This is a genomic window from Serratia sp. PAMC26656 (assembly GCF_016469055.2).
Lineage (GTDB): Bacteria > Pseudomonadota > Gammaproteobacteria > Enterobacterales > Enterobacteriaceae > Serratia > Serratia plymuthica.
The window spans coordinates 1,774,637-1,832,307 of record NZ_CP150486.1; the positions used below are offsets into that span (position 1 = coordinate 1,774,637).

Here is a 57,671-nt window from a genome sequence, read left to right on the forward strand (position 1 = left end):
GCGCAAACGGCAAGGCCGACGGTCATCCCGGCGGCGCTTGCTAGAGGTTGAATTTCATTCATCGGGGTTGATTACTGCTGGAACCATTTTTTGTAGATGGTTTCGTAAGTCCCATCCTGCTTGATTTTGTCCAGAGCCGCATTGAACTTGCCCTGCAACTCGGTATTTTTCTGACGTACGGCAATGCCCAGACCGGTGCCGAAGTAATCTTTGTCCGTCACTTTATCGCCTACCGCCGCCAGCGCTGCATTCTGTTTCAGCCATTCGTTGACCACCGCAGTGTCACCGAATACCGCGTCAACGCGGCCATTTTTCAGATCCAGAATGGCATTCTGATAGCTGTCATAAGGCACGGTAGTGATTTCAGGGTGTTTGTCGGTCAGGTATTTTTGATGGGTGGTGCCATTTTGCACGCCCACTTTTTTGCCTTTCAGCGCAGCAACGTCAGCCACTTTGCCTTTCTGCGCGACGAACAGGGCGGAGTTGTCGTAATACGGCTTGGTGAACAGCACCTGTTTTTCACGCTCAGGCGTGATGTCCATACCGGCCATGACCGCATCGAAGCGCTTGAATTTCAGGCTTGGGATCAGGCTGTCGAAGGCCTGATTGGTGAAGGTACATTCGGCCTGGATCTCTTTACACAGCGCGTTGGCCAGATCGACGTCAAAACCCTGGATCTTGTTGCCGGCGTCAATAAATTCAAATGGAGGATATGAGGCTTCGGTAGCGAAACGGATCGTTTCGGCTGCAGAGGCGGAAACGCTGATGCCGGCCAGAACGGCGGCGATTATTAGTTTTTTCATCGCAAACTCCCCAAATTACAGCAAGTAAAATTATTAGTGTGATAAGTAATTAGCAAACTCGGTGGTCTGCGGCTGTGCAAAATGACTGGCGTCGCCCTGTTCCACCACGCGACCGTTTTCCATGTACACCACGCGGCTGGCGGTCTTGCGCGCTACTTCCACTTCGTGGGTCACAATCACCTGGGTGATCCCGGTGCCGGCCAATTCGCGAATGATGCTGACGATCTGGGCGGTAATTTCAGGATCCAGCGCGGCGGTCGGTTCATCGAACAGCAGTACCTGTGGCTCCATCATCAACGCACGGGCAATCGCCACGCGCTGCTGCTGGCCGCCGGAAAGGTGCAGCGGGAAACGATCGGCAAAGTCGGTCAGGCGCAAACGCTTCAGCAGTTTGTCCGCGCGCTCCATCGCCTGCGCCTTGGACAGGCACAACACGCGACATGGCGCCTCGATCAGATTCTGCACCACGGTGAGGTGTGGCCAGAGGTTGTATTGCTGGAAAACCATGCCAACGTTCTGACGCAGCTCGCGAATGGCTTTTTCGCCCGGAGCCTGTTTGAAATCGAATTGGTTACCGGCGATCTGCAATTGCCCCGAACGCGGCATTTCCAGCAGATTCAACACCCGCAGCAATGAGCTCTTCCCGGCGCCGCTTGGACCAAGCAGCACCAAAGTTTCCCCTGCTGGGCAATCCAGCGTGATGTCAAACAGCGCCTGATGTGCGCCGTAATAGCAGTTGATACCGTTAAGTTGAATGCTCATGCGCCAGAATTGAATAGATATTGATGCCGCGAATGTTAACTTCCACAGAATACTTATGCAATCTTTGTGCGTTAAAATTTATTACTGCGCGGCAGAATAGTAAAAGAATAGCACAAGATACCGCGACTCAGGTTCGAAGGGGGGATTTGTCGTGCATGCTGTGAGGTATGTAGCGAAATTTCTTAAGTTGAGCAAACGTTGAGCGCAATCAAGGCATTTGGCCACCGACGCCGAAGAGCGCCGGTGGCGGGGGGCTTACTGGTTTTCCAGCACCTGGCGCAATGTGCCGCTGGCGGCGTGCGGCGGTACGTTCAGGTAGCGGATATCATCCACGACCCAACAGGTGCCTTCACGCACCATCAGCACTTCATCTTGCCAGTTGACCGCGCTGCCGCCGTCCTTCTGATGGCTCAGTTGAACGCGCAGGGGGATATTTTTCGCATCGGTGTTAGGAATGGTAGACGAGCTGGCAACGGTGGCGCTGGTCGCACCCTGTGCATTGCCGGAGAACAGATCGCCGGTTACCTGATGCTTGCCCGGGTTTTGGTTGGCGGCGACCAGATCCTGGTACAACACCTTACTCAGATAAGGCTGCAACTGTGCCAGACGGTTGCTGTCCGGCAGGGAAGCCGCAGGGCCCTGTTGCAGGCGCAGATCGTAAAATTTCTGTGTGACCGTATCCGGGCCGCCTTCCACACAACCGCCGGTACGGGTGCCGATATCCTTGAATGCCGGATCGACGGTGGTACAGGCACTCAATAACAGCGCTAAGGGAAAAACAGCCGCAATCGTTTTTGTTTTCATCTTATTACCTTATGTGAAAGTCTCTACCATGAAGAACGATAACTTACAGTTTATACGCAGAAAACTTTATCACCAAAATAGGTTGGCGGTTTATCAGATGCTGCACTTTCCTGCCGTCGTGCCGCTTTATTTCTTGATCGGGAACGCCACAAAGGGTTTGATTTCCTTGAGCACAAACATGCTCTGCATCTCTTTGATGCCAGGCAGACGACGGATCACCGACATGGAAAAGTCGGCATAGGTATCCAGATCGCCGGCGACAACCTGCAGGAGAAAGTCGGCATCTCCCCCAATACTGTAGCAGGCCACCACGTCTTCTAATTCGATGACTTCTCGTTCAAATTTTCTCGCTTCCGCCTCGCTGTGGCTGTCGATGCTTACGCGGATAAACACCATCACCCCCAGCCCGATTTTGCGTCGATCCAGCACTGCCCGATACCCCTGGATAACGTCGTCGTCTTCCAGTTTCCGTACTTTTCGCCAGCAGGGCGACGCGGACATGCCCAGCTCATCGGCCAGGGTTTGGTTAGTGATGCGTGCGTCCTGTTGCAGGGCAGCGAGAATTCTAATGTCTGTCTGAGATGGCGGGTTTTTGTTCATTTTATTTCTTTAAATGATGCTAAGTAGGTAAATTTTACCTTAATCGTGCCTTTCTTCAACGCAAGCAGGTCATTATTTCCTCCCCTGAAGTGGCATAATATTTGCCGAGAAGTGAGCTATTCCAGAGAGGGCTGCCATTCAGGCGAGTTGATTTTATGGGGGAGAGTATGCAGTTTGACGCGTCCAGACATAAATGCACCATCGTGATCGATGAAGCGTTGGCGGTAGGATTGGCAATGAACGCCGCCAGCGTGATCGGTATCAGTTTTGGCAAGACGTTTGAGAATTTGGTCGGGCCGGATTTATCCAGCGGCGATGGCGTGCGCTATCCCGGTGTCATTTATGCGCCGCTGCCGGTTTTGCGTGCGTCCAATGCCGCGATTCAGGCATTGTTGAACAGCGCGGGTGACGATGAAGAGGTTTACAGCATGCCATTCAGCGCCTTGGCTCAATCGTGTCGGACCTATGACGAATATGGCGAGCGGATCTCAGCCGTTAACAGCGAACATATTGAGCTGGTGGCGATTGGGCTGGTCGGGCCAAAGAAAAAAATCACCAGGCTGACCGGCAATTTGCCCTTGTTTAAATAGAGGCGCTTGGATATACGCATGGGTAATGTGTTTATTGCATATTATATTAAGAACATATGAGTAAATTTGTGGTCTTAGAAGCGTAATCAGCGAATCAAACAAGGAGTTCTGATGCAGCTTTCAACTACCCCGACCCTGGAAGGGTTTACCATTACCGAATACTGCGGTGTCGTCACCGGCGAGGCGATTCTCGGCGCCAATATTTTTCGTGATTTCTTCGCCGGCGTGCGCGATATCGTCGGCGGCCGCTCCGGCGCTTACGAGAAAGAACTGCGTAAAGCTCGCTTGATCGCTTTCCAGGAGCTGGAAGAACAGGCGAAAGAGCTGGGCGCCAACGCGGTGGTCGGCATTGATATCGACTACGAAACCGTGGGTAAAGACAGCAGCATGCTGATGGTGACCGTCAGCGGCACCGCAGTGAAAGTAAGCCGCTAACCCCCCCATTTTATGAAACGCCCCGGCAATTGTCGGGGCGCAGTCTATTTATCCCACCTTGTGTTCTTCAGGCTTCAGCGGGCGATGTTCCTGCGGTTTTGCCGCGGGTATCAGATGCTGTTCCTGCGGTTTTGCCGCGGGTATCAGATGCTGTTCCTGCGGTTTTGCCGCGGGTATCAGATGCTGTTCCTGTGGTTTTGCCGCGGGTATTGGGTGTTGCTCCTGCGGCTGACGCAACGGGGGTTGATGCTGTTGCATCGGCGTCGGTCTATTCATTACCGGCGGCGCAATAGCATGATTCACCGGCCTGAGTGCCGGTGAAGGCGCGTAGGCCGTATGAGGAACCGCTGCCAATGGCGCAGGCTGATGCGTTGCCCGGTTATCCGCCTGATGTTGCGTTGGGGGTGCCGTGTGCGGATGTTGCGGCATTACCACAGGGACAGAATGGTTAAAGTTTGGCGTGTTCATTGGCTGATGGACGACGGTGGGTTGCGTTACCGGGCGGGGTGCCGGAGGCGCTGAATGGGTGAAGGCCGGCATACCTACCGGTGGATGAGCGTTGCCTGCCTGCTGGGGGGCAAAGTGCGGTTTTGCCATGGTGGCGAAATTCGGCGCCGGGTGTTCTACCGTTGGCATGCTCGGAGCGAAATGCGGCGCCTGATTCACCCGCGTATTGTAGTTATTCAGGGTATTGGTGCGGTTCACATTATTGTACTGATTGATATTGGTGACGCGGTTAATCACAGTGGTGGAGCGCGATATATAAGGCGCGTTGTTGTAAATCACCGGTTGACGCCGGTCGCCCCAGTGCACATCCCAGTTATGCCAGCTGTTGTTGTGCTGATTGATCAAGGCGCCGACCGCGATGCCGACGCCAAAGCTGATAACGCCGGCCGCCAGCATATCCCCACCGCTGTAGCCGGGGGCCGGTCGATAGTGATAACCCGGATAGACCGGTACCGCGTCGCCGTAGGCCACCCAGGGATCGTAACGCGGTACATAAACCACATCCGGCTGGCTGGGTTCAATCACAATCACACGATCGGGCGCGGTGACCACGGCTTGATGATAGGGTTGCTGCTGGAGAGCGTGTGTAGCCGGTGCAAGCACCACCCGCTGCTGGGGCGAGCTCTTCAGCGTGCCTTTATTCGCCGCGCGCTGGCGCATCACCTGGATTGCGTTCATTACGTCGGTGGGATCGTTGACATAAGCATTGCTCAGTGCGCTGGTCCAGGGGATATTTTTTGCCATCTGGTCCAGTACGTCAGGGAATTGCACCAGGCTGCGTACGCTGGGATCCCAGGGTTGGGCGTCTGCGGCCGTGGTGAGCGCTGCCGGTTGCAGGCCAGGATTCTGCGCCAGCCAATTATCTGCGGCGCTGATCTGATCGGGGTAACCTGCACCGGCCAACACCTGGGCCAGCAGCTTGTCGGGAAACAGGGCTACCGGGCTCACCAACTGATAAAGTTGATCGGCGCTTAGCGGCGTATAGGCTGGTGCCGCGGCGGGCGGGGTTACGCCCATGACGCCGGCGACACTTTTCTGATCGCAACCGCTGAGCGGCAGCAGAGCGAGACAGATCAACCCGGTTAAACAGTTCGATTTGCGCATGGTTTATTCGCTTATTTCAGCACAGGTAATATGATGAGGCTAACACCTGTCGGGCGGGCTGCCAGTGCTGAGCAATACTCGCTTGCACATCTGGCGGGTCTGTCATCATTTATTGATTAACTTGATTATTGGATACAAGTTAATCAACCTGAGTTACAAATTTGGGAACCTGACCCAGGGGAGGGAGACGTGAAAATTTGGCCAGGGATCATCGCCGCCACGCTGCTTGTCGGCTGCCAAACTGCACCGCAGGGTACCACCGTCGATCGCGGCGGCTACCAGCTTGAAACTCTGCATCAGGCGCAAGGCGCCGACCAGCGCATCCGTTTTCTGGTGATGCACTACACTGCGGAAGATTTTCATTCTTCGTTGAAAACCCTGACGGATGAACACGTCAGTGCACATTACCTGCTGCCGGCACATCCGCTGCGGGAGCAGGGCAAACCGGTTGCCTTTCAACTGGTGCCGGAAGCGTTGCGCGCGTGGCACGCAGGGGCCAGCTATTGGCGCGGTCGTACCAGCCTGAATGACACTTCGATAGGTATTGAGATCGTCAATCGCGGGTTCAGCCGCCGCATGCTGTTTACCCGCTGGCAGCCGTATACGCCAGAGCAAATCGCGCTGTTGATCCCGCTAAGCCGGGATATCATTCAGCGCTACGGCATTCAGTCGCCCGACGTGGTGGGGCACAGCGATATTGCGCCGCAACGTAAGCAGGATCCCGGCCCGCTCTTTCCCTGGCAGCAACTGGCAGAGGCGGGGATCGGCGCCTGGCCGGACGCGGCAGAGGTGCAAAGGCGATTGGCGGGGCGTGACCGCCATACGGCGGTGCCGCTGGCGCCACTGCTGGAAAAACTGGCGCGCTACGGTTATGGCGTCGATGCGCAGTGGGATGCGCGGCAACAGCGAAACCTGCTGGCGGCGTTCCAGATGCACTTCCGGCCCAGCGATTTTCGCGGTGAGCCGGATGCTGAAAGCGAGGCGATTGTCGATGCGTTGCTGCAGAAGTACGGTGCGGCGCGTTGATTACAGGCCGTACAGCTTGCCGTGCTCTTTCAACCAGCGGGCGGTGCGGGTAATGCCCTCATCCAGCGAAACAATCGGCTGATAACTCAGCTCCTGTTGCGCACGGGTGGTGTCCAGCGTCAGATCAAAATTGAGCTTGGCGACGCCATAATGGGTGAGCACCGGCTCTTTCTCGCTTTTACTGCCGAGCTTCTCCATGCCGCGTGCCATCATATCCAGCATCGGGTAGGGCACCGAGCGGATCCGGCATTTCATGCCCAGTTCGTCGATCAACTGCTGTACCACGCTGCGCAGCGGGCGCGCCTGCTGGTTGGTGATGTTGTAGGCGCGCCCGGACGGCGTATCTTCTTTTTGGGTCGCCAGCCACATGGCGTGTACCGCGTTCTCCAGATAGGTCATATCCACCAGGGCTTCGCCACCGCGCGGCAGCAGCAGATTGCCATAATGCTTAATCATCTGCAGCAGGCGCGGCAGCATGACCTTGTCGTGGGGGCCAAACAGCCCCTGAGGGCGCAGGATGGTGAAGTGGGTCTGCGGGTTGGACAGCGCCAGTTGCTGGATCACCTGTTCGCCGGCGGCCTTGCTGCGCGCAAACTCGTTGGCATAGCGTGCCGGCCGGAAATCTTCGGTAATGTTGCGATGGTGATGATAATCGAAATAAATCGCCGGCGAAGAGATATGGACAAACTGCGAAACGCCATAGGCCGCCGCCCATTCGCCCAGGCGACGGGTGGCGCGCACGTTGGCCAGCTCAAACGCCTCTTCGGTACCCCAGGGGGAGGTAAAACTGGAGCAATGCCACAGCACGTCCACCTCGGCCAGCATCGCTTTGGCCTGCGACGAGATCAGGTTGGTGAGATCGGCATGAATGAATTCCGCGCCCATTTTTTCCAGCAAACTGCCCATGGCCTGGTTACGGCCGGTGGCGCGTACTTTTATGCCCTGGCGGCGGAGATATTCAACGGCGTTACGGCCTAACCCACTGGTTGCACCGGTGACCAATACCTTCATAACGAACTCTATTCTCGCCAAAAATCAGAATGCTGAAGGCCGTCAGCGGCACCCCAGCAAATAAGATGCCATTCTTCCGTGATTTCGTGCGCTATGCAATCGGAAAGGGCCTAACCGCAACAGCAAACTGTGCGGTTGATCGACAAATGAACATCCGGCCGTGCCGCGGGTCACGGCCGATTGCGTTCGTGCTCTTCGGCCAGCTTCGCAATACGTCGTGCCATGCCGCGAAAAATGAACAGGTGGGCGGGCATCATGGCGAACCAGTACAGTAACCCGCTGAAACCGGCGGGATGCCACCAGGCGCGGACATCAAGGCTGCGGCGATCGCCGTGATCTTTGATAGTGAAGGTTAAACGCCCCAGGCCGGGCGCTTTCATGCCGAACAAGAGCGCCAGTTGACGTAGCGGCTTGTGGGTGATCACTTTCCAGCCGTCGACCAGATCGCCCACCGCCAGCGTATCGCGCGGCGGGCGGCCATACACCACCCGATTGCCGATCATATCGTCCATGCGGGCGCGGATCTGCCACAGGAGGTTGGCATAGAAATACCCCTCTTTGCCGCCCAATTGCTGCACCACGTGCCACAAGGCCTGGCTGGACGCGTGGGTTTCCAGCGTGCAACCCGCCTGCTTGGGATAGAAACCGTAGCCCGGCCGCCAGCGCGCCCGAGCCTCCGGATCGTAGCCCCAATCGGCGGAGTCGACCACCTCGTTCTCGCGGCGCAGGGTTTCGCGTACCGCCTCATCGAAGGTTTGCAGCGTTTGCGGGATCAGTGCTTGCAACGGTTTGCCGTCGGCGGGCAGATCGTGGTTCAGGCCTTGAATCAGCGCGCTGGCGATGGAAGTGGGCACGGAGGTGATCAGGCTGATAAACCAGACTGAAATAAAGCGCGTGGGCAGGGGAATGGGGATCAGCCAGCGCTTCTTGCCGCTGATCCTGATGAAACGCTCAAACATCGTCTGGTAGCTGATGTATTCCGGCCCGGCGACGTCAAAAATGCGGTTTTCTTCCGCCGGATGCGCCAGCAGGTCGGCCAGATACACCAGCAGGTTTTCCAGCGCCACCGGCGAAGATTTAGAGCGCACCCAGCGCGGCGGTGTCAGCACCGGCAGGTTGTAGACCATATCGCGCATCACTTCGAACGCCGCCGAACCTGGGCCGACGATAATACTGGCGCGCAATTCGGTGACCGGGATGCCGCTTTGGCGCAGGATCTCACCGGTTAGCTTGCGGGCCACCAGGTGCGGTGAACTGTCGCCGGCCGGCTGCAGGGCGCCGAGAAAAATGACCTGTTTGACGCCGGAGCTGCGCAGTGCATCGCGCAGGTTTCCCGCCGCCTGGCGTTCTTTTTCAATAAAGTCATCACCGTCGCCCATACCGTGGATCAGATAATAAAGGGTATCTATATCCCATAACGCGGCGGCCAGGGTTTCCGGGCGATAAACGTCGACATAGTGGCAGTTAACCTGCGGCCAGTTCTGGTCTTGCAACCATTCCAGACGGCGCGCGGCGGCGGTAATGGTATGTCCCTGCTCGATCAGGTGAGGGATCAGGTTCTGGCCAATGTAGCCGCTGGCTCCGAGAACCAATACGCGTTGGGGGGTCATCAGCGCTGCCTTATGCAGTGAAAGTCGGTGACAGAATGCCAAATCTGGCGTTTAAATGCACTTTTTGTGTGGTTATGAGGGAGTTGCATCCGCCAAGAGGCGGGGTCACACTACGCGCCGTTTGCCTGCGATAAGACGGATGATATGAAACTGAATGCTGTTTGTTATGCCCTGTTGGGCCTGGCTTTAATCGCCAGCCTGTTTTTCCTGCATCCGATTGGGATGTGGTGGCTGTTGGCCAACCTGCTGACGTTGCTGGTGTACGGCGCGGATAAGTTTGCTGCGCGCAAGGGTTGGCAACGGGTGCCGGAAAGCACCTTGTTGGTGTTTGGGCTGGTGGGGGGATGGATTGGCGCGATAGTCGCACAGCAGCTGTTTCGCCATAAAACCCAGAAACAGCCGTTCAAAACCTGGTTCATCCTCAGCGTGGTGCTGAACCTGGTGGCGACGTTGGGGATCTGGTACTGGGTTTACGGCCGCTGGATTATCTGAAGGCGGGGCGCAGTGGCGCCCCGTTCGGGTCAGAAGTCAGGCATGCTACCGGAGGAACTCCCGCCATAAATCGACGACTTGCTGCAGATCCTGACGGCTGACGTCGAGATGGGTCAGAATGCGCGTCAGCGGCCCGCTGCTGATCAGCACGCCACGCTCTCGCATCCACGGCCCCAGCTTTGCCGCCAGCTCTGGCGATTGGCGCAGGTACAGCACGTTGGTTTGTGCGCCCGGCTCAGCAATTTCCACGCCCATCCCCTGCAATTGCTGTTCCAGCCATTTGGCGTTGTCGTGGTCATCGCGCAGCCGTTCGACGTTATGCTCCAGCGCATACAAACCCGCTGCCGCCAGAATACCGGCCTGGCGCAGGCCGCCGCCGGTCATTTTGCGCCAGCGCACGGCGCGCTGAATAAAGGCTTCACTGCCGCACAGCAGCGAGCCTACCGGCGCGCCCAGCCCTTTCGACAGGCAGATGGTGAAGGTGTCGCAGTATTGCACAATCTCTTTCAGCGGCAGGTTCAGCGCGACGGCGGCATTGAAGATGCGCGCGCCGTCGATGTGCAGCGCCAATTGATGCTCGCGGGTGAAGCGCCAGGCCTGTTGCAGGTACTCCTGCGGCAGCACGCGGCCGCTGATGGTGTTTTCCAGGCTCAGCAGACGTGTTCTGGCGAAGTGAATGTCATCGGGTTTGATTGCCGCCGCTACCTTGTCCAGCGGCAGGGTGCCGTCCGGGTTCGCCTCAATCGGCTGCGGCTGGATGCTGCCGAGCACCGCCGCGCCGCCGGCCTCGTATTTATAGTTATGCGCCTGCTGGCCGACAATATACTCATCGCCGCGCTGACAATGGCTCAACAGCGCCACCAGGTTGGCCTGGGTGCCGCTCGGCAGAAACAGCGCCGCTTCCTTGCCGGACAGACGAACCGCTTCCGCCTCCAGCGCGTTTACCGTGGGATCATCGCCATAAACGTCGTCGCCCACTTCGGCCTGCGCCATGGCTTGGCGCATGGCGGCGCAGGGGCGGGTCACGGTATCACTGCGTAAATCGATAAGCATACAATTCCTTTATCCCCTTCATCTTTCAAGCCGCAGCGTTGTTAGCTGCACATGCTTACCCCAGTCACTGACTTGAGTCAGCTCCTGGGGATTCACATGTTTGCCGCCTAGCTGCAACTTGAAATCTATTGGGGATAGTTATAGTGATGGGAAAGAGGATACGATTATTAACGTAACCAATTGGTTTTTGCCAGTTCGACCACTTCGTCGCCACGGCCGTTGATAATGGCGCGCAGCATATACAGGCTGAAGCCTTTGGCCTGTTCGAATTTGATCTGCGGCGGCATCGCCAGTTCCTGTTTGGCGGTCACTACGTCCAGCAGTGCCGGGCCGGGGTGCGCCAGCATTTCTTGCAGCGCAGCGTCCAGATCCGAAGCCTTCTCGACGCGAATGCCCTTGATGCCGGCAGCGTTGGCAATCGCCGCAAAATCCGGGTTGTGCAGATCGGTGCCGTCGGTCAGGTAGCCGCCAGCCTTCATTTCCATGGCCACAAAACCCAGCACGCTGTTGTTGAAGATCACAATCTTGACCGGCAATTTCAACTGCGTCAGCGACAGAAAATCCCCCATCAGCATGGTAAATCCGCCGTCGCCGCACAGGGCGAGCACCTGCTTGCCCGGCTCGGTGGCCTGTGCGCCGATGGCCTGCGGCATGGCGTTGGCCATCGAACCGTGGTTGAACGAACCCAGCAGGCGGCGTTTGCCGTTCATTTTCAGGTAGCGTGCAGCCCACACTGTCGGTGTGCCGACGTCGCAAGTGAAGATAGCGTCGTCGTTGGCGTATTGGCTGATCTGCTGCGCCAGATACTGTGGGTGGATCGGTTGATCGTCATTGGCGCTCGCCAGCCCATCGAGATCCTTGCGCGCAGTGCGGTAGTGCTCCAGCGCCTTGTCAAGAAACGCGCGGTCGCTCTTCGGTTCCAGTTGCGGCAGCAGGGCGGTGAGGGTGGTGTGGATATCGCCCACCAGCGCCATGTTGACCGGGCAATGCGCGCCGATGCTGCCGGGGTTGATGTCGATCTGAATGATGTTGGCGTTGGTCGGGTAGAACGCGCGGTACGGGAACTGGGTGCCGAGCAGCACCAGGGTATCGGCATTCATCATCGCGTGGTAGCCGGACGAAAAGCCGATCAACCCGGTCATGCCGACGCTGTACGGGTTGTCCCATTCGATATGCTCTTTGCCGCGCAGTGCGTGCACCACCGGCGCTTGCAGCAGCTCGGCCAGCCTGACCACTTCGTCATGCGAGCCGGCGCAGCCGCTGCCGCACATCAGCGTGATGTTCTTCGCCTGATTCAGTATGGCCGCCAGCTTGTTCAGTTCGCTCATCGGCGGTTGTACCAGCGGCAGTGCCGGGGTATGCCAGACCATGCTGGCGTCTTCCGGCGCCATGCGCAGCGCCACGTCGCCCGGCAGCACGATCACCGACACGCCACGATTTAGGATCGCCTTGCGCATGGCGATTTCCAGCACCTGGGGCAGCTGTTCCGGATTGGAGACCAGTTCACAGTAATGGCTGCATTCACGAAACAGTTCTTGCGGGTGGGTTTCCTGGAAATAACCGCTGCCGATTTCGCTGGAGGGAATATGCGCGGCAATCGCCAATACCGGCACGTGGTTGCGGTGGCAGTCGAACAGGCCGTTGATCAGGTGCAGGTTGCCCGGGCCGCAGGAGCCGGCGCAAACCGCCAACTGGCCGGTGAGCTGAGCTTCTGCGCCGGCGGCAAACGCGGCCACTTCTTCGTGGCGTGTGCCCAGCCATTCGATGGTGCCCATGCGGTGCAGGCTGTCGCTAAGGCCGTTGAGCGAATCGCCGGTGACGCCCCAAATGCGTTTCACGCCAGCCTGCTCCAGCGTTTTGGCGACCAGTGTGGCTACGGTTTGCTTCATAGTTCCCCCAATTATAAAGATACCCGTCATCTTTCACGCCACAGCGTTGTGGGCTGCGACTTGAAATCCAGTGGGTATGAATCGTTAAGTCTTTTTCAGATGGACGTAATAAAACGCACGGAACAGGGGAAAGTGTAGAAGGGGTGTACGGGACGTGCTTGCCGATAAATGCCCCATCGGCGAGATGGGGCAGCAAGCATCAGGCGAGGGTGACGTCGCCCTGCAACTGACAACTGCATGCCAGCACATACCCTTGGGCGATCTCGGCCGGGGTGAGCGTCATGCTGCTGGTGGTGGTGTAGTCACCGTCGAGGATGCGGGTTTTGCACGAACCGCACACCCCGGCGCGGCAGGCGGCGTTGACCGGCAGCGCGTGGGCCTCCATCGCTGCCAGCAGCGTGCTGCCGACCGGTACGCGGAACTCGCGCAGCGGCCGGGCGGCGCGCAGCGTTAGCCCTTCGCCTTGCCCGGAGTCCGTTTCCGCCGGCGTATGGAACTGTTCTTTGTGGAAGCGGGTTGCCGGCACGCCAAGCTGGCGGCAAAGCTGCTCCACCTGCGTCATGTAAGGCGCGGGGCCGCAGGTCATCACCGTACGTTCGACAATATCCGGCGCGGCCTGTCGCAAGGTTTCTAACGTTATCCGCCCGCAGAGGTAGCCCGGCTGAGCATCCTGTTCGGCCATCAGCGTCAGTTGCAGTTGAGGATGCGCGGCGCACAACTCGCGCCATTGTTCGGCAAAAATCGTATCGGCAGGGGTGCGTACGTTAAAGATCACGGCAATATCGCAGGCCGGACGGTTGGCTACCAGCCAGCGGCACATGGAGATAATCGGCGTAACGCCGCAGCCGGCCGCCAGCATCAGGTAACGATCGGCCGGATGCCGTTCGCAACTGAACTCTCCCTGCGCATCGGACAGCCACAGGGTGTTACCGGGTTTGACCTCCTGCGTCAGCCAGCGCGAGCCCGCGCCGTCCGGCAGGCAGCGCACGCTGATGCTGAGAAAACGGCTTTGGCCGGGCGAAGAAGACAGCGTATAGGCGCGCAGCGTTTCTTCGGTATTACGGATGCTGACCAGCGCAAACTGGCCGGCCTGATAAGGGTAAAAAACGTCGCAGATCAGGTTCAGCGTCCAAACGTCGGCAGTTTCTTGCCGGATAGAGTGTACCTGCATGCGATTGGGGCAAAGGGGAGTGGGTTGGGTCATAGAGCACCTCAAAGGCAAAGGGGCCGGCATAGGCGCGGCCCCGAAAAACAACGGCATCAACCGAGCAGGGCTTGCAGGTCCTGCTCAACGGTGGTGATCGGGCGCATGCCGAACTTGTCGTAGAGGATCGCCATCAGGTTGTCGGTCAGGAAGCCCGGTGCGGTCGGGCCGGTGACGATGTTTTTTACCCCCAGCGACAACAGCGTCAGCAGGATGACGATCGCCTTTTGCTCAAACCACGACAGCACCAGGCTGAGAGGCAGTTCGTTGACCGTGCAGCCAAGCGTCTCGGAAAGTTTGACCGCCAGCATGATGGCGGAATAGGCGTCGTTGCATTGGCCGACATCCAGCAGGCGTGGCAGGCCTTCCAGCGTGCCGAAGTCCAGTTTGTTGAAGCGGTATTTCCCGCAGGCCAGCGTCATGATCAGGCAATCTTGCGGCACGCTGCGGGCGAAGTCGGTGAAATAACTGCGCTCATCGCGGCTGCCGTCACAACCGCCGACCAGGAACACGTGGCGCAGTTTCTTCTGCGCCACCAGATCGATCACCGTATCGGCGGCGTTGAGCAGCGTCTGGCGGCCAAAGCCGACGGTGATCATATGTTCGATCTCGGTATAAGGGAAACCGCTCATGCCCTGCGCCTGGGCGATCACGCGGGTGAAGTCTTCCCCTTCCAGATGGTTAACGCCCGGCCAGCCAACGATGCTGCGTGTCCAGATGCGATCGCCGTAGTTGCCGACGTTCGGATCGATAATGCAGTTGGAGGTCATCAGGATGGGGCCGGGGAATTTGGCGAACTCGATTTGCTGGTTCTGCCAGCCGCTGCCGTAATTGCCGACCAGATGTTTGAATTTTTTCAGTTCCGGGTAGCCGTGCGCCGGCAGCATTTCACCGTGGGTATAGACATTAACGCCCTGACCCTCGGTTTGCTCCAGCAGCATGCGCAGATCTTTCAGATCGTGGCCGGAGATCAGAATCGCCTTGCCCGCTACCGGGCGTACATTCACCGCACTGGGGATCGGATCGCCATAGGCCTGGGTTTCACCGTGATCGAGGATCGCCATCACGTTGAAGTTCATTTTGCCGATACCCATGGCGTTGTTCAGCAGGGTATCCACGTCGCGCGGCTGGGTGCCGAGCCAGGCCATAAAGGCGTGGTAATCGGCATAGATTTGGTCGTCGAACTGGCCCAGCACGTGGGCGTGTTCCATATAGGCCGCCGCTCCTTTCAGGCCGTACAGGCACAGCATGCGCAGGCCGTGAATGTCATCGCCCACCTCGGCCTTGTCGGTGTTGAGGGCGAACTGCGTCGCCTGCTGCAACAGCGTCGGCATGTCGTCGCCGTCGAGTTGCAGACTGGCCAGCGGATGATCGACGTGTGCGCCGGCATCCAGCAGCCGGCAGCGCGTGGCCAGCGAGTCACGCAGGAGGAGGGTTTCCCGCGCGTAGCCGACAATGCGATCAGAGTCGAAGTTAACGTTGGTCAGAGTGGAGAAGAAGGCGCGGGGAGCAAAGCTGTCGATCTCGTGATCGATAATCCCGAGCGAGCGAGCCAGCAGAGCCCAGGCGGACAGCCCTTGTAACGCCGCTACCAAAAGATCCTGCAGATCTGAGGTTTCCGCCGTTTTACCGCACATGCCCTGAGCATACGAGCAGCCGTTGCCTGCCGGAGTACGGATGGTTTGTTCACATTGCACACAGAACATAATCGCTTCCTTTTTTAAAGTTGCATTTATAATGCTTGTTTATGAGCATAGATCGGCAACCGAGGCTTAAAAAGGCTTTTGTGGTACTACTGTGGGCAAGTTTGATTTAGCGCAATTTTACCCTGCGGATGGGAATTATTACGCTTTACGGGGGCATAGCCCCCGGAAGAAATCACGAGAACAGGGCGATCAGTACCGGCGCCAACAGGCTCAGCAGGAACCCGTGCACGATGGCGGGCGGCACCATTTCCAATCCGCCGCTGCGCTGTAACACCGGCAGGGTAAAGTCCATCGAGGTGGCGCCGCACAGGCCCAGCGCCGAGGAACGGCTGCGGCGTACCAGGGTCGGGATCAGCATAATTGCCACCAACTCGCGCGCCAGATCGTTAAAGAAGGCCGCGCTGCCCAGTACCGGACCATAAGCGTCGGTGATCAGAATACCGGAAAGCGAATACCAGCCGAAACCGGAAGCCATCGCCAGCCCGGCTTTGATCGGCAGCCCCAGCAGCTGTGCCGCCAGCGCGCCGCCGGCCAGTGCGCTGATCGTCACCACCACCGCCACCATCATGCCGCGCCGGTTAATCACGATTTGACGCAGCGTCATGCCGCTGTTGCGCAGTTGAATACCCACCAGCAGCAGCAGGAAAATCAACGCATATTCACTGCCCTTTCCGGCAAACTGCAGCCACTGCCACTGTGTCAGACCGAGCAGGAAACCGCCGAGCACCACGCCGCACAGTTTGAATGATTCCAGCGCCATATGCAGGCGCGAAGGCAGCCGTTCCTGTTTATGGCTGTTGCGCCAGGGCATTTTGCGTTCCAGCAGCGTCAGCATCAGCAAGCTGGCGGCCAAGATGCACAGGAAAAACACCGTGGCGTACTGGAATATCAGCAACAGGTTGCTGCTCAAATCCTCCAGAAATGCCAGGCTGATACCCATAAAAAACAGGATCACGTAAACCATCCAGCTCAGCAGACGGTTGATGGCCTGGAGTAACGTTCGGCTGCGCAAGGGGATGAGATAACCGGCAATCAGCGGTAACAGAATAATCAACAGTCCTGAATACATGGTGAAGCTTACGTCCTTTGTTCTGGGGGCGGTGCGCGGATGACCGACGAGGCCCACACGCTAACCAAAACGATGGCCGGAGTAAAGCGGCAGATTTGATGCAGTCTGCTTGACCTGCAAGGGGTTTTTTGACCATGCTCTGGAAAGGTCACCTTCATTGAGGACGGTGACGGCACGCACGGGAGGCGGCAGATGTTCTTAGAGCGTATCGAGATTGTAGGTTTCCGCGGCATTAATCGGCTGTCCCTGATGCTGGACGACAACACGCTGCTGCTCGGCGAAAACGCCTGGGGTAAATCCAGCCTGCTTGACGCGCTGACCCTGCTGCTGGCGCCGGAGCAACAGCTCTACCGTTTTGAAGTGCACGACTTCCATTTTCCTCCCGGCGAAGAGGCGGCCAAAGACCGGCATTTGCAGGTGGTGTTTACCTTTTGCGAGAAAGACCTCGGGCACGCTCATCTCCCGCGGTATCGCCACCTGTCGCCGCTGTGGGTCAAGGGCGATGATAATCTGAACCGTATTTATTACCGTTGCGAAGGCGAACTGGCCGATGACGATACGGTGTGCACCTGGCGCAGTTTTTTGGACGCCGAGGGCAATGCGATACAACTGCATCACATTGAACAGCTGGCGCACGCCATTATCCGTATTCACCCGGTATTGCGTTTGCGCGATGCGCGTTTTATTCGCCGCCTGCGGCCCAGCACGCTCAATGACGAGCACCCTGCGGATAATCAGGCGCTGGCCCAGCAGTTGGATCAGCTGACGCGTGAACTGGTGCGCAATCCGCAAAAGTTGACTAACGCCGAGCTGCGTCAGGGGCTGGCGGCGATGCAGCAACTGTTGGAACACTACTTCGCTGAGCAGGGATCGCAGGTGGCGCGCCCGCGCAGGCACCGGTTGGATCAAGATCAGGATCAGCAGGCGTGGCGTTCGCTGGACAGCATCAACCGTATGGTCGCTGAGCCGAACAGCCGCAGCATGCGGCTGATTTTGCTGGGCATGTTTTCTACGCTGCTGCAGGCCAAGGGCAACGTCAAGTTGGATCCGCACGCCCGGCCGTTGCTGTTGGTGGAAGACCCGGAAACCCGGCTGCACCCGATCATGCTGTCGGTGGCCTGGGGGCTGCTAAACCAGCTGCCGCTGCAGCGCATCACCACCACCAATTCCAGTGAGCTGGTGTCGCTGGTTCCGGTGGAACACGTTTGCCGGCTGGTGCGCGAGTCGGGACGGGTTGCCACCTATCGTCTTGGGCCACGCGGGTTGGGGCCGGAGGATGGGCGGCGGATTGCTTTTCATATTCGCTTTAACCGGCCGTCATCGCTGTTTGCCCGCTGTTGGCTGTTAGTGGAAGGCGAGACAGAGGTTTGGCTGCTGAGCGAACTGGCGCGCCAGTGCGGCTATCACTTTGAGGCGGAAGGGGTGCGGGTGATTGAATTCGCTCAGTGCGGCCTGAAGCCGTTGCTGAGGTTTGCTCGCCGCATGGGCATTGAATGGCATGCGCTGGTGGACGGCGACGAGGCCGGGAAGAAATACGCCAACACCGTGCGCAGTTTGCTGGATAACCACGGCGACAGCGAGCGTGACCGCCTGACCGCGCTGCCGGCGCCGGATATGGAGCACTTTATGTTCCGCGAGGGGTTCAGCCCGGTTTATCACCGCGTAGCCTCTGTGCCGATCAATGCTCAGATGCCGATACGCAAGGTGATCCTGAAGGCGGTGCATCACTCTTCGAAACCCGATTTGGCTATCGAAGTGGCGATGCAGGCCGGCGAGTGGGGCACCGATTCCGTGCCGCCACTGCTGAAGAAAATGTTCTCGCGTGTGATCTGGCTGGCGCGCGGTCGGGCGGATTAGGCGCCCGGCAGTCTTATCGGGTACTGAAATGTTCAGCCATTCCCTGCTCCAGTTCATCCAGCAATTGATAACGACGGCGGTATTCCGCCCGTTTCTTGCTGACCACCTCATCGATCGGTTTACGCGTGATGCGCTCCGGCAGCAGGAAGTAGCCGCTGTCGAGCATCTTGCCGCCCATTGAACTCCAGAACTGATCGTAATCGGCGTGCAGTTGATCTTTCTTTTTACTGTGATAACGCCAATTCTGATAGATATGGGTGGTATTGCCAACCGCCACTATTTGCCGGATGCCCAGATGGTGAGCCAGCGTGCAGATGCCTTCCAGCGCCAGCCGTTTCGGAAACAGCCCGTGACATTCTTTGGTGGCGTGCTGGATTTCCGCGTGCGGCACCTGGTGGTTGGCTCCCTGCAAGCCGCCGATGAACAGCGTTGGCTGTTGCTGATAGTGCATCAGCACAAAGGTGATTTCCGCCAGCATAATGCCGCTGGCGTTACGCAGCAGCAGGGTGGCTTCCCCTTCTTTGTTCAAATGATCGATGGCCGACAGTTCCAGCGAAACCGATTCGCCGCTTTTGCCGCTGGCGGTGGCCAGCACAAAGGGGTTCTTCAGATGACCGATACGCATTTTCAGCGGCATGCGCTGCGCGCTGAGAGCGTAGTGATCGCGCAGAGCGAACAGGCACTCGATCTTGTTCATGTTTGCCGCCAGATAGGGGCGATGCAGCTTGCAGGGCAGATTGGGCTGTGCACTCAGAATTTCATCCCGCAGAGGATTGGACGCCAGCGTGTTCAGCAGGGCGCCGGTAGTGCGCCAGCAAAACAGCGAGCGGCTGATAAATTTCAGGCGGAATGAGGTTTTTTTCCAGGCATTACTCGGCGCCATATCGCCATTAATCAGCGCCGTCATCAGTTGCCAACCGTTAAGCGGGCGTGCAGATACGAGTGGATAGCTGAGCTGAGACATGATGAAATCCTTGGCAGTGTCGAATAGCGCTATTTCAGCAAGCTTTCGCTAAACGGGAGTTCAATGCCTAACTGTAACCAAGGGTGTCTCCACATTGTGTTGAGCTAAGGTTTAGTTACACCCTATTGCTGTACACGGCGATTTTGCCCCGTTTCCGCCTGAAATTACCTTCTTGCGAAGAGCTGTCTCGTGCTAAAACGAGCGGCCAGGTTGCTTTCCCCAAATCATTCTCTGCCGCAACGTTTATCGGATGTTTTTGAGTTTAAGTAGTTGGAGATGCCGGGGATAATTTCATCTATTGCGGCCAGTTTCCTCCATGGTTTGCTCTTAATTCTGACTTAATGCGTACAAAGACCTGGAAGGTTATAATCCCGTTCAACTTATTATGGGCATGATGAATCACGGATTTAAACCGGATGAGATGCCGGGTAAACCGCCTGGGTTATTTGAAGTAAGTGATAAAAAACAAAAGGATGATGGTGTTAATGATGTTTAAAGGACATAAGCGACGCTGGGGCATCGCACTGATCGTCGTGGCGGCGATCGCCGCGCTGGCGATCTGGCATTTCAGCCGCCCGGCGCCAACCCAGTTTAAAACGGTGAAGGTGGCCAAGCGCGACCTGCAGCAAAATGTGTTGGCGACCGGCCAGCTTGACGCGGTGCGCAAGGTTGACGTTGGTGCGCAGGTCAGCGGGCAGTTGGAAAGTCTGTATGTTGAGATTGGCGACAAGGTGAAAAAAGGCCAGTTGCTTGGTGTAATCGATCCGCAGCAGGCACAAAACAGTATCCGCGAGGGTGAGGCGACGCTGCGTGAATTGCACGCTCAGCTGCAACAGGCCCAGGCCGAACAACAACTGGCGGCGGTGACGCTGCAGCGCAATCAGGCACTGGCGAAGTTGCAAGCGGTATCGCGCCAGGATCTGGATCAGGCGGCGACGCAACTGGCGGTGAAGAAGGCGCAGGTCGGCACCATCAATGCGCAGATTGCCCGCAATCAGGCCAGCCTGGACACCGCTAAAATCAATCTGGCATTTACCCGTATTGAAGCACCGATGGACGGCGATGTGGTGCAGATCACCACGCTGCAAGGCCAGACGGTGATCGCCGCGCAGCAGGCACCGAACATTCTGACGTTGGCGGATCTCAGCACCATGCTGGTGAAAGCGCAGGTCTCGGAAGCGGATGTTATCAGCCTCAAACCGGGTCAGAAGGCCTGGTTTACCGTGTTGGGCGATCCTAACCGGCGTTTTGACGGTGTGCTGAAAGACATTCAGCCGACGCCGGAAAAGGTTAACAACGCCATCTTTTACTATGCGCGTTTCGAAGTGCCGAACCCTGAAGGCCTGCTGCGTCTGCAGATGACGGCGCAGGTGCATATTCAACTGGCCGGCGTCAGCCAGGCGCAGGTCATTCCTCTGGCGGCGCTGGGCGACCAAATCGCCGATAACCGTTACCACGTTGCGGTATTGAAACAGGGCAAGGAAGAGAAACGCGAGGTGACCATAGGTCTGCGTAATAATATTGACGTACAAATTACGAACGGCTTGAGCATCGGGGATGACGTTATTGTCAGCCGCGGCGGCTCGGAGGCCAACTGATGGCGGCGTTGTTACAACTGAGCGGTATCCGTCGCAGTTATCAGTCGGGCGATCAGACGGTGGATGTGTTGAAAGACGTGAGCCTGAGCATCGACGCCGGTGAAATGGTGGCAATCATGGGTGCTTCCGGTTCTGGCAAGTCTACGCTGATGAACATTCTCGGCTGTCTGGATAAGCCCAGCGCCGGCGTGTACCGGGTGGCAGGCCAGGATGTGGCGACGCTGGATGGCGATGCCTTGGCCCGGCTACGGCGCGAGCATTTTGGTTTTATCTTCCAGCGATACCATTTGCTGCCTCATCTGAGCGCGGCGCATAACGTCGAGGTGCCGGCGGTCTACGCCGGGCTGGGCAAGACAGCGCGGCGGGAACGGGCGGTAGCGCTGCTGCAGCGCCTTGGGTTGAGTGAACGCGTGAGCTACCGGCCGAGCCAGCTTTCCGGCGGTCAGCAGCAGCGCGTCAGTATCGCCCGCGCGCTGATGAACGGCGGCCAGGTGATCCTGGCGGATGAGCCGACCGGTGCCCTCGACAGTCATTCCGGTGAAGAGGTGATGACTATCCTCAAGCAACTGCGTGAGCAGGGGCATACGGTGATCATCGTGACTCACGATCCGGCTGTCGCTCGGCAGGCCGAGCGGATCATTGAAATCCGCGACGGCGAGATCATTGCCGACTCACGCCCGGAGCAGCAGGGCAATCCGAATGCCAAACCGCTGGAACTGGTCGCGCCGGCACCGTCGTGGCAGCAGATGGCCGGCCGCTTCCGCGAGGCGCTGGTGATGGCGTGGCGGGCGATGGCGGCGAATAAAATGCGCACTGCGCTCACCATGTTGGGCATTATTATCGGTATCGCTTCGGTGGTCTCGATCCTGGTGATCGGCGACGCCGCCAAGCAGATGGTGTTGGCGGATATCAAATCCATCGGCACCAATACGGTGGATATTTACCCCGGCAAAGACTTTGGCGACGACGATCCCACCTTTCGTCAGTCGTTGAAATATGATGATCTTGATGCGTTGCGTGAGCAGCCTTATATCAGCGCACTGTCACCGACCATCGCCAGCAGCATGCGACTGCGGTTGGGCAACGTCGATGTGGCGGCCAATGTGACCGGGGTCAGCGAGCAGTTTTTCCGCGTCTACGGCATGACCTTCACCCAAGGGGCCGGTATTGATCCGTTCCAGGTGCAATCGCAGTCGCAAACGGTGGTTATCGACGCCAACACCCAGCGCCGGCTGTTCCCGCATCAGAAGAACGTGGTGGGTGAGGTGATTTTGGTGGGTAACATGCCGGCAACGGTGGTCGGGGTGGCAAAGGAGAAGCAGTCGATGTTCGGCAGCAGCAAGACGCTGAACGTTTGGGTTCCCTACAGCACCATGGCCAACCGGCTGATGGGCAATGCCTATTTTGATTCGATCACTGTGCGTATCCGTGACGATTACAATAGCCAGGAAGCGGAGCAGCAGTTGACGCGTTTGCTGACGCTGCGTCATGGCAAGAAAGACTTCTTCACCTATAACATGGACAGCCTGGTGCAGACCGCGGAGAAAACCACACGCACGCTGCAGCTGTTCCTGACGCTGGTGGCGGTGATTTCATTGGTGGTCGGCGGGATCGGCGTGATGAATATCATGCTGGTGTCGGTAACGGAGCGTACGCGTGAGATTGGCATCCGTATGGCGGTGGGCGCCCGTTCCGGCGACGTATTGCAGCAGTTCTTGATCGAAGCGGTGCTGGTGTGCCTGGTTGGCGGTGCCCTGGGGATTACACTGTCCTTCGCCATCGGGTTGCTGGTGCAACTGGTGCTGCCAGGTTGGCAGATTAACTTCCCGCCGGCGGCGTTGTTGAGCGCGTTTTTGTGCTCTACCGGTATTGGCGTGGTGTTCGGTTATCTGCCTGCACGCAGTGCTGCCCGGCTTAACCCGATCGATGCACTGGCGCGCGAGTAATAACCTATCTCCGTGGTATTTGGCGCTGCGGCGTGATTAGCGGCAACTTGACATTCATAGCGTATAATAAAAAATGCCAGTCATACGGCGGCTGGCATTTTTAGCGGGTTGCTTTAGGCTGGCTCTGCAACAGCGTTTAGGCCAGTGCCTCGCTTTCCAGCGGCACAATAAGACTCGCATGGTTCCCTTTTGGCCCTTGGTGCACGTCAAAACTGACCTGTTGGCCGGCTTTTAGTGTCCTGTACCCATCCATTTTAATCGTTGAATAATGGGCGAATATGTCTTCGCCGCCGCCTTCAGGACAGATAAACCCAAACCCTTTGGCGTTGTTGAACCATTTAACAGTACCCGTCTCCATGCTTTTACATCCCTCGCAACGCTATTTTAGGTGAGATGAATAACTGAATTCGCACCCGCCAAAGGCAGGTAGCAGATGAGCACGGGGCGGTTAAAAGACCACCAGCTCACGAATTTACACTCTAGAGCAAATGATCATCACGTCAAGGGATCGGCTTTTGTCCGCAGGAAGCAGTTCATCAAAGTTTGAAGCAGTTAACGCTATTGACATTGTTTGGTAACAATTTGTCAGAGATTTTTGCGCACGTTCCAGTACGGCGAGATGATGACGAAGATGATAAAATAGTAGTGATACCCCACTTTGAATAACCGGAACCTGTCCCCATATCAGAGGACAGAGCAGAGAAGATGAGCAGCAATGGGCAATAACAACGATTGGCTAAATTTTGAACACTTGGCCGAAGAAAAACAAATCGATGCGGTAAAACCGCCGTCTATGTATAAAGTTATACTTAACAACGACGATTACACACCGATGGAATTTGTGATTGACGTTCTGCAAAAGTTCTTTTCTTATGATATTGAACGTGCAACGCAACTGATGCTCACGGTCCACTATCAAGGCAAGGCGATCTGCGGTGTTTTTACCGCCGAGGTGGCGGAAACCAAGGTCGTACATGTGAACCGTTATGCAAGGGAGAACGAGCATCCGTTGCTCTGTACGCTGGAAAAAGCCTAGATTTTGGCAACTATTGGGGAGGTGCTTATGCTCAATCAAGAACTGGAACTCAGTCTCAACATGGCTTTCGCCAGAGCGCGTGAGCACAGACACGAGTTTATGACCGTGGAGCACCTGTTGCTGGCGTTACTCAGCAACCCTGCCGCGCGAGAGGCGCTTGAGGCATGTACGGTAGACCTGGCCGCTTTGCGCCAGGAGCTGGAAGCCTTTATCGAACAAACCACGCCGACGTTGCCTGCCAGCGAAGAAGAGCGCGACACTCAGCCGACGCTAAGCTTCCAGCGCGTGCTGCAGCGTGCCGTATTCCATGTGCAATCTTCCGGCCGCAGCGAAGTCAGCGGTGCCAACGTGCTGGTGGCGATTTTCAGCGAGCAGGAGTCGCAGGCGGCTTATCTGCTGCGCAAACACGACGTCAGCCGTCTTGACGTAGTGAATTTCATTTCACATGGCACACGTAAAGACGAGCCGGGCCAAGCGCCAAATGCGGAAAACCCGGTGAACGAAGAGCAGTCCGGAGGGGAAGACCGTATGGAAAACTTCACCACCAACCTCAACCAGTTGGCCCGTGTGGGCGGAATCGATCCCCTGATTGGCCGCGACCCAGAGCTGGAGCGCGCTATTCAGGTGCTGTGCCGCCGTCGTAAAAACAACCCGCTGTTGGTCGGCGAGTCCGGCGTGGGTAAAACCGCCATTGCCGAAGGGCTGGCCTGGCGTATCGTGCAAGGCGACGTCCCTGAAGTGATGGCGGATTGCACGCTGTATTCCCTGGACATCGGTTCGCTGCTGGCCGGTACCAAATACCGCGGCGATTTCGAAAAACGTTTCAAGGCGTTGCTGAAACAGCTGGAGCAGGACAAGAGCAGCATCCTGTTTATCGATGAGATCCACACCATCATCGGGGCCGGTGCGGCTTCCGGTGGGCAGGTGGATGCGGCCAACCTGATCAAACCGCTGCTCTCCAGCGGCAAGATCCGGGTGATTGGCTCCACCACCTATCAGGAATTCAGCAACATTTTCGAAAAAGACCGTGCGTTGGCCCGTCGCTTCCAGAAAATCGACATTACCGAGCCGACGCCGGAAGAGACCATTCAGATTATCAACGGCCTGAAAACCAAGTACGAAGCGCACCATGACGTGCGTTATACCGCCAAGGCGGTGCGTGCGGCCGTTGAACTGTCGGTGAAGTACATCAACGATCGTCACCTGCCGGACAAGGCTATCGACGTGATCGACGAGGCGGGCGCTCGCAGCCGGCTGATGCCGATCAGCAAACGCAAGAAAACCGTCAACGTTGCGGACATTGAGTCCGTGGTTGCGCGCATTGCGCGTATCCCGGAAAAAACCGTGTCGGCAAGCGATCGCGATGTGCTGAGAAGCCTGGGCGACCGTCTGAAAATGCTGGTGTTCGGTCAGGATCAGGCGATCGAAGCCTTGACCGAAGCAATCAAAATGAGCCGTGCGGGCCTGGGCCACGATCGCAAACCTGTCGGTTCCTTCCTGTTTGCCGGGCCAACCGGCGTCGGGAAAACCGAGGTGACGGTGCAGTTGGCGAAGGCGATGGATATCAAGCTGCTGCGTTTTGACATGTCCGAATATATGGAACGCCATACCGTCAGCCGCCTGATTGGCGCGCCTCCGGGCTACGTCGGTTACGATCAGGGCGGGCTGCTGACCGATGCGGTGCTTAAACATCCGCACTCGGTGGTGTTGCTGGATGAAATCGAGAAGGCGCACCCGGATGTGTTCAATTTGCTGCTGCAAGTCATGGACAACGGCACCCTGACCGATAACAACGGCCGTAAGGCGGACTTCCGCAACGTGATCCTGGTGATGACTACCAACGCCGGGGTACGTGAAACAGAACGCAAATCGATCGGTCTGGTTCAGCAGGACAACAGCACCGATGCGATGGAAGAGATCAAAAAAGTGTTCACGCCGGAGTTCCGTAACCGTCTGGACAACATTCTTTGGTTCAATCATCTGTCGACCACGGTGATCCAGCAGGTTGTCGATAAGTTTATTGTCGAACTGCAGGCACAGCTGGATGCGAAGGGCGTGTCGCTGGAAGTGAGCGACGAAGCGCGTGATTGGTTGTCGGTGAAAGGCTATGACCGTGCGATGGGCGCTCGCCCAATGGCGCGGGTGATGCAGGAAAACCTGAAGAAGCCGCTGGCCAACGAACTGCTGTTCGGCTCACTGGTGGACGGTGGCTCGGTGAAGGTTGAGCTGGACAAAGACAACCAGAAACTGACTTACCACTTCCTCAGCGCTCAGAAACGCAAAGCGGATGAAGGTGCGGTGCACTAAAGGCCGGCCAGATGCAGATAATGAAAAAGCGATGCTTCGGCATCGCTTTTTTTATGGGTGAAAATCTGTCATCACCACTACAAAAATGACTGAGCCCTCTCGGTTTACCTGCGCTCTTGCAACTCGATGTTGAACGTTGCTACGGGGGTAAACGGAAAGGGCTCCGGAGGGGTTACATCCTCGGTGCCGCCATCGGCTGGCGACGAGTGAGCCGATTAACGGCTACGGAAGACAATGCGGCCTTTGCTCAGGTCGTACGGGGTCAGCTCTACAGTGACTTTGTCGCCCGTCAGGATGCGGATGTAGTTTTTACGCATTTTACCGGAGATATGTGCGGTTACCACGTGCCCGTTTTCCAATTCAACGCGGAACATGGTGTTCGGCAGCGTATCAAGAACGGTGCCCTGCATTTCAATATTGTCTTCTTTGGCCATCGAATCCTCTAGGTCTAACTACCTTAGTTTTTAACCGGCAAGATAATGCCGAAAAACCCACATTATGTAAAGACGTGTCGGTGAACATTGCACCGTTTCCGCAAAATTAGTTTGTTGGGGAGGGTGGTTCAGCCTGCTGTGGGGGTAAGACTTGCGCTGCCCAGCATTCCGGTGCTAACGGCTTGCGCTGGAGATTACTGAGCTGCTGTAAAAATTGGCGGCGGGGGATTTCTCTCGCTCCCAGCGTGGCAGTGTGAGCGTTAAGCACCTGACAGTCAATCAATTCTCCGCCATAAGCGGCAAAATGCCGACAAAAAGCCAATAGCGCGCACTTGGAGGCGTTGGTGGTGCGACTAAACATCGATTCGCCGCAGAACAGCGCGCCCTGCGCCACGCCGTACATGCCGCCTACCAGCTCTTTACCCTGCCATACCTCGACTGAATGAGCGAGGCCGAGGCGGTGCAGATGCAGATAGGCGCGCTGCACCTCCAGGCCTATCCAGGTGCCCTCATGCGGCCGATCGGCGCAGGCGGCAATCACCGCTGCAAAGTCGTGATTTAGCGTAATGCGAAACGGATTGCCGCTCAGAAAGCGTTTCAGGCTGCGGCTGATATGGTATTGCGCCGGGAATAACACTGCACGTGGGTCAGGTGACCACCACAGAATGGCTTCCCCCGGCGAGAACCAGGGGAAGATACCGCGCTCATAGGCGGCCAGCAAACGCGGCGCCGTCAGGTCGCCGCCAATGGCCAGCAGGCCGTTAGGATCGCGCAGTGCGCCCTCTGGCGAGGGAAACGCGAGTGACTGCGGTGACAGCTTAACAATACGCATAAAAGGTCTCAGCGTCCTCTACAGGCCATTTTCAAGCGGTATCCCGCTGATGCGCTGGCGGAAACGGGCATAACGTCCTTGCCGGCGCATCAGGGTAAGGTGGTCGCCCTGTTCGACAATCCGGCCGCCGTCCATTACGCAGATGCGGTCAAGATGCTCGAGCCCATACAGGCGGTGAGTCACCAGGATCAGCGTTTTACCCTGGCAGTGCCGGCGCAACAGCGCCAGGATCTGCTGCTCGGTTTCGGCATCCAGACCCTCGGTCGGTTCGTCGAGCAACAGTAGAGGCGCCTGATGCAACAACGCGCGAGCGATACCCAGGCGACGTTGTTCACCGCCGGAAAGCTGGCGGCCGCCATCCCCCAGCCAGGCGTTTAGCCCTTCGTTTTCCAACAACTTTTCCAGCCCGACCTGGCACAGTACGTTGCGTAACTGTTCATCGGCCGCCTTTGGGGCGGCGATGCGCAGGTTTTCCCGCAGCGTGTTGCTGAAAATATGCACCCGCTGGCTGACGACGGTGGTCATCTGGCGCAGCGTAGTTTCATCATAGGCGCTGAACGGCTGGCCGTTGAGCAGCATGCTGCCGCTATCGGCGTTCCAGGCACGGGTTAACAACTGCAACAGGGTCGATTTGCCGCAGCCTGTGCGCCCGAGCAGCGCAATGTGTTCGCCGGCGGCAATCTCCAGCGTGACGTTTTGCAATACCGGCAGAGGTTGGCCGGGATAGGTAAAGGTGAGCTGTTGCAGGCTTAACGCGGCGCCGTTCCCGGCCGCCGGACCGCTGGCCGGGAAGGTGACCTCCGGCTGCCGATCGATAACCTGCTTCACCCGTGTGGCGGAAGCGATGACCTGGCCGAGATGCTGGAAGGCACCGGCGACCGGCATCAGCGCTTCAAACGAGGCCAGTGCGGCAAACACGAACAGCGCAATCAGCGCGCCGGGTTGGGTATCGCCACCGATGCCGCCGGCGGTGAGCCACAGCAACAGCGTCACCGTCAGGCCGCTGGCCAGGATCATTACCCCCTGCGCGATCCCCCCCAGCGAAGCCTGTTGCCATTGGCGGCGCTGCCAGTGCCGTTCAGTGGCATCCAGACTGGCGCGGAAATCGTTGACTGCGCCGAACACCACCAGTTCGGCCTGGCCCTGCAGCCAGGCGGTCAGATCGGTGCGGTACTGGCTGCGCAGGGCGGTCAGTTGGCCGCCAATCGGCTTGCCGGCGCGGTAGAATACCGGCGGCACCAGCAACAGCAGCAGCAACAAAATTCCGCCCAGCGTCAGGGCCAGCGAGCTGTCCAGCCAACTGAGGCCGTAGGTGACCACCAGGATCACCACCGCGGCGCTGACTAACGGCGAGATCACCCGCAGATACAGATGGTCCAGCGTATCGACGTCCGCCACCAGCCGGTTAAGCAGATCGGCCTGCCGGAAACGGGCAATGCCGCCCGGTGACAGCGGCAGGATCTTTTTAAAGGTAAATACCCGCAGATGAGAAAGAACGCGGAAGGTGGCGTCGTGGCTGACCACTCGCTCGGCGTAACGCCCGGCGGTACGGAAGATGGCTGCACCGCGTACGCCGGCAGCCGGCAACATGTAGTTGAAGGTAAACAGGCCCGCCAGCCCGGCGAGCGCCGATGCGGCGAGGAACCAGCCGGAAAGCGCCAGCAGGCCGATACTGGCCAGCAGCGTGACGATGGCCAGAAGGATGCCCAGGCAGATCAGCAGGCTGTGACGACGGTATAGCGCCAGGAACGGCAGCAAAACGCGCATGATTATAGCTCCCCGCTGCGGTGTGCGATCAGATTGGCGAACAACCCCGGTTGGGCGCTCAGCGTGGCGTAATCGCCTTGCTGCACGATCCGCCCGCCTTCCATGACCCAGATCTGGTCGTAATCTTCGGTATCTTCCAACTGGTGTGTGACCAGCAGGGTGGTTTGCTGATGCGAGGCTGCGTTGAGCGCCTGCATGACTCGTCGCTCGCTGTGAGCGTCGAGGCTGGCGGCAGGCTCATCCAGCAACAGTAAACGGCGTGGGCTGATGAGCGCCCGGGCTACCGCCACGCGTTGTGCCTGGCCGACGGACAGCCGTGCGGCGCTATCGCCGACCTCAGTGTCCAGACCCAACGGCAAATGCGGCAAGATCTCGCTGACGTAAGCCTGCTCCACCGCCTGTTGCAATTGGGCTTCACTCGCCTGCGGGTGGCCCAGCAGAATATTTGCCCGTAACGTTTGCGCCGGCAGGTGCGGGTTTTGTCCCACCCAGCCGAGCTGCCGACGCCAGCCTTCTGCCGACAGCTCACACAGCTCGGTGCCGTTGACCGTCAGTGAACCGCGGTAAGGCAGGAAGCCGAGCAGCAGATTCAGCAGGGAACTTTTGCCGGCGCCGCTCAACCCGACCAGAGCAATGCGCTGGTGTGCGGGCAGGGTGAAACTCAGAGGGCCGGCCAGCAGCACGCCGTTTGGCGACAAAATTTCCAGATCCTGCGCTTTTAGCTCCAGCGGTGCGTCGGTGTTCAGCACCAGCGTGCTACTGCCCCTTTGCTCGCCTTCGGCGCCGAGGAAGGTTTCCAACGCTTCTGCGGCGCCCACGGCCTGTGCTTTGGCATGATAGAAAGCGCCCAGATCGCGCAGCGGCTGGAAAAACTCCGGTGCCAGAATCAGTACCAGGAAGCCGGCAAACAGCGTAACGCCGGTGCCGTAACTGCCGAAATTCAGCTCGCCAAGGAAGGAGAAGCCAAAATAGACCGCCACCACGGCGATGGAGATAGAGGCAAAGAACTCCAGCACCGCCGATGACAGGAACGCCAGGCGCAGCACTTCCATGGTGCGGCTGCGGAAATCCTCGGACGACTTGGCGATCTGCGCGGTTTCCGCCTCAGCCCGGTTAAACAGGCGCAGCGTATCCAACCCGCGCAGGCGATCGAGGAAATTGCCGCTCAGCCGCGCCAACGCCACAAAGTTGCGTCGGTTGGCGTCGGCGGCGCCCATGCCGACCAGCGCCATAAACAGCGGGATCAGCGGGGCAGTCGTCAACAGAATCAGGCCGGCGGCCCAGTTGATCGGAAATACGGTTATCAGGATCAGCAACGGGATAAACACTGCCAGATACATCTGCGGCAGATAGCGGGAGTAATAATCCTGCATGTCTTCGATCTGCTCAACGATGATGCTGGCCCAACTGCCTGCCGGTTTACCCTGGATCCAGGCGGGGCCGAGCTGCTGAAGTTTATCCAGCACCTGCTGGCGCATACGCTGGCGGACCACCTGGCCGCAGATAAAACCAACGCGTTCACGCAGCCAGCTCAACAACGCGCGCAGCGCGAAGGTGGCGGCCAACCAGATAAACGAGGGGATCAACTGTTCGCGCGGGGCGTGTTCGATAATCAGGGCGTGGAGCAGGGCGGCTAAAAGCCATGCCTGCACGACAATCAGAATGCCGCTTATCAGCCCCAGCAGCATGGAAAGGCGCAGCCAACGCTGCGCCAACGTGCTCTGAGTTTTGAGCCAACGGGTTAACTGTTGCTGTCTGGTTTTTTTCATCAGATATGAGTCTGCGTCGCCGGTGCCTGTTGTTACAAGCAAGGTTAACGTACTGTTAAAAAAAGTGTTTGCCTCAACCTGAAGCGAACAAGCGAAGGCTAATGTTACCTCTTCACCCGGCAGACTGAAAATAATAAAGCGGTCAAATATCCCTATGACAGACTCTGGTCGAGAGGGTTATTTCACCTCCCGGCTGGCCGCTTCCGCCGCCAGGGCGGCTTGCACCGATTTACGCTGACCGATCTGCGCCATATACCGGGTTAACGAAGGCCAGTATTTTAACTCGATGGAAAATGGGGCCATCCAACGCAGTACGGTAAACAGATAGGCATCCGCCACGCTAAAGCGATCCCCCAACAGGAAATCCTGCCCATCCAACGCCTGAGCGACATAATCGAGGCGGCGGCGCAGCTTGTCGCGGAACAGTGTTTTGACCTCTTCCTGCAGGGTTGCATTGAATAGCGGGCTGGCCCCGGCGTGGATCTCGGCGGTGATGAAATTCAGCCATTCCTGCAAGCGCACCCGCTCGAAGGTATGGCTGGGAGGAGCCAGCGCGGTGTCAGGGCGCAGATCCGCCAGATATTGCACGATGGCGGCGCCTTCGGTAATCACCCGGCCATCTTCCAGCATCAGGGCGGCGACGTAACCCTTGGGATTGATCTGATAAAAATCATTCCCGTCGGCGCTACGCTTGCTGCGGTTATTGACCCTGATGAGCTCAAACGGCAATTCCAGTTCTCGCAGAACAATATGCGGGGATAGCGAACAGGCGTCGGGTGCAAAATAGAGTTTCATGAGCGTTCCTGAGGCAAAAAGCGATATCGCTTAACCGACAGCATGCCGCCGGTGCTGCCTGCAGAAAAATTAGAATGTCAGAAACCCGTCATCAGTTCAGCTACTGACGGGGTGCGGCAGATGATCTCGCAGGTAGTGCAGCAGAGTCTGTACCGGCGCAGAGCTTGCGCCAGTGAACGAACAGACCAGGCCAAAATAACGGTACAGTGGGGTGCTCAACGGCAAGGCACAAATGCCGGCGGCATCGGCCGGTATCACTGACGCAGGCATCAACGAAACGCCGACGCCTTCGCGCACCAGCGTCAGCGCGGTGCCCCAGTCGCTGACGGTCACACGTATGTCAGCCAGTGCAATACCGGCCTGCTGTGCCAACCCTTGCGCGTTGAGGCTGCAGCCGCCGGTAGCCAGCACAAAGGGCAACCCGGCCAGTGCCTTAAAATCCACCGGTTGTCGGCCCCTGGCCAGCGAGTGGTCGCTGGCGGTAACCGCAAGCCACAGATCTTGTCCCAGAGGATAGCCTTGTCTTTCTTCCTTTGGGTTCAACACCACGCCGACGTCGGCGGTTTCCAGTGCCAGCCAGTTTTCCACTTCTTGATCGGTGCCTTCCAACTGAATCAGCTCAATGGCGGGGTAGAGGCGGCGGAATTTACGCAATAGCGGCGGAAGCAAGAGGGCAAATGCCGAAGGAAAGCTGGCCAGACGAATTTTGCCCGAGTGCGCACTTTTCGCCTGCAGCGCGTAGTTTTGGATCGCATCGAGTTCGGCGAGCATGGCGCGGGCATGGATGACAATTCGTTCCCCGCTTTGTGTCAGCGTCACTGCATGTGGCAGGCGGACAAACAAATGCGTACTTAGGGCGTTTTCCAATTGAGCGATAGCCTGGCTGGCGCCGGACTGGGTCATGCCGCACTGATTTGCCGCCAGCGTAATTTTGCCGCTGTCGGCCACGGCGACCAGCAAGCGCCAGTGAAGAAGGTTTTGCATTGAATGCCCGTCCGCTCATATTTAAGGTACAAAAAAAGCGGCTGAAGCAGCCGCTTTTCAGGATAACAGAGCCTGCCGTTACAGCACTTCTGCGCCAGCGATGCCGTCCAGGTAACGCTCAGCATCCAGCGCTGCCATACAGCCGGTGCCGGCGGAAGTGATCGCCTGACGGTAGATATGGTCCATCACGTCACCCGCGGCGAATACGCCAGGAATGGTGGTCTGGGTGGCGTTGCCGTGAATACCGGACTGAACCTTGATATAGCCGTTTTCCAACTCCAGTTGGCCACCGAAGATGCTGGTGTTCGGGCTGTGTCCGATGGCGATAAATACGCCGGCCAGCGCCAGTTCCTGCGTTGCATTATCCGCTTTGGTACTGCGAATACGCACGCCGGTAACGCCCATCTGATCGCCCAGCACTTCATCCAGCGTATGGTCGGTATGCAGCACGATATTGCCGTTTTTCACTTTCTCCATCAGCCGGTCGATCAGGATCTTCTCTGAGCGGAAGCTGTCGCGGCGGTGGATCAGATGAACTTCAGCGGCGATGTTGGACAAATACAACGCTTCTTCCACGGCGGTATTGCCACCGCCGACGACCGCAACTTTCTGATTGCGGTAGAAGAAACCGTCACAGGTCGCGCAGGCGGAAACGCCTTTGCCCTTGAAGGCGTCTTCGGAAGGCATGCCCAGGTAACGGGCAGATGCGCCGGTGGCGATGATCAAAGCGTCACAGGTGTATTCGCCACTGTCGCCGAACAGGCGGAACGGACGGTTCTGCAGATCGACGCTGTTGATGTGATCGAACACGATCTCGGTCTGGAATTTTTCAGCGTGCTCGCGCATGCGCTCCATCAGTGCCGGGCCGGTCAAGCCTTCGGCATCACCAGGCCAGTTTTCCACTTCGGTAGTGGTGGTCAGCTGGCCACCTTGTTCCATACCGGTAATCAGTACCGGGCTCAGGTTTGCGCGCGCTGCGTAAACCGCGGCGGTGTAGCCGGCCGGGCCGGAACCCAGGATCAGTAATTTGCTATGTTTAGCCGTGCCCATGAATACCCTCTTTTCCCACAATGCGGACAATGAAACCGATTGTAGGGAAAATGCGACATTAAAAAAAGCGTCAGCAGATGTTGTTAACGATTTGTTTGATAGCCGTGACCTATTAATTATTGTTTTGCCGCCAAAACGAACGTAAAACGCAGCAATTTAACTTATGGAAGCCACTTGCCGACGTTATGCGTTCGTTCTGCCTGAGACACCAGATTTACCGGGTTTAAGCCGCTTTGCTCTGCGAGGGTTAAGCCAGCGATTCATAACTAAAAATGGGGTGCTGACTTTTCATGACGGCAGGTTCTTCTGATTTTGCTTCTTTTACTTTGACAATCCGCTGCGCATTTGCGAAAACATCATAGGAAGAAGAAATTATCCCCCTACCTACAGTAAATCGTACGTATTTGCGGCGGCGGTGCGGAATTTTGCGCCATTGTCGAAGCGGAGAGCGGCAGGTGAGGGGAACATCGCGTCAGCGAAGGCAATTTCCTTCTTGAGATGAACGTCATTTGAATCCGTTGTGCAGGGTTGACAGACAGGCTGCACAACGATGAATGATGGTAGTGAAGCATATGACAGGCATCGGGTCTTCGCTTGGAACAAGCCCTTACACATTGACGTTGGCTAGGGTGTGGCAAGTGCAGGGAAGAAAATAAGAGAGACAATAATAATGGCAGACAATAAGAAACGCCCGGGTAAAGATCTCGACCGTATCGACCGCAATATCCTGAATGAGCTGCAGAAGGATGGGCGTATTTCGAACGTTGAGCTTTCGAAGCGCGTGGGGCTATCCCCAACCCCATGTTTAGAACGCGTGCGCCGCCTCGAGCGCCAGGGTTTTATTCATGGCTATACCGCCTTGCTCAACCCGCATTATCTGGATGCGTCTTTGCTGGTTTTCGTGGAAATCACGCTGAACCGCGGTGCGCCGGATGTGTTTGAGCAATTTAACTCAGCAGTTCAAAAACTTGAAGAAATTCAGGAGTGTCATCTGGTGTCCGGTGATTTCGACTATCTGTTGAAAACCCGCGTGCCGGATATGTCGGCTTACCGTAAGTTGCTCGGTGAAACCTTGCTGCGTCTGCCGGGGGTTAACGACACCCGTACGTACGTGGTCATGGAAGAAGTCAAACAGAGTAACCGTCTGGTTATCAAAACACGGTAAGGTGCAGGTGCAAAACCTGATTAAATTGGTTACACTCCTGTTTATTCATACAGTTTCGGCGCCGGGGAAGCTTCTCGGCGCTGTTGCTATGTCAGCTAACAGGAACCTGGAGAGCCTTTCTTGAGCCAGGAATATACAGAAGATAAAGAAGTTACCCTGAAAAAACTCAGCAGTGGCCGCCGTTTGCTTGAAGCTGTGTTGATTGTGGTAGCCATTTTTGCCGTTTACCTCATGGCTGCCTTGGTCAGTTTCAATCCGTCTGACCCAAGTTGGTCGCAGACCGCGTGGCATGAGCCGATTCATAACCTGGGCGGTGGCGTCGGAGCCTGGATGGCCGACACGCTGTTCTTCACCTTCGGGGTACTTGCTTACGCAATACCGCCGATCATGCTGGTTTTGTGCTGGGCGGCTTACCGTCAGCGCGACAGCGGCGATTACATCGACTATTTTGCGCTCTCACTGCGCCTTATCGGCACGCTGGCGCTGGTGCTCACCTCGTGTGGCCTGGCGGCACTGAATGTCGACGATCTCTATTACTTCGCTTCCGGCGGCGTTATCGGCAGCTTGCTGAGCAACGCCATGCTGCCGTGGTTCAACGGCATTGGCGCAACGCTGGCATTATTGTGCGTATGGGCCGCAGGGCTCACGCTGTTTACCGGCTGGTCCTGGTTGGTGATCGCCGAGAGAATCGGCGGTGTGGTGCTGGGTACGGCCACTTTCATGACCAACCGTTCACGCCGTGAGGAGCGTTATCGCGACGATGACGACCGCTACGTGGACGACGAGCCGGAGCCGGCAGGGAAGGGTGCAGCCGTTGCTGTAGCCGCCTCTGCGGTTGCGGCCAATGCGGCGGAAGCGGAAGATGACGTACTGTTCTCTGCACCTTCGGTAACGGATGCCGCCAACGCCGCGGCAGAAGAGGCTGAAGATCCGCTGCTCAACGGTTTGCGGGCTAACGACGATGCCGATGTGGCACCTGTCGCGCCGGCGGCTGTCAGCACGCCGGTAACGCCTGCTCCCGCGCCGATAGCGGCCCCGGTGACGGCCCCCGCAGTAACGGCAGCGCCAACGGCTCCGGCCTCGGTGAACCAACACCCGATGAGTGCTGCGGTGGAGAACGCCGCGCCACCGCTGTATTCGTTTGAAATCCCTGAAGAGACGCCAGCGCCGAAAATGACGCGCCCGGCCGATCCTTACCGGGACGATGACGAGCCGCGTTTGGGACATTGGGACGCACCGGCCGTATCTCAGCCGCGCGATCGCTCTCCGTTTGATTTCTCTGCGGCTCAGCGTGACAACGTTGACGTTGGCATCTCGACTGGCTTTAGTGCCGGCGAGCCTGACGTTACGGCGTTTGGCAGCATGAAACCGCAGGCAGAAGCCGCAGCGGCGGTCGTTGCCGCCAATACCTTTATGCCGGCCTTTACGGCCACCAGCGACGGTAACTCGCAGGTGAAACAGGGCATCGGCCCCGAGTTGCCGCGGCCGAATCCGGTGCGTATTCCTACCCGGCGCGAGCTGGCTTCTTACGGCATCAAGCTGCCTTCGCAGCGTGTAGCCGAGCAGGAACAGCGCCCCCGCGATGATCAACCGCTGCAAACTGCGGAAAGCCATCAGCAAGATGAAGAAGCCTTGCAGGAAGCGGCGCTGCGTCAGGCGTTTGCCGAACAGCAAAGCCAGCGCTACGGTGAGGAATACCCGCAAGAGAATCAAGATGATGAGCAAGCCTTGCAGGAAGCGGCGTTGCGTCAGGCGTTTGCCGAGCAACAGCAGGCACGCTATGGCCAACAGGAGCCTGTGCCATCGGCGCCGATCGCCAATCCGGTAGATACCCGCAACGCGTTCAGCTTCTCGCCGATGGATGATTTGGTCGACGATAGCCTGAGTGAACCCTTGTTCACTCTGTCGCCGCAGCTTGAAGAGCGTATCGAGCAGCAAAGCGAACGTGAAGACGATGTTCCCTTTGGCCAGTTTGAGCCAGCGGCACCGGCTTATTCGTCGCCGTCTCAGACTCCGGCGCCGCAGCCATACCAGCCTGCTCAACCTGCTTACCAGCAGGCGCCACAGCAGCAGCCGCCAGCTTATCAGCAACCTGTGGCGCAACCGGCTCCGGCCACACCGCAGCAGCCGGCGATGGACAGCCTGATTCATCCGTTCCTGATGCGCAACGATATGCCGTTGCAAAAACCGACCACGCCGTTGCCGACGCTGGATCTGCTGACCGAAGCCCCGAAAGAGGTGGAGCCGGTGGACTCTTTCGCGTTGGAGCAGAAGGCGCGTTTGGTGGAAGCGAGTTTGGCCGACTACCGGGTGAAAGCCGACGTAGTGGATATTTTACCTGGCCCGGTTATTACCCGCTTTGAGCTGGATTTGGCACCGGGGGTCAAGGCCGCGCGTATTTCCAACCTGTCACGCGATCTGGCGCGCTCCCTGTCAACTTCCGCCGTGCGTGTGGTAGAGGTCATTCCCGGCAAGCCTTATGTCGGATTGGAGTTGCCTAACGTTAAGCGTCAGACGGTTTATCTGCGCGAAGTGCTGGATTGCCCAGCGTTCCGCGACAATCCGTCGCCGCTGGCGATCGTTCTGGGTAAAGACATTTCCGGTGAGCCGGTGGTGGCCGATTTGGCTAAAATGCCACACCTGTTGGTGGCGGGTACCACGGGCTCCGGTAAGTCGGTTGGGGTCAATGCCATGATCCTGAGCATCTTGTATAAGGCCACACCGAAAGAAGTGCGCTTTATCATGATTGACCCGAAAATGCTGGAACTGTCGGTTTATGAAGGCATTCCGCACCTGTTGACGGACGTTGTGACCGATATGAAAGACGCCGCTAACGCCCTGCGTTGGTGTGTTGCGGAGATGGAGCGTCGCTACAAGCTGATGTCTGCACTCGGCGTGCGTAACCTGGCCGGTTATAACGAACGCGTTGATCAGGCTGAAGCGATGGGGCGACCGATCCCGGATCCTTTCTGGAAGCCAAGCGATAGCATGGACATTACGCCGCCGGTGTTGGAGAAAGAGCCTTACATCGTGGTGATGGTGGACGAATTCGCCGATCTGATCATGACGGTGGGCAAGAAGGTTGAGGAACTGATCGCTCGTTTGGCACAGAAAGCACGTGCTGCGGGGATCCACCTGGTGCTGGCGACCCAGCGTCCGTCGGTGGATGTGATCACCGGCCTGATCAAGGCCAACATCCCAACCCGTATTGCCTTTACCGTATCCAGCAAGATTGACTCACGCACTATCCTCGATCAGGGCGGTGCCGAATCTCTGCTGGGGATGGGTGACATGCTGTATCTGGCGCCTAACTCCTCCATTCCTGTACGTGTGCATGGTGCATTTGTGCGCGATCAGGAAGTGCATGCGGTGGTCAAGGATTGGAAAGCGCGTGAGCGGCCTCAATATAAAGAGGGTATCCTCAGCGCCGGTGACGACGGTGAGGGTGGCGCTGGTGGCGGCCTGGAAGGTGACGAAGAGCTGGATCCGCTGTTTGATCAGGCGGTGGAGTTTGTGGTGGATAAACGCCGCGCCTCTATCTCCGGCGTGCAGCGTCAGTTCCGCATCGGCTATAACCGCGCTGCGCGCATCATCGAACAGATGGAAGCTCAGGGCATTGTCAGCGAGCAGGGGCATAACGGCAACCGCGAGGTGCTGGCACCGCCACGGCATGACTGATGAAGCTTTAATCGTTGTTATTCAATAATAAAGGGCCGCTTAGCGGCCCTTGTGCAAAGAAGCGTAAACCTGTCTGCTTCTCGGAACATTGGCCTATCTGCCGGCTTGTGGCTTCGGGTAAAGTAACGTTGGTTAAGGGTTAATTTGACCCGCACGGCACCGCCTTGCGGTTAACGCATTTCATAAGGTATCTGGAATAATGAAAAAACTGTTGGTTGCCTGTTGTCTGCTTTCGGGATTCGCTTCCACCTCTGTGCTGGCCGACGCCGCACAGGATCTGCAAAGTCGTCTGGCGAAAGTGAACAGTTTCCACGCCAGTTTCTCCCAGACCGTGACCAGCAGCGATGGCGCTGCGGTACAGCAGGGCGAAGGCGAATTGTGGGTGAAACGCCCGAATCTGTTTAACTGGCACATGACCTCACCTGACGAGAGCGTGCTGGTATCGGATGGCCAAACCCTGTGGTTTTATAACCCGTTTGTCGAGCAGGTCACTGCCACCTGGCTGAAAAATGCCACCGGCAACACGCCGTTTATGCTGATCACCCGCAACGATGCCAATGACTGGAAACAGTATAATGTGAAGCAGAAAGGCGACGATTTTGAGCTGACGCCAAAATCCAGCAGCGGTAACCTGAAACAGTTCGCCATTACTGTGACCAACAGCGGGACTATCCGCAGTTTTGCCGCAGTTGAGCAGGACGGCCAGCGCAGCTCTTACGCGCTGAAAAGTCAGCAAAACACCACTGTTGACGCTGCCAAATTCAAATTTACCCCGCCGAAGGGGGTGACGCTGGACGACCAGCGCCAGTGAGGCCTGCGTGAGTAATATGTCGCTCGATTTTTCCCAGAATGAGTTCCAGCCGTTGGCCGCGCGGATGCGGCCAACCACGCTGGCGCAGTATATCGGCCAGCAACACTTGCTGGCTGCCGGCAAGCCTTTGCCGCGTGCCATCGAGGCAGGGCAACTGCATTCGATGATTCTGTGGGGGCCGCCGGGCACCGGGAAAACGACGCTGGCAGAGCTGATCGGCCGTTACGGCCAGGCGGATGTCGAGCGGATTTCCGCCGTCACGTCCGGCATCAAAGAGATCCGCGAGGCGATCGAACGCGCACGACAGAACCGTGACGCCGGTCGCCGCACTATTTTGTTTGTCGATGAGGTGCACCGCTTCAATAAAAGCCAGCAGGATGCTTTCCTGCCGCATATTGAAGATGGCACCATCACCTTTATCGGCGCGACGACCGAAAACCCGTCTTTTGAGCTCAATTCGGCGCTGCTTTCACGCGCCCGGGTGTATTTGTTGAAAGCGCTGACCGCCGAAGATATCAGCCAGGTGCTGGATCAGGCGATGAAGGACAATAGCCGGGGGTTCGGTGGCCAGAATATCGAGCTGCCCGAAGAGACGCGCCGCATGCTGTCGGAGCTGGTGGGCGGCGATGCGCGCCGGGCGCTGAACAGCCTGGAGATGATGGCGGATATGGCGGAAATCGACACCAAAGGCATCCGCGTTTTGACGCCGTCATTGTTAAAAGAGGTCTCCGGTGAACGCAGTGCGCGCTTCGACAATAAAGGCGATCGTTATTACGATTTGATCTCGGCGCTGCATAAATCGGTGCGCGGTTCGGCACCGGATGCCGCGCTGTACTGGTATGCGCGCATTATTACCGCCGGTGGCGATCCGCTGTATGTGGCGCGTCGCCTGTTGGCGATTGCGTCCGAGGATGTCGGCAATGCCGATCCGCGCGGCATGCAGGTGGCGATTGCGGCCTGGGATTGCTTTACCCGCGTCGGCCCGGCGGAGGGCGAACGGGCAATTGCCCAGGCCATCGTCTATCTGGCCTGCGCGCCGAAAAGCAACGCCGTGTACACCGCTTTCAAAGCGGCGATGCGCGACGCCCGAGAGATGGCTGATTACGACGTACCGGAGCACCTGCGCAATGCGCCGACCAAGCTGATGAAGGAAATGGGGTTAGGCGCGGAGTATCGCTACGCGCACGACGAACCCAATGCTTATGCCGCCGGGGAGGACTATTTCCCACCTGAAATGGCCAAGACCCGTTACTATCATCCGACCGCACGCGGACTGGAAGGCAAAATCGGTGAAAAGCTGGCATGGCTGGCTGAGCAGGATCAAAATAGCCCGACAAAACGCTACCGCTAGCGTTGCCGTTGCGGTAAGGTTACCGGGCATCACTCTTTCTTTATACGGCTTATATTCAGCCGTATAAAACGACAAATTTTCTTTCAATAACAATAAGCACAGGATTAGCATGCTCGATCCCAATCTGCTGCGTAATGAGCTAGACGCAGTCGCCGTCAAACTGGCTCGCCGAGGCTTTAAACTCGATCTGGATCTGCTGCGTTCGCAAGAAGAGCGCCGCAAAGTTCTGCAGGTAGAATCCGAAACGCTGCAGGCAGAACGTAACTCCCGATCGAAATCCATCGGCGCGGCTAAAGCACGCGGGGAAGACATTGAGCCGCTGCGTCGTGAAGTGAACGAACTGGGTGATAAGCTGGATGTTGCCAAGGCCGCATTGGATACCTTGCAGACCGAAATCCGCGATTACGCCCTAACGTTGCCGAACCTGCCTGACGATGCCGTGCCGAACGGTAAAGATGACAGCGAGAACCAGGAAGTGTGCCGCTGGGGCGAACCGCGCCAGTACGATTTTCAGGTGCGCGATCACGTCGATCTGGGTGAAATGGCCGGTGGGCTGGATTTCGCCGCAGCGGTAAAATTGACGGGTTCACGCTTTGTGGTGATGAAAGGGCAGATCGCCCGCATGCACCGCGCGTTGTCGCAATTCATGCTGGATCTGCATACGGAACAACACGGCTATCTGGAAGCCTACGTGCCGTACCTGGTCAACCACGCCACGTTGTATGGCACCGGTCAGTTACCGAAGTTTGGCGATGATCTGTTCCATACCAAACCGTTGGAAGAAGAGTCCGACAGCAGCAACTATGCGCTGATCCCAACGGCGGAAGTGCCGTTGACCAATCTGGTGCGTGACGAGATCCTGGAAGAGGAATCCCTGCCGCTGAAGATGACCGCGCACACGCCATGTTTCCGTGCAGAAGCTGGTTCGTATGGGCGTGACACCCGTGGTTTGATCCGTATGCACCAGTTCGACAAGGTCGAGATGGTACAGATCGTTCGCCCAGAAGATTCCATGGCGGCGCTTGAAGAGCTGACCGGCCATGCTGAGAAAGTGCTGCAACTGCTGAACCTGCCGTACCGTAAAGTCTTGCTGTGTACCGGTGACATGGGCTTCGGCGCTTGCAAAACCTACGATCTGGAAGTGTGGCTGCCGGCGCAAGACACCTACCGTGAAATCTCTTCCTGTTCAAACATGTGGGATTTCCAGGCGCGCCGCATGCAGGCTCGTTGCCGCAGCAAAACCGAGAAGAAGCCGCGTTTGGTGCACACGCTGAACGGTTCTGGTCTGGCTGTGGGGCGTACGCTGGTAGCCGTGCTGGAAAACTACCAGCAGGCCGACGGTCGCATTCAGGTGCCGGAAGTTCTGCGCCCTTACATGAATGGCCTGGAATATATCGGCTGAAAAGCAAACCAGTAAGAAAGCGCCTGCGGGCGCTTTTTTTATGTCTGAAAATCAGCGGGTCAGTGGCTGGTCAACGCCAATTTGATGGCGAGACCGATAAATGCCAGGGAAACCGACCAGCGTATACAGTGCATCACGCGAGCATTCCCCAGAATGCGATGCCGGACGCGAGCGGCAAAGGCGCCATAAAGAGAGAAAATCACGAACGTCATTACGGCGAATACCGCAGAAAGTATCAGCATGGTGCGGGCAGGATGCGCATCTCCTACGGTGATAAACTGTGGGAGAAACGCCAGAAAGAAAATGGACAGTTTGGGGTTGAGTGCGTTGGCTACGACGGCATACCGCACCAGAGCGCCGTCTGTGGAAGGCGAATTGGACTGAGACAGGGCCAGCGGCCCTTTTTCACGCAGCGTTTCCCACCCCATAAACAACAAATAAACCACGCCAAGGTACTTCACCAAGCCAAAGGCCAGGGCACTGGTTTGCAACAGTGCGGCCAATCCGGTCACTGCAGCCAGCATATGGGGTAATACGCCCAGGGTGCAGCCCGCAGCTGCTACCAGGGCGCTGCGCGTACCTTGCTGCAGCCCGGTGGACAGGGTAATCAGCGCGCCGGTCCCCGGCGAAATGACGATCAGTAATGAGGTGAACAGGAAATCTGCATTCACGGGTAAAGCTCCTTTTGGCGATAATTGGCACCCAGTTTCAGGTGAAGGAGCCATACAGTCTTGAACGAAATTGCAGCCCGCCTTTGCAGCGGCAAAGTTCAGGCTGATTGCCGGGAGAAAGAGCCGGGAGTGTACCCAAAACTCCTGACGAACAGGCGTGTCATGTGGCTTTGATCGGCGAAGCCGCAGGCATCGGCCACCTCCGCCAGCCCGTCACCGGCGAGAATAAGTCGGCGCGCCAGCAACAGACGGCGTTGCAGCAGATAAGCATGTGGCGTCAGACCGGTGCGGCGTTTGAACCCGCGTAAGAGTTGGTATTGGCTCAGGCCGGCTTCGGCGGCCAACTCGGCCAACGTCAGTGGGCTGCCTGGTCCGTCGTCAATCATTTCCCTTGCGCGGACAATGCCATCTTGAGGGAAGGCTAAAGGGGGATGCGGGATTTCAGCCAGGGCTGCGGTCATGACCAGCAAAGTTTCTTGGGCGGCCAGCGCATCACTTTGCGTTACGGCGCAGAACAGCCGGTTAAAGCAGGCGGCCAGTTGATGATTGCTGAAAACCGGGCGGCTGAATTCCCCGGAGGTAAATCTCCCCTCGCTGATATCCGCGAAGCATTGATTGAGCCGTTCCGGGTGGCAGTAGATCATGCGCCAGGCTCTGGTACCGGCGAGGGGAGAGCCGTCATGCACTTCTCCGGGGTTCACGGTGATGATGTCCCCTGCGGATGATTCAACGCGGCCTCTGCCGCTTAGCGATTTCTGGGCGCCACGATCCATCAGGCCAATGCCAAACTGGTCGTGAGTATGGCGGCCAAAGGAAAAATCCGTGTCCGCCGTTACCATTTCCATACCACGGAGGCGGCTGGGGACGATCTGAATGGCACGTTTTTTCATCATCTTATCCTTATGGTGCGCCGCAGATGCACGCCGGTTTTAGCGTGGAGGCTCAAGCTCATAGGCCAGTCTGGCGTAATCTGCCAGATGTTTTGCCTCTACATCGGTAACCGAATAAAGCTTGATATGCCGGCGATACTTACCCCCGCCCTCCAGCATCCGATAGCGGTCTTCGAGCAGATAGCCCCGGCCAAACTCAACCGTCACATGGCCGCTGTAGGCGAACACGCCGCAGAAAAACGCCGTATGGGCAAACATGATGCCGCCATATTTTACCGATTCACTGACGTCGCCACCGGTTGCCGCGACCACCTGGCGAACACGTTGCACTACGTCCAGAAGTTCACCATGGGTGCTGCTTATATCCGCCAGCAATGTGCCGACGGCATTATCGATAGTCTGTTTCATTATGCCTCTGCGGGAGTGAATTTCTTCTGCCGTCAGCATAGCCCTTTTTGCTCCGCGTTGCCCCTGCTGCCGGGAGTGAAACAAATTGTGCGGTGCATAGATAAGAGCGGATTGACTTTTTTATCGCCAGTGGCATGATGCGCGCACTCTCATCGCGCGTTCGGTTTCAATTTCATTATGTCCGCATATTCCCGCCCAGTGCTCCTGCTGCTCTGCGGCCTGTTATTGCTCACGGTTTCTATTGCCGTATTGAATACGTTAGTCCCTCTTTGGTTGACTCACGCTCAGTTGTCAACCGGCCAGGTGGGGATGGTGAGTTCTTCTTACTTTACCGGCAACTTGGTAGGCACGCTGATAGCGGGCAAACTGATCAAACGCATCGGCTTTACCCGCAGCTATCATCTTGCCTGCGTGGTGTTTGCCGTCGCGACGGCCGGTATGGCGCTGTCGCTCGATTTTTGGAGCTGGATGGGTTGGCGTTTCTTTGCCGGCATTGGCTGCGCCTGGATTTGGGTGATCGTTGAAAGCGCCTTACTTCGCAGTGGTAACCTGTCCAACCGCGGGCAACTGTTGGCGGCCTATATGATGGTTTACTATCTTGGCACCGTGATTGGTCAACTGCTGTTGAGCCTGGTATCGACCGAATTGCTGAACGTGGTGCCGTGGGTGGCTACCATCATCATCTGCGCCATGCTGCCCATGCTGTTTGCACGGGTTAACAGCCAGCATGACGAACCGCAGCAGGCGGCGGTATGGCCAATGCTGAAACGCCGCAGCGCGCGGCTGGGCATCAATGGTTGCATTATCTCCGGTATTGTACTCGGTTCACTGTATGGCCTGATGCCGCTGTATTTATCCCACCAGGGTATGAGCGACGCCAACGTCGGTTACTGGATGGCGCTGTTGGTCAGCTCCGGTATTGTCGGGCAGTGGCCGGTAGGGCGCCTGGCCGATCGCTATGGCCGCCTGTTGGTGCTGCGCATTCAGGTGTTTGTGGTGATCCTCGCCAGTGTGGCGATGCTTGGCAACTATGCCATGGCGCCGGCACTGTTTATTCTCGGCTGTGCCGGTTTCACGTTGTACCCGGTGGCGATGTCCTGGGCCTGCGAGAAAGCGCTGCCGCATGAGTTGGTGGCGATGAATCAGGCGTTGCTGATGAGCTACACTATCGGCAGCCTGCTTGGCCCGTCAATGACGGCATTGTTGATGCAGAATTATTCCGACCGCCTGCTGTTTGTGATGATTGCTGCCGTTGCGCTGGTGTACCTGATGATGTTGCTGAAAAAGCCAAACCATCACCAGACTCCGCTGGCTGCTGCCTGAGATCAAAAAAACCGGCCATTGCGCCGGTTTTTTGATCTCGGCAAAAAGATCAATAAATCACTTTATGGCCGTAGCTTTCCAGAATGCCTTTGACGCGATCCATCGTGTCCGCTTTTGGTGGATGGACGCCGTCCAGCTTGTACTCTTCCCCCATCGCTACCCATTTGTGCTTACCGAGTTCGTGATAGGGCAGCAGCTCGATTTTCTCGATGTTGGTCATGTCCTTGGTGAACTCACCCAGCATGTGCGTTGATTTGTCATCGTCGGACCAACCGGGCACCACCACATAACGGATCCAGGTGCGCTGATTGCGCTTCGCCAGATAGCGGGCGAAGTCGAGCGTGCGGTGGTTGGAGGCGCCGACCAGGTTCTGATGAATGTCGTCGTTCATCTGTTTCAGATCCAGCATCACCAGATCGGTGGCGTCCAGCAACTCGTCGATCACCGGATCGTAACGACGCACAAAACCGTTGGTATCCAGGCAGGTATTGATACCTTCCTGCTGGCAGGCACGGAACCAGTCACGGACAAACTCGGCCTGCAAAATGGCTTCGCCACCGGAGGCCGTCACACCGCCGCCGGAAGCGTTCATAAAGTGCCGATAAGCGACGGTGTCTTTCATCAGCTCTTCTACGGTGACTTCTTTGCCGCCATGAGTGTCCCAGGTGTCGCGGTTATGGCAATACAGGCAGCGCATCAGGCAACCCTGGAAGAAAACGATAAAGCGGATCCCGGGACCGTCGACGGTGCCACAGGATTCGAAGGAGTGGATACGGCCGTTCACTGACATTGCAGGGGGTTCTCCAATATTGACTGTCAAACGCAGTCTAAAAATAGGCTCATAACCGCCGGCCAGGGATCAGCGATGCAGCAACCGGGTGGGCCCGGCGGCTGGGGTGGAACGATTCCTGCTGGCCGGTTGTTACGCCGGATAACTGTTTTGCCGGATATCCATCACTTTCATTCAGTATAGCTATCTGGCAAAACAGACTCGTGATGAGTCAGGGAAACTGCGTTTGTTAAAAAGGCCGGAAAGATCCGGCCCCGGTATTCAGCTTAACCACCGGGCGGGAAAAACCGCCCGGATGGGGCAATTACATCGACTGGGTGAAAGTACGAGTAATCACGTCTTGCTGTTGTTCTTTGGTCAGCGAGTTGAAACGTACGGCATAACCGGATACGCGGATAGTCAGCTGAGGGTATTTCTCAGGGTTTTCCATCGCTTCCAGCAGCATTTCACGGTTCATCACGTTGACGTTCAGGTGCTGGCCGCCTTCGATGGAGGCTTCGTGATGGAAGTAACCGTCCATCAGGCCCGCCAGGTTGGCTTTACGCACGTCGTCATCTTTACCCAGAGCGTTTGGCACGATGGAGAAGGTGTAGGAGATCCCGTCCTTCGCGTAAGCAAACGGCAGTTTGGCTACCGAGGTCAGGGATGCTACTGCGCCTTTCTGGTCGCGGCCGTGCATTGGGTTGGCACCAGGACCGAATGGAGCGCCTGCGCGACGACCATCTGGAGTGTTACCGGTTTTCTTGCCGTACACCACGTTAGAGGTGATGGTCAGTACGGACTGGGTCGGTACCGCATTACGGTAGGTACGCAGTTTCTGAATTTTCTTCATGAAACGTTCTACCAGGTCACAGGCGATGTCATCAACGCGGGCATCGTTGTTACCGAACTGCGGGTATTCACCTTCGATTTTGAAGTCGGTCGCCAGGCCGTCTTCATCACGGATGGTGGAGACTTTGGCGTACTTGATGGCAGACAGGGAGTCGGCCGCTACCGACAGACCGGCGATGCCGCAGGCCATGGTGCGGTAAACGTCACGGTCATGCAGGGCCATCAGCGCAGCTTCATAGCTGTACTTGTCGTGCATGTAGTGAATGATGTTCAGCGCGGTCACGTACTGCTTGGCCAGCCAGTCCATAAAGTGATCCATGCGTTCCATGACTTTGTCATAGTCCAGCACGTCATCCATCATTGGCGCTTCTTTCGGGCCTACCTGGATTTTCAGTTTTTCATCGACGCCGCCGTTGATGGCGTACAACATGGTTTTCGCCAGGTTGGCGCGGGCACCGAAGAACTGCATTTGTTTGCCGACGATCATCGGGCTGACGCAACAGGCGATGGCATAGTCATCGTTGTTGAAGTCAGGGCGCATCAGATCGTCGTTTTCGTACTGTACGGAGGAGGTGTCGATAGACACTTTCGCCGCGTATTTTTTGAAGTTCAACGGCAGCTTTTCAGACCACAGGATGGTCATGTTCGGTTCCGGAGACGGCCCCATGGTGTACAGGGTGTTCAGGAAACGGAAGCTGTTTTTGGTGACCAGCGTACGGCCGTCAACGCCCATACCCGCCAGGGATTCAGTCGCCCAAATTGGGTCGCCGGAGAACAGCTCATCATACTCAGGGGTACGCAGGAAGCGCACCATACGCAGTTTCATTACCAGGTGGTCAATCAGTTCCTGCGCTTGCTCTTCGTTCAACTTGCCCGCTTTGATATCGCGCTCGATGAACACGTCAAGGAAGGTGGACACGCGGCCGAAGGACATTGCTGCACCGTTCTGGGATTTCACCGCGGCCAGGTAGCCGAAGTAGGTCCACTGCACGGCTTCTTGCGCGGTAGTCGCTGGGCTGGAGATGTCGCAGCCGTATTTGGCGGCCATTTCTTTAATCTGGGCCAGAGCGCGGTGTTGTTCAGCGATTTCTTCACGCAGCTGAATGGTCATTTCCAGATCTTCGCCGTTTTCCAGCTTGCTCTGCAATGACTTGAACTGGTTCAGCTTGTCGGCCATCAGGAAGTCGATACCGTACAGCGCAACGCGGCGGTAATCACCGATGATACGACCACGGCCGTAGGCATCCGGCAGACCGGTCAGCACGCCGGATTTGCGGCAGTTCAGGATGTCTTTGGTGTAAACGTCGAATACACCCTGGTTGTGGGTCTTACGGTAGTCGGTGAAGACTTTTTTCAGCTGTGGATCCAGTTCGCGGCCATAAACCTTGCAAGAACCTTCAACCATTTTGATACCGCCGAATGGGATCAGCGCGCGTTTCAGTGGCTCGTCGGTCTGCAAGCCAACGATGGTTTCCAGATCTTTGGCAATGTAGCCTGCGTCATGGGAAGTGATGGTAGCGACGACGTTGGTGTCGAAATCAACTGGCGCATGGGTGCGGTTCTCCAGTTTGATCCCTTCCATAACCTTGTCCCACAGGGTGGAGGTGGCCTGAGTTGCGCCAGCCAGGAAGGATTCATCACCCTCGTAAGGAGTGTAGTTTTTCTGGATGAAGTCACGAACGTTGACTTCATTCTGCCAGTCACCTTTGCTGAAACCTTCCCAAGCTTTGGCTAACTTCTCGTTAAGTTCGGTCATTATACACCTACCTTTAATTGTGGATTTCTAACTCGGCGCACGGTCATTAACAGCTTAATGCTGTTGTTCACCACCACGCAGATAAATTACCCAGTAAGTCAACCCAACCAGCAGGCCGCCGCCAATGATATTGCCAATGGTGACTGGGATCAGATTGTCGATGATGAAGTTGCTTACGGTCAGATGAGCAAACTGCTCGGGTGTTGCCCCTACGGCTTGCCAGAACTCCGGCGTGGCGAAGTGTTTAACCACGATACCCATAGGGATCATAAACATATTGGCGATGCTGTGTTCGAAACCGCTGGCGACGAACATGCCGACCGGCAGGATCATGGCGAACATTTTGTCCATCAGGCTGCGGCCGGAATAACTCATCCACACTGCCAGGCAAACCATCAGGTTAGCCAGAATACCGAGGCAGACCGCCTCAACAAAAGTGTGGTGCAGCTTGTGGTCAGCGGTTTGCAGGACGTTCAGACCCCATTGGCCGTTGGCCACCATGTGTTCGCCGGAAAACCAGATGAGTGCCACAAATAACAGGGCGCCAATCAGGTTGCCGATATAGACATTCAACCAGTTGGCTGCCAGTTGGGACCAACTGATACGGCCGCTGGCCTTGGCAATCACAATCAGCACGGTTGAGGTGAACAGGTCTGCACCTGAGACCACGACCAGCATTAACCCCAGAGAGAAACAGATGCCGCCGACCAGTTTTGCCAGGCCGAAGGGCACACCGGCAGTGCCGGTAGTCGCAGTGATATAAAATACGAACGCGATGGAAATAAAGACGCCGGCAGTGATCGCCAAATAAAACGTTTTCAGCGGATGCTTGGTGGCTTTATACACACCTGCATCTTCAGCGATTTTCGCCGTTGCCGCAGGTAATATCAGATCGAAGGGGTTGTCAGCTTTCACACTAACTCTCTCTCTTAAGGGTTAAAACAACGCAATGAGATACTAGCAAAGCAGTATAGGGTAAAAATTGATTTGGATCATAAGGCGAGGAACTAGAGGGGGTAAAAACCAGATAAATCGCAAGGTTAATTAGGTTAATTATTTGATTTTTAAGTGAAAACTATTTTTTAATGTTTGCAAATAATTTTGAATCGGTGGGGTGAATACCCCTAATAAAGGTTAAATATTTATGCGTATTGTCTATTTTTGACGGCTAAAGTTGACTTATCGGTTAATTATTATTTCACCAACCTGCAACAATTAACGTTTTGTTTGTCTTGCTTGTTGATAAGTACGTAATTAGCCGGAAAAAATAAAAGAAGAAAACGGTGATTTAACCGTCAAAATAAGATCTGGCTATTTTCTTTGCTGCGTTTACGAATGCCATGTACAGCGAACTACCCCTTTAGGAGTGGCGCCGGCAGGCAAGCTGCCGACGCATTAAGACTGCGGTTATGCCTGTGCCCAGTGGCGGCGCTTGGCGTTTTGCAGTTTTTCGTAGGCCGCCAGCAGCGCCTGATGCGCCGGTAACGCTTTCAGATCGCTGTCGACAGCGAACAAGCCGTTAAAGCGCTCTTCGCCGCTGATGGCCGCAGAGGCGGCGTCGACCGCTTCCTGACCGTACATTTTCACGAAGGCGCCGTAGTACTGCGCCGGATCGCGCTCAGGCTCCTGCGTCAGCAGCAGCAGGGTTTGCAGGCAACGGTAGTAATTGCTGCGCGCCGGGCTCAATACCGAACCGTTAAAGTCCTGGGTCCATTCCGCCCAGATCAGAGCCTGTTCCATATCGCCGCCCGCGAGTGCCAGCATGGATTTCAGCTCGCCCACGCGCAGGGTATGCCAGGCGTTGTCTTTACCGGATGCAATGCCCAGCAACTCACGCACGCGGGTGAAATCGTCCAGCCCTTCGTCATCCAGTCGCTCAATCAGCGCCAGATATTCTTGTGGCTCCCATTCGCTGCCCGGCAGTGCCAGAAGGGTATCACGCAGGTGCGCGCCCATGCTGTTATTGGCCAGCAACAGGTCTTCCGCCGGGTAGATGTCGGACATGCCGGGTACGATGATACGGCAGGCGTAAACGTCCAGGTGCTCGTAGTCGGCGATGTACACTTCGGCACTTTCTTTGTCGAAAATACTCATCAGCGTGGCGAATTCTTCCTGCGTGCTGCCGCTGAAGCTCCAGTCGACAAACGGATAATCCGCATCCTGCTTGAACATGTCCCAGGAGATCAAACCGCTGGAATCGATAAAGTGGGTTTCCAGATTGGTGTGTTCGGCCACTTCTTCGTCATCGAAGGTTGGCGCGGTGAACACGTCCAGATCCTTCAGACTACGGCCCTGCAGCAGTTCAGTCACGGTACGCTCAAGCGCCACGCCGAAGTCAGGATGAGCGCCGAACGAGGCGAAACAGGTGCCGTTGGCCGGGTTGAACAGCACTACGCAGATTACCGGGTAGTTGCCGCCCAATGAGGCGTCATAGGACAGGATCGGGAAGCCTTCCTGTTCCAGGCGGGCAATAGCTTCCACCACGCCCGGATAGCGGTTCAATACGTCGGCCGGGATCTCCGGCAGGCTGATGGATTCGGCGATAATGCGGTTTTTCACATAACGCTCGAAGACTTCGGAAAGGCCTTGTACGCGGGCTTCGTTCGCGGTGTTACCGGCGGACATGCCGTTGGACACGTACAGGTTGCCGATGATGTTCATCGGGATATAGACCGTCTGCTGGTCTGACTGACGGGAGAACGGCAGGGCGCAGATGCCGCGATCGCCATTGCCGGATTGCAGATCGATCAGATCGCCGGCGGTCAGTTCCTGCTCAGGATCGTAGAACGCATGCAGGCGTTCGTCGAGGATGCCTTCCGGCAGTGAATCGTCGGCCGGGATCGGGAACCATTTCTCATTCGGATAATGCACGAAATCACCTTCGGCAATTTGCTTACCCAAATAGAAATCGGCAAAGAAATAGTTGGTGGAAAGGCGCTCGAAGTATTCGCCCAAAGCGGAAGCCAGCGCGGCTTTTTGGCTGGCGCCTTTACCGTTGGTGAAGCACAGCGGGCAATCGCGATCGCGGATGTGAACCGACCATACGTGCGGCACCGGGTTCAGCCAGGAGGCTTCTTCGATATTAAAACCCAGATCGCTTAATTTCTGTTGGAAACGGGCGATGGAGTCTTCCAACGCGGCGTCTTTGCCAGGGATAAAAGTTTGCGTCATTGTCTTCACTTTTTGAGCGTACTAAAAACGCGCAATGATACGGGGTTTTACGCCCAAGCTCCATGTATTCCTAAAGCGGTGGCAAAGTCACAGTTTTTTTAAGGATAAGGGCCATAATTCAGCGGGTTATCTATCAAGGAGAAACCTAATGAAATCAGTGAAACTCAGCGTTGTGGCACTACTCCTGGCGGGCGCAAGCGGTTCTGCGCTGGCATTGCCCTCCATCACTCTGTTGGCGACCGGCGGCACCATTGCCGGCGGCGGCGAATCGGCGACAAAATCCAACTATACGGCGGGCAAACTGGGTGTCGATGCGCTGGTGAATGCGGTGCCGGAACTGAAAAACGTCGCCAATGTGCAAGGTGAGCAGATAGTGAACATCGGTTCGCAGGACATGAACGATGAGGTGTGGCTGAAGCTGGTGAAGAAAATCAACGCTGACTGCGGAAAAACGGACGGTTTTGTGATCACTCACGGTACCGACACGCTGGAAGAAACCGCTTATTTTCTCGATCTGACCGTCAAATGCGACAAGCCGGTGGTGATCGTCGGAGCGATGCGCCCGGCGACTGCGATGAGCGCCGACGGCCCGTTCAATCTGTATAACGCCGTGGTGACGGCGGCGGATCCGCAATCGGCCAAACGCGGTGTGCTGGTGGCGATGAACGACAGCGTGCTGGATGCGCGTGACGTGACCAAAACCAATACCACCTCGGTGCAGACCTTCCAGTCGCCCAATTTCGGTCCGCTCGGTTATATCCATAACGGCAAGGTAGACTATCAGCACTCACCGCAGCGCAAGCATACTACCGACACTCCGTTTGACGTATCCAGCCTGACCGAGTTGCCCAAAGTCGGCATTGTCTATAACTACGCCAATGCTTCCGATGCGCCTGCCAAGGCGCTGATCGCCGAAGGTTATCAGGGTATCGTCAGCGCCGGGGTCGGTAACGGCAACCTGTATAAAACGGTGTTTGATACGCTGGCGACGGCCGCACATAACGGTGTAGCCGTAGTGCGCTCTTCCAGAGTGCCGACCGGTTCCACCACGGAAGACGCGGAAGTGGATGACGCCAAATTCGGTTTTGTCGCCGCCGGTACGCTGAACCCGCAAAAAGCACGGATCCTGCTGCAGTTGGCGCTGACTCAGACCAAAGACGCCAAACAAATCCAGCAGATGTTTAATCAGTATTGAGTCGTGATTGGCGGGGGGCGTAGCTCCCCGTTTTTTGTCGCCGGGCAATGTTGTAGGCAATCGCAGGCCGAAGCGGCGGGGGATTATGCCAGCCGCGCCTGTAGCCTGATTGCGCCTTTGGCGGATTCACAGCAACATATTTGCCCGCGTTGCGGCAATGGCCGGTGGATTGCAGCCTTGTCGAAGAGCCGGGTTAGCTGAATACAGCATAAAACACCGCGTTAACCCACTGAATTCCCCAATGACGCAGCGTTTTATCGCACAAAAAAACGCAGTGGCGACAGAGCCTGTTATTCCGTGCTGCGGTAGTTTGCTGCCTGTGGGCGAATAAGCATTGCAGCAGCGTTACGTGAGTGATAAAACCGATGCGTTGGTTAACTCGACAGTTAACTTTGGGCGTATTTCGGTTGGCCAGTCTCATTGGCGAATAGTGAATGTGGTGAGGGGAAATGACTCAGGTTTATAATTTTAGCTCTGGCCCGGCAATGCTGCCGGTTGAAGTATTGCGTCGTGCGGAACAGGAACTGTGCAACTGGCATGGCCTCGGCACCTCGGTGATGGAAATCAGCCATCGCAGTAAAGAGTTTATCGAAGTTGCCCAGCAATCCGAACAGGATCTGCGCGATCTACTGAAGATCCCCTCCAACTACAAAGTGCTGTTCTGCCATGGCGGCGCCCGTGCACAGTTTGCCGCATTGCCGCTGAACCTGCTGGGTGACAAAACCACTGCGGACTATATCGATGGCGGCTACTGGGCGCACAGCGCCATCAAGGAAGCCGAGAAATACTGCACGCCAAATACCATTGATGTGAAAACCACCGTTGACGGCCTGCTCGGTATCAAACCGATGAAAGAGTGGCAGTTGAACGATGATGCGGCTTATGTGCACTACTGCCCGAATGAAACCATCGACGGTATTGCTATCAATGAGACGCCTGACTTTGGCGACAAAGTGGTGATCGGCGATTACTCCTCCACCATTCTGTCCGGCCCGCTGGACGTCAGCCGCTTTGGCGTGATTTACGCCGGCGCGCAGAAAAACATTGGGCCGGCAGGCCTGACGCTGGTGATCGTACGTGACGATCTGCTGGGTAAAGCTCGCCGCGAAGTGCCGTCGATTCTCGATTACACCGTGCTGGCCGAGAACGATTCCATGTTCAATACGCCGCCGACCTTCGCTTGGTATCTGTCCGGTCTGGTGTTCAAGTGGCTGAAAGAACAGGGCGGTCTGGTGGAAATGCACAAGCGCAATCAGGCCAAGGCCGAGTTGCTGTACGCAACCATCGATAATTCTGATTTCTACCGCAGCCGCGTAGCGCACGCCAATCGCTCCTGGATGAACGTACCCTTCCAATTGGCTGACTCGGCGCTGGACAAAGTGTTCCTCAGCGAAGCGGAAGCCATCGGTCTGCAGGCGCTGAAAGGTCACCGGGTGGTTGGCGGCATGCGTGCTTCTATTTACAATGCCATGCCGCTGGCCGGCGTGCGGACATTAACCGACTTTATGATCGACTTCGAACGTCGTCACGGTTAAGCCTCGCTGCCTGCTTTGCGCGGGCAGCTTTCGCTGTTGTCCTTTTGCATTAAAGCGGCTCCGGCATTTTCCCGGGGCCGTTTCGTTTATCAGATTTTGGAGAGTTTTGTTCACATGGTGGATTCCCTGACGTTACAACCGGTCGCCCTGGTCAATGGCACCGTCAACTTACCCGGCTCCAAGAGCGTATCCAATCGTGCTCTGCTGCTGGCTGCGCTGGCGGAGGGAACGACCACGTTGACCAACCTGCTGGACAGCGACGACGTGCGCCATATGCTGAATGCGCTGCAGGCGTTGGGTGTGAGTTACCAGCTGTCCGACGATCGCACCACTTGTATCGTCGAGGGCGTTGCCGGCCCGCTGCTGGCCCGCGAGCCGCTTGAGCTGTTCCTCGGCAATGCCGGTACCGCGATGCGCCCATTGGCGGCGGCGTTGTGTCTGGGTAGCGGCGATGTGGTGTTGACCGGTGAACCACGCATGAAAGAGCGGCCTATCGGCCATCTGGTGGATGCTCTGCGCCAGGGCGGCGCGCAAATTGATTACCTGGAACAGACCGATTATCCGCCATTGCGCCTGCGCGGCGGTTTTCACGGCGGTGACGTGACCGTCGACGGCAGCGTTTCCAGCCAGTTCCTGACCGCGTTGCTGATGACTGCGCCACTGGCTGAGCAGGACACGAATATCCATATCAAGGGTGAACTGGTTTCTAAACCGTACATTGATATCACGTTGCATCTGATGCATACCTTCGGCGTAGAGGTCAGCCACGACAACTACCGCGTGTTCCATATTCAAGGTCGCCAAACCTATCGCTCACCAGGGGATTACCTGGTAGAAGGCGATGCATCCTCCGCTTCTTATTTTCTGGCGGCGGCGGCGATTAAAGGTGGCACCGTACGCGTGACCGGCATCGGCAAGAAAAGCGTTCAGGGCGACACCAAGTTTGCCGACGTGTTGGAGAAAATGGGCGCGCGCATTACCTGGGGCGATGATTTTATCGAATGCAGCCGCGGTGAGTTGCGCGGCATCGATATGGATATGAACCATATTCCGGACGCGGCGATGACCATTGCCACTGCAGCCCTGTTTGCCGAAGGGCCGACCACCATCCGCAATATCTATAATTGGCGGGTGAAAGAGACCGATCGCTTGGCCGCCATGGCGACTGAATTGCGCAAAGTAGGCGCTGAAGTGGATGAAGGTGAGGACTATATTCACGTGGTGCCGCCGGCGAAGCTGAAGTTTGCCGATATCGGTACCTACAACGATCACCGTATGGCGATGTGCTTCTCGCTGGTGGCGCTGTCCGATACCCCGGTGACCATCCTCGATCCGAAATGCACCGCCAAAACTTTCCCGGACTATTTTGAGCAGTTGGCGCGCATCAGCCAATTGGCGTAACCGGCAGTCAGATGATGTCTTTTAAGGCCCCTAACCGGGCCTTTGTCGTTTTTAATGCCTGGCCGCCGAACCTTCTTCTATACTTTTCTGCGGTTATGCGCTTATTTTCAACAACCAGACAGTTCCAGGGTAACAGTTCGCCTCTGGGCAGCGTATAATACGCCACCGTATCTGCCTCGATTGGGCAGGCGGCAGGGGCGTTTGTAATTATGCTTTCGCGTTGTGCTGACGGCAGGTTACGTCCCTGTGAGGTTTTTTACCCGAAGGAGAGAGAAATGACGGCTACAGCCCCGGTGATAACCGTTGATGGACCAAGTGGCGCAGGCAAAGGCACTCTGTGTAAAGCGTTGGCCGAATCCCTTGGTTGGCATTTGCTGGATTCCGGCGCGATTTACCGCGTGCTGGCGTTGGCGGCACTGCATCATCGGGTCGATATCACCTCTGAGGAGGCGCTGGTTCCGCTGGCCGCACATCTCGACGTCCGCTTTGTTGCCCAAGAAGGCAAACTGCAGGTCATTTTGGAAGGTGAGGACGTCAGTAATGAGATCCGCACTGAAACCGTCGGTAATACCGCCTCTCAGGCAGCGGCTTTTCCGCGTGTGCGCGAAGCTTTGCTGCGCCGTCAGCGCGCGTTCCGCGAAGCTCCTGGTTTGATTGCCGATGGCCGTGATATGGGTACGGTGGTGTTCCCCGATGCACCGGTAAAAATTTTCCTGGATGCCAGTTCGGAGGAGCGTGCGCACCGCCGCATGCTACAGTTGCAGGAAAAGGGCTTTAATGTTAACTTTGAACGTCTTTTAGCCGAGATAAAGGAACGGGATGACCGTGACCGCAATCGGCCTATCGCGCCACTGGTGCCGGCTTCCGACGCCCTCGTGCTGGATTCGACCAGCATGTCGATCGACGAAGTCATCCAGCGTGCGCTGACTTATGCACATGAAGTGTTAGCGTTGCCGCAGCAATAAACTGCAGCGACGTTATTGCTTTTTGTCATATTTGTCATAGCAGTATCGAACTATATCGGGTAAAATTTTACCCCTGTAACCTAAACCCTGTCGGCATGGAGCCAATGGCGGGGTATGTGAAACAACCCCATTCGGCGGGATGCTAAATGGACGTTAAACTATAGAACCCTGAAGATTAAACATGACTGAATCTTTCGCTCAACTCTTTGAAGAATCCCTGAAAACAATCGAAACCCGTCCGGGTTCCATCGTTCGTGGCGTTGTAGTTGCTATCGACAAAGACGTAGTACTGGTTGACGCCGGTCTGAAATCTGAGTCTGCCAT

General features: G+C 56.9%; 49 protein-coding genes (2 of these 49 running past the window's edge). 20 read left to right on the top strand and 29 right to left on the bottom strand.

Features of this window, described 5'->3' with window-relative positions; all coding sequences use genetic code 11:
* The 5 genes from artQ to JEM67_RS09060 all read right to left on the bottom strand — a co-directional run.
* A protein-coding gene (gene artQ / locus JEM67_RS09040) for an arginine ABC transporter permease ArtQ (RefSeq protein ID WP_013812256.1) crosses the window boundary here: on the bottom strand, positions 1 to 62 show its 5' portion. 655 nt of this gene lie to the left of the window's left edge; 62 of the gene's 717 nt are visible here — the first part of the coding sequence; its start codon is at positions 60 to 62; its stop codon lies off the left edge, out of view.
* Between the two features lie 9 nt (positions 63 to 71).
* The gene (gene artJ, locus JEM67_RS09045; protein WP_013812257.1) at positions 72 to 803 is read right to left on the bottom strand and encodes an arginine ABC transporter substrate-binding protein; all 732 of its coding nucleotides are present in this window, start codon (positions 801 to 803) and stop codon (positions 72 to 74) included.
* 33 nt (positions 804 to 836) lie between these two features.
* Positions 837 to 1,565: an arginine ABC transporter ATP-binding protein ArtP gene (gene artP / locus JEM67_RS09050; RefSeq protein WP_004942535.1), complete on the bottom strand. Its 729-nt coding sequence runs from the start codon at positions 1,563 to 1,565 to the stop codon at positions 837 to 839.
* A 255-nt stretch (positions 1,566 to 1,820) separates the two neighbouring features.
* Positions 1,821 to 2,369 carry a lipoprotein gene (locus JEM67_RS09055; protein WP_199635173.1) on the bottom strand — a complete coding sequence of 183 codons (549 nt, stop codon included), beginning with the start codon at positions 2,367 to 2,369 and terminating at the stop codon, positions 1,821 to 1,823.
* A 126-nt stretch (positions 2,370 to 2,495) separates the two neighbouring features.
* Positions 2,496 to 2,969 carry an Lrp/AsnC family transcriptional regulator gene (locus JEM67_RS09060; RefSeq protein ID WP_199635172.1) on the bottom strand — a complete coding sequence of 158 codons (474 nt, stop codon included), beginning with the start codon at positions 2,967 to 2,969 and terminating at the stop codon, positions 2,496 to 2,498.
* A gap of 167 nt (positions 2,970 to 3,136) precedes the next feature.
* On the opposite strand from JEM67_RS09060, the gene JEM67_RS09065 reads away from it, so the two are divergent.
* On the top strand, positions 3,137 to 3,559 hold the full coding sequence (locus JEM67_RS09065) for a DUF2000 domain-containing protein (protein WP_199635171.1): 423 nt from the start codon (positions 3,137 to 3,139) through the stop codon (positions 3,557 to 3,559).
* 111 nt (positions 3,560 to 3,670) lie between these two features.
* The gene (locus tag JEM67_RS09070) at positions 3,671 to 3,994 is read left to right on the top strand and encodes a heavy metal-binding domain-containing protein (RefSeq protein WP_004942542.1); all 324 of its coding nucleotides are present in this window, start codon (positions 3,671 to 3,673) and stop codon (positions 3,992 to 3,994) included.
* A gap of 48 nt (positions 3,995 to 4,042) precedes the next feature.
* Here the strand turns inward: JEM67_RS09070 and JEM67_RS09075 are convergent, their stop codons facing one another.
* Positions 4,043 to 5,605 (bottom strand): DUF3300 domain-containing protein, encoded by a 1,563-nt coding sequence (locus tag JEM67_RS09075; RefSeq protein WP_199635170.1) that lies wholly within the window; start codon positions 5,603 to 5,605, stop codon positions 4,043 to 4,045.
* Positions 5,606 to 5,794: 189 nt separating this feature from the next.
* Here JEM67_RS09075 and JEM67_RS09080 point away from each other — a divergent pair, with 189 nt between their 5' ends.
* Positions 5,795 to 6,631 (top strand): N-acetylmuramoyl-L-alanine amidase, encoded by an 837-nt coding sequence (locus tag JEM67_RS09080; RefSeq protein WP_199635169.1) that lies wholly within the window; start codon positions 5,795 to 5,797, stop codon positions 6,629 to 6,631.
* On the opposite strand, the gene JEM67_RS09085 is transcribed toward JEM67_RS09080, so the two are convergent.
* On the bottom strand, positions 6,632 to 7,642 hold the full coding sequence (locus JEM67_RS09085) for an NAD-dependent epimerase/dehydratase family protein (protein ID WP_063202897.1): 1,011 nt from the start codon (positions 7,640 to 7,642) through the stop codon (positions 6,632 to 6,634).
* A 170-nt stretch (positions 7,643 to 7,812) separates the two neighbouring features.
* Positions 7,813 to 9,252: a DUF2867 domain-containing protein gene (locus JEM67_RS09090; protein ID WP_199635168.1), complete on the bottom strand. Its 1,440-nt coding sequence runs from the start codon at positions 9,250 to 9,252 to the stop codon at positions 7,813 to 7,815.
* Positions 9,253 to 9,396: 144 nt separating this feature from the next.
* Between JEM67_RS09090 and JEM67_RS09095 the strand changes: the two genes are divergently transcribed.
* Positions 9,397 to 9,744, top strand: a complete 348-nt coding sequence (locus tag JEM67_RS09095; protein WP_013812265.1) for a DUF1294 domain-containing protein — start codon at positions 9,397 to 9,399, stop codon at positions 9,742 to 9,744.
* A gap of 45 nt (positions 9,745 to 9,789) precedes the next feature.
* On the opposite strand, the gene ltaE is transcribed toward JEM67_RS09095, so the two are convergent.
* From ltaE to JEM67_RS09120, 5 genes are all read right to left on the bottom strand, one after another.
* Positions 9,790 to 10,797, bottom strand: coding sequence for a low-specificity L-threonine aldolase (gene ltaE / locus JEM67_RS09100; protein WP_199635167.1), 1,008 nt, complete (start codon positions 10,795 to 10,797; stop codon positions 9,790 to 9,792).
* Positions 10,798 to 10,964: 167 nt separating this feature from the next.
* Complete coding sequence (gene poxB / locus JEM67_RS09105; RefSeq protein ID WP_199635166.1) at positions 10,965 to 12,686, bottom strand: ubiquinone-dependent pyruvate dehydrogenase; 1,722 nt, start codon at positions 12,684 to 12,686, stop codon at positions 10,965 to 10,967.
* 199 nt (positions 12,687 to 12,885) lie between these two features.
* Complete coding sequence (hcr, locus tag JEM67_RS09110; RefSeq protein WP_199635165.1) at positions 12,886 to 13,890, bottom strand: NADH oxidoreductase; 1,005 nt, start codon at positions 13,888 to 13,890, stop codon at positions 12,886 to 12,888.
* Positions 13,891 to 13,946: 56 nt separating this feature from the next.
* Positions 13,947 to 15,596: a hydroxylamine reductase gene (gene hcp, locus JEM67_RS09115; RefSeq protein ID WP_199635164.1), complete on the bottom strand. Its 1,650-nt coding sequence runs from the start codon at positions 15,594 to 15,596 to the stop codon at positions 13,947 to 13,949.
* Between the two features lie 172 nt (positions 15,597 to 15,768).
* On the bottom strand, positions 15,769 to 16,665 hold the full coding sequence (locus tag JEM67_RS09120; RefSeq protein WP_199635163.1) for a lysine exporter LysO family protein: 897 nt from the start codon (positions 16,663 to 16,665) through the stop codon (positions 15,769 to 15,771).
* Between the two features lie 192 nt (positions 16,666 to 16,857).
* Here JEM67_RS09120 and JEM67_RS09125 point away from each other — a divergent pair, with 192 nt between their 5' ends.
* Positions 16,858 to 18,522, top strand: a complete 1,665-nt coding sequence (locus JEM67_RS09125; protein WP_013812271.1) for an ATP-dependent endonuclease — start codon at positions 16,858 to 16,860, stop codon at positions 18,520 to 18,522.
* Between the two features lie 13 nt (positions 18,523 to 18,535).
* Here JEM67_RS09125 and JEM67_RS09130 read toward each other — a convergent pair whose 3' ends face one another.
* The gene (locus tag JEM67_RS09130; protein WP_013812272.1) at positions 18,536 to 19,486 is read right to left on the bottom strand and encodes a VirK/YbjX family protein; all 951 of its coding nucleotides are present in this window, start codon (positions 19,484 to 19,486) and stop codon (positions 18,536 to 18,538) included.
* A 485-nt stretch (positions 19,487 to 19,971) separates the two neighbouring features.
* On the opposite strand from JEM67_RS09130, the gene macA reads away from it, so the two are divergent.
* Positions 19,972 to 21,084 carry a macrolide transporter subunit MacA gene (macA, locus tag JEM67_RS09135; RefSeq protein WP_013812273.1) on the top strand — a complete coding sequence of 371 codons (1,113 nt, stop codon included), beginning with the start codon at positions 19,972 to 19,974 and terminating at the stop codon, positions 21,082 to 21,084.
* A complete protein-coding gene (gene macB, locus JEM67_RS09140) occupies positions 21,084 to 23,030 on the top strand; it encodes a macrolide ABC transporter ATP-binding protein/permease MacB (protein WP_199635162.1) in 1,947 nt (648 codons plus the stop codon). The genes macA and macB overlap by 1 nt, the downstream gene beginning before the upstream one ends.
* Before the next feature lie 136 nt (positions 23,031 to 23,166).
* On the opposite strand, the gene cspD is transcribed toward macB, so the two are convergent.
* Positions 23,167 to 23,388, bottom strand: a complete 222-nt coding sequence (cspD, locus tag JEM67_RS09145) for a cold shock-like protein CspD (protein WP_004942590.1) — start codon at positions 23,386 to 23,388, stop codon at positions 23,167 to 23,169.
* Between the two features lie 357 nt (positions 23,389 to 23,745).
* Between cspD and clpS the strand changes: the two genes are divergently transcribed.
* Both clpS and clpA read left to right on the top strand, forming a co-directional pair.
* Entirely contained in the window at positions 23,746 to 24,066 is a 321-nt protein-coding gene (gene clpS / locus JEM67_RS09150) for an ATP-dependent Clp protease adapter ClpS (RefSeq protein ID WP_004928347.1), read from the top strand.
* Between the two features lie 27 nt (positions 24,067 to 24,093).
* Entirely contained in the window at positions 24,094 to 26,373 is a 2,280-nt protein-coding gene (gene clpA / locus JEM67_RS09155; protein ID WP_013812275.1) for an ATP-dependent Clp protease ATP-binding subunit ClpA, read from the top strand.
* A gap of 215 nt (positions 26,374 to 26,588) precedes the next feature.
* Here clpA and infA read toward each other — a convergent pair whose 3' ends face one another.
* The 7 genes from infA to trxB form a co-directional block, all read right to left on the bottom strand.
* On the bottom strand, positions 26,589 to 26,807 hold the full coding sequence (gene infA / locus JEM67_RS09160; RefSeq protein ID WP_002211347.1) for a translation initiation factor IF-1: 219 nt from the start codon (positions 26,805 to 26,807) through the stop codon (positions 26,589 to 26,591).
* A 106-nt stretch (positions 26,808 to 26,913) separates the two neighbouring features.
* On the bottom strand, positions 26,914 to 27,639 hold the full coding sequence (gene aat / locus JEM67_RS09165) for a leucyl/phenylalanyl-tRNA--protein transferase (RefSeq protein ID WP_199635161.1): 726 nt from the start codon (positions 27,637 to 27,639) through the stop codon (positions 26,914 to 26,916).
* An 18-nt stretch (positions 27,640 to 27,657) separates the two neighbouring features.
* Positions 27,658 to 29,406 carry a heme ABC transporter ATP-binding protein/permease CydC gene (gene cydC / locus JEM67_RS09170; RefSeq protein ID WP_199635160.1) on the bottom strand — a complete coding sequence of 583 codons (1,749 nt, stop codon included), beginning with the start codon at positions 29,404 to 29,406 and terminating at the stop codon, positions 27,658 to 27,660.
* A gap of 2 nt (positions 29,407 to 29,408) precedes the next feature.
* Positions 29,409 to 31,175, bottom strand: coding sequence for a heme ABC transporter permease/ATP-binding protein CydD (cydD, locus tag JEM67_RS09175; RefSeq protein WP_199635159.1), 1,767 nt, complete (start codon positions 31,173 to 31,175; stop codon positions 29,409 to 29,411).
* Between the two features lie 177 nt (positions 31,176 to 31,352).
* Positions 31,353 to 31,970 (bottom strand): glutathione transferase GstA, encoded by a 618-nt coding sequence (gstA, locus tag JEM67_RS09180; protein ID WP_199635158.1) that lies wholly within the window; start codon positions 31,968 to 31,970, stop codon positions 31,353 to 31,355.
* A 96-nt stretch (positions 31,971 to 32,066) separates the two neighbouring features.
* Positions 32,067 to 32,954, bottom strand: coding sequence for a LysR family transcriptional regulator (locus JEM67_RS09185; protein WP_199635157.1), 888 nt, complete (start codon positions 32,952 to 32,954; stop codon positions 32,067 to 32,069).
* A gap of 78 nt (positions 32,955 to 33,032) precedes the next feature.
* Entirely contained in the window at positions 33,033 to 34,004 is a 972-nt protein-coding gene (gene trxB, locus JEM67_RS09190; protein ID WP_006324539.1) for a thioredoxin-disulfide reductase, read from the bottom strand.
* Positions 34,005 to 34,674: 670 nt separating this feature from the next.
* On the opposite strand from trxB, the gene lrp reads away from it, so the two are divergent.
* The 5 genes from lrp to serS all read left to right on the top strand — a co-directional run bounded on the left by lrp (position 34,675) and on the right by serS (position 42,411).
* Positions 34,675 to 35,169, top strand: coding sequence for a leucine-responsive transcriptional regulator Lrp (gene lrp / locus JEM67_RS09195; protein WP_004928318.1), 495 nt, complete (start codon positions 34,675 to 34,677; stop codon positions 35,167 to 35,169).
* Between the two features lie 120 nt (positions 35,170 to 35,289).
* On the top strand, positions 35,290 to 38,847 hold the full coding sequence (locus JEM67_RS09200; protein ID WP_199635156.1) for a DNA translocase FtsK 4TM domain-containing protein: 3,558 nt from the start codon (positions 35,290 to 35,292) through the stop codon (positions 38,845 to 38,847).
* A 199-nt stretch (positions 38,848 to 39,046) separates the two neighbouring features.
* Positions 39,047 to 39,658: an outer membrane lipoprotein chaperone LolA gene (gene lolA / locus JEM67_RS09205; protein ID WP_004942614.1), complete on the top strand. Its 612-nt coding sequence runs from the start codon at positions 39,047 to 39,049 to the stop codon at positions 39,656 to 39,658.
* A 7-nt stretch (positions 39,659 to 39,665) separates the two neighbouring features.
* The gene (locus JEM67_RS09210) at positions 39,666 to 41,009 is read left to right on the top strand and encodes a replication-associated recombination protein A (RefSeq protein ID WP_199635155.1); all 1,344 of its coding nucleotides are present in this window, start codon (positions 39,666 to 39,668) and stop codon (positions 41,007 to 41,009) included.
* A 109-nt stretch (positions 41,010 to 41,118) separates the two neighbouring features.
* Positions 41,119 to 42,411: a serine--tRNA ligase gene (serS, locus tag JEM67_RS09215; RefSeq protein ID WP_199635154.1), complete on the top strand. Its 1,293-nt coding sequence runs from the start codon at positions 41,119 to 41,121 to the stop codon at positions 42,409 to 42,411.
* A gap of 59 nt (positions 42,412 to 42,470) precedes the next feature.
* Here the strand turns inward: serS and JEM67_RS09220 are convergent, their stop codons facing one another.
* From JEM67_RS09220 to JEM67_RS09230, 3 genes are all read right to left on the bottom strand, one after another.
* Entirely contained in the window at positions 42,471 to 43,082 is a 612-nt protein-coding gene (locus tag JEM67_RS09220) for a LysE family translocator (protein WP_199635153.1), read from the bottom strand.
* Positions 43,083 to 43,180: 98 nt separating this feature from the next.
* A complete protein-coding gene (locus JEM67_RS09225; RefSeq protein ID WP_013812286.1) occupies positions 43,181 to 43,972 on the bottom strand; it encodes an AraC family transcriptional regulator in 792 nt (263 codons plus the stop codon).
* Positions 43,973 to 44,011: 39 nt separating this feature from the next.
* On the bottom strand, positions 44,012 to 44,380 hold the full coding sequence (locus tag JEM67_RS09230; protein ID WP_199635152.1) for a DUF1801 domain-containing protein: 369 nt from the start codon (positions 44,378 to 44,380) through the stop codon (positions 44,012 to 44,014).
* Between the two features lie 177 nt (positions 44,381 to 44,557).
* On the opposite strand from JEM67_RS09230, the gene JEM67_RS09235 reads away from it, so the two are divergent.
* Positions 44,558 to 45,703 (top strand): MFS transporter, encoded by a 1,146-nt coding sequence (locus JEM67_RS09235; protein ID WP_013812288.1) that lies wholly within the window; start codon positions 44,558 to 44,560, stop codon positions 45,701 to 45,703.
* 49 nt (positions 45,704 to 45,752) lie between these two features.
* On the opposite strand, the gene pflA is transcribed toward JEM67_RS09235, so the two are convergent.
* The 4 genes from pflA to ycaO form a co-directional block, all read right to left on the bottom strand.
* Positions 45,753 to 46,493 (bottom strand): pyruvate formate lyase 1-activating protein, encoded by a 741-nt coding sequence (gene pflA, locus JEM67_RS09240; protein ID WP_199635151.1) that lies wholly within the window; start codon positions 46,491 to 46,493, stop codon positions 45,753 to 45,755.
* A gap of 304 nt (positions 46,494 to 46,797) precedes the next feature.
* Positions 46,798 to 49,080, bottom strand: a complete 2,283-nt coding sequence (pflB, locus tag JEM67_RS09245; RefSeq protein ID WP_199635150.1) for a formate C-acetyltransferase — start codon at positions 49,078 to 49,080, stop codon at positions 46,798 to 46,800.
* 54 nt (positions 49,081 to 49,134) lie between these two features.
* Positions 49,135 to 49,995, bottom strand: a complete 861-nt coding sequence (focA, locus tag JEM67_RS09250) for a formate transporter FocA (protein ID WP_020438794.1) — start codon at positions 49,993 to 49,995, stop codon at positions 49,135 to 49,137.
* 492 nt (positions 49,996 to 50,487) lie between these two features.
* Complete coding sequence (ycaO, locus tag JEM67_RS09255; protein ID WP_199635149.1) at positions 50,488 to 52,251, bottom strand: 30S ribosomal protein S12 methylthiotransferase accessory factor YcaO; 1,764 nt, start codon at positions 52,249 to 52,251, stop codon at positions 50,488 to 50,490.
* Positions 52,252 to 52,399: 148 nt separating this feature from the next.
* On the opposite strand from ycaO, the gene ansB reads away from it, so the two are divergent.
* The 5 genes from ansB to rpsA form a co-directional block, all read left to right on the top strand.
* Complete coding sequence (ansB, locus tag JEM67_RS09260; RefSeq protein WP_199635148.1) at positions 52,400 to 53,446, top strand: L-asparaginase 2; 1,047 nt, start codon at positions 52,400 to 52,402, stop codon at positions 53,444 to 53,446.
* Positions 53,447 to 53,895: 449 nt separating this feature from the next.
* Positions 53,896 to 54,981 (top strand): 3-phosphoserine/phosphohydroxythreonine transaminase, encoded by a 1,086-nt coding sequence (gene serC, locus JEM67_RS09265; protein ID WP_013812293.1) that lies wholly within the window; start codon positions 53,896 to 53,898, stop codon positions 54,979 to 54,981.
* 114 nt (positions 54,982 to 55,095) lie between these two features.
* Positions 55,096 to 56,382, top strand: a complete 1,287-nt coding sequence (gene aroA, locus JEM67_RS09270) for a 3-phosphoshikimate 1-carboxyvinyltransferase (protein ID WP_199635147.1) — start codon at positions 55,096 to 55,098, stop codon at positions 56,380 to 56,382.
* 275 nt (positions 56,383 to 56,657) lie between these two features.
* Positions 56,658 to 57,347 carry a (d)CMP kinase gene (gene cmk / locus JEM67_RS09275; RefSeq protein ID WP_199635146.1) on the top strand — a complete coding sequence of 230 codons (690 nt, stop codon included), beginning with the start codon at positions 56,658 to 56,660 and terminating at the stop codon, positions 57,345 to 57,347.
* A gap of 181 nt (positions 57,348 to 57,528) precedes the next feature.
* On the top strand, positions 57,529 to 57,671 hold the 5' end (the start) of the coding sequence (rpsA, locus tag JEM67_RS09280) for a 30S ribosomal protein S1 (RefSeq protein WP_004942650.1). The gene runs 1,531 nt beyond the window's last position; 143 of the gene's 1,674 nt are visible here — the first part of the coding sequence; it begins with the start codon at positions 57,529 to 57,531; the stop codon falls past the right edge of the window.

Bases quoted from the DNA above. Each gene is read 5' to 3' on its own strand.
- artJ (WP_013812257.1), bottom strand. From the start codon at position 803: ATGAAAAAACTAATAATCGCCGCCGTTCTGGCCGGCATCAGCGTTTCC.
- artP (WP_004942535.1), bottom strand. From the start codon at position 1,565: ATGAGCATTCAACTTAACGGTATCAACTGCTATTACGGCGCACATCAG.
- JEM67_RS09055 (WP_199635173.1), bottom strand. From the start codon at position 2,369: ATGAAAACAAAAACGATTGCGGCTGTTTTTCCCTTAGCGCTGTTATTG.
- JEM67_RS09060 (WP_199635172.1), bottom strand. From the start codon at position 2,969: ATGAACAAAAACCCGCCATCTCAGACAGACATTAGAATTCTCGCTGCC.
- JEM67_RS09065 (WP_199635171.1), top strand. From the start codon at position 3,137: ATGCAGTTTGACGCGTCCAGACATAAATGCACCATCGTGATCGATGAA.
- JEM67_RS09070 (WP_004942542.1), top strand. From the start codon at position 3,671: ATGCAGCTTTCAACTACCCCGACCCTGGAAGGGTTTACCATTACCGAA.
- JEM67_RS09075 (WP_199635170.1), bottom strand. From the start codon at position 5,605: ATGCGCAAATCGAACTGTTTAACCGGGTTGATCTGTCTCGCTCTGCTG.
- JEM67_RS09085 (WP_063202897.1), bottom strand. From the start codon at position 7,642: ATGAAGGTATTGGTCACCGGTGCAACCAGTGGGTTAGGCCGTAACGCC.
- JEM67_RS09090 (WP_199635168.1), bottom strand. From the start codon at position 9,252: ATGACCCCCCAACGCGTATTGGTTCTCGGAGCCAGCGGCTACATTGGC.
- JEM67_RS09095 (WP_013812265.1), top strand. From the start codon at position 9,397: ATGAAACTGAATGCTGTTTGTTATGCCCTGTTGGGCCTGGCTTTAATC.
- ltaE (WP_199635167.1), bottom strand. From the start codon at position 10,797: ATGCTTATCGATTTACGCAGTGATACCGTGACCCGCCCCTGCGCCGCC.
- poxB (WP_199635166.1), bottom strand. From the start codon at position 12,686: ATGAAGCAAACCGTAGCCACACTGGTCGCCAAAACGCTGGAGCAGGCT.
- hcr (WP_199635165.1), bottom strand. From the start codon at position 13,890: ATGACCCAACCCACTCCCCTTTGCCCCAATCGCATGCAGGTACACTCT.
- hcp (WP_199635164.1), bottom strand. From the start codon at position 15,596: ATGTTCTGTGTGCAATGTGAACAAACCATCCGTACTCCGGCAGGCAAC.
- JEM67_RS09120 (WP_199635163.1), bottom strand. From the start codon at position 16,665: ATGTATTCAGGACTGTTGATTATTCTGTTACCGCTGATTGCCGGTTAT.
- JEM67_RS09125 (WP_013812271.1), top strand. From the start codon at position 16,858: ATGTTCTTAGAGCGTATCGAGATTGTAGGTTTCCGCGGCATTAATCGG.
- JEM67_RS09130 (WP_013812272.1), bottom strand. From the start codon at position 19,486: ATGTCTCAGCTCAGCTATCCACTCGTATCTGCACGCCCGCTTAACGGT.
- macA (WP_013812273.1), top strand. From the start codon at position 19,972: ATGATGTTTAAAGGACATAAGCGACGCTGGGGCATCGCACTGATCGTC.
- macB (WP_199635162.1), top strand. From the start codon at position 21,084: ATGGCGGCGTTGTTACAACTGAGCGGTATCCGTCGCAGTTATCAGTCG.
- cspD (WP_004942590.1), bottom strand. From the start codon at position 23,388: ATGGAGACGGGTACTGTTAAATGGTTCAACAACGCCAAAGGGTTTGGG.
- clpS (WP_004928347.1), top strand. From the start codon at position 23,746: ATGGGCAATAACAACGATTGGCTAAATTTTGAACACTTGGCCGAAGAA.
- clpA (WP_013812275.1), top strand. From the start codon at position 24,094: ATGCTCAATCAAGAACTGGAACTCAGTCTCAACATGGCTTTCGCCAGA.
- infA (WP_002211347.1), bottom strand. From the start codon at position 26,807: ATGGCCAAAGAAGACAATATTGAAATGCAGGGCACCGTTCTTGATACG.
- aat (WP_199635161.1), bottom strand. From the start codon at position 27,639: ATGCGTATTGTTAAGCTGTCACCGCAGTCACTCGCGTTTCCCTCGCCA.
- cydC (WP_199635160.1), bottom strand. From the start codon at position 29,406: ATGCGCGTTTTGCTGCCGTTCCTGGCGCTATACCGTCGTCACAGCCTG.
- cydD (WP_199635159.1), bottom strand. From the start codon at position 31,175: ATGAAAAAAACCAGACAGCAACAGTTAACCCGTTGGCTCAAAACTCAG.
- gstA (WP_199635158.1), bottom strand. From the start codon at position 31,970: ATGAAACTCTATTTTGCACCCGACGCCTGTTCGCTATCCCCGCATATT.
- JEM67_RS09185 (WP_199635157.1), bottom strand. From the start codon at position 32,954: ATGCAAAACCTTCTTCACTGGCGCTTGCTGGTCGCCGTGGCCGACAGC.
- trxB (WP_006324539.1), bottom strand. From the start codon at position 34,004: ATGGGCACGGCTAAACATAGCAAATTACTGATCCTGGGTTCCGGCCCG.
- lrp (WP_004928318.1), top strand. From the start codon at position 34,675: ATGGCAGACAATAAGAAACGCCCGGGTAAAGATCTCGACCGTATCGAC.
- lolA (WP_004942614.1), top strand. From the start codon at position 39,047: ATGAAAAAACTGTTGGTTGCCTGTTGTCTGCTTTCGGGATTCGCTTCC.
- serS (WP_199635154.1), top strand. From the start codon at position 41,119: ATGCTCGATCCCAATCTGCTGCGTAATGAGCTAGACGCAGTCGCCGTC.
- JEM67_RS09225 (WP_013812286.1), bottom strand. From the start codon at position 43,972: ATGAAAAAACGTGCCATTCAGATCGTCCCCAGCCGCCTCCGTGGTATG.
- JEM67_RS09230 (WP_199635152.1), bottom strand. From the start codon at position 44,380: ATGAAACAGACTATCGATAATGCCGTCGGCACATTGCTGGCGGATATA.
- JEM67_RS09235 (WP_013812288.1), top strand. From the start codon at position 44,558: ATGTCCGCATATTCCCGCCCAGTGCTCCTGCTGCTCTGCGGCCTGTTA.
- pflA (WP_199635151.1), bottom strand. From the start codon at position 46,493: ATGTCAGTGAACGGCCGTATCCACTCCTTCGAATCCTGTGGCACCGTC.
- pflB (WP_199635150.1), bottom strand. From the start codon at position 49,080: ATGACCGAACTTAACGAGAAGTTAGCCAAAGCTTGGGAAGGTTTCAGC.
- ycaO (WP_199635149.1), bottom strand. From the start codon at position 52,251: ATGACGCAAACTTTTATCCCTGGCAAAGACGCCGCGTTGGAAGACTCC.
- ansB (WP_199635148.1), top strand. From the start codon at position 52,400: ATGAAATCAGTGAAACTCAGCGTTGTGGCACTACTCCTGGCGGGCGCA.
- serC (WP_013812293.1), top strand. From the start codon at position 53,896: ATGACTCAGGTTTATAATTTTAGCTCTGGCCCGGCAATGCTGCCGGTT.
- aroA (WP_199635147.1), top strand. From the start codon at position 55,096: ATGGTGGATTCCCTGACGTTACAACCGGTCGCCCTGGTCAATGGCACC.
- cmk (WP_199635146.1), top strand. From the start codon at position 56,658: ATGACGGCTACAGCCCCGGTGATAACCGTTGATGGACCAAGTGGCGCA.